This is a genomic window from Anabaena catenula FACHB-362 (assembly GCF_014698735.1).
In the GTDB taxonomy this organism is placed as follows: Bacteria; Cyanobacteriota; Cyanobacteriia; order Cyanobacteriales; family Nostocaceae; genus Anabaena; species Anabaena variabilis_A.
Genome location: NZ_JACJTQ010000015.1, coordinates 1 through 57,671, shown reverse-complemented (window position 1 = coordinate 57,671; position 57,671 = coordinate 1). Strand labels below are relative to the sequence as shown.

Below are 57,671 nucleotides of genomic sequence, written 5' to 3'. Positions count from 1 at the left end.
GTTTTGAAAGTGCGACTTTATCGCCCTTTTGATGTAGCTAGATTTATAGAAGCATTACCTAATAGTGTCAAATCTATTGCCGTTCTTGATAGAACAAAAGAAGCTGGAAGCGCAGGAGAACCATTATATTTAGATGTGGTGACAGCTATTTATGAAGGATGGAAAAAAACTACATTTCCAAAAATTGTTGGTGGTAGATATGGACTATCTTCTAAAGAATTTACTCCCGCAATGGTGAAGAGTATTTTTGATAATCTTACCCTCATTAAACCCAAAAATCATTTTACCATTGGGATTAATGATGATGTCAGTTTTACTTCTTTGAATTTTGACTCCAATTTCTCTACAGAACCAGATCATGTTGTGCGGGCGATGTTCTATGGTTTGGGTTCAGATGGTACAGTGGGTGCAAATAAGAACTCTATCAAAATTATCGGTGAAGGCACAGAAAATAATGCCCAAGGTTACTTTGTTTATGATTCCAAAAAATCCGGTTCAATGACAGTTTCTCACCTGCGTTTTGGAACTGGAAAAATTCGTTCAACTTACCTGATAGACAAAGCTAATTTCATCGGTTGTCATCATTGGGGATTTGTGGAAAGCATTGATATTTTAAAAGCTGCTGCACCGGGGGCGACTTTGTTGTTAAATAGTCCTTATGATGCTGATAATGTTTGGGAAAATCTACCACCAAAAGTCCAACAACAAATTATTGACAAAAATCTGAAAGTTTACACTATTAACGCCAGTCAAGTTGCGAAAAATAGTGGTATGGGCAGAAGAATTAACACTATCATGCAGGTGTGTTTCTTTGCTTTAGCGGGAGTATTGCCTGAAAAAGAAGCAATTGCAAAAATCAAACAAGCCATAGAAAAAACCTATGGTAAAAAAGGTACAGAAGTTGTCAACATGAATTTAAAAGCTGTAGACAACACCCTAGAAAATTTGCATGAAGTTGGTAATAGGTCATTGGTCATTGGTAATAGGGAAGAAAAGCAATTAGCAATTACCAAACCCAAATTTGTTGAGAATGTTTTGGGGAAAATCATGGTCTGGGAAGGTGATGATTTACCTGTCAGTGCTTTACCTGCTGACGGAACTTTCCCCAGTGGAACTGCAAAATGGGAAAAACGCAACGTTGCGGAAGAAATACCCGTTTGGGATGAAGATGTCTGCGTTCAATGCGGTAAATGTGTGATGGTTTGTCCTCACGCTGCTATTCGCGCTAAAGCTTATCAACCAACTGAGTTAGTCAACGCACCGATAACTTTCAAATCAACAAACGCCAAAGATAAGGATTTTGCTAACCAGAAATTCACCATTCAGGTAGCGCCAGAAGACTGCACAGGCTGCGAAATTTGTGTTAGTGTCTGTCCTGCTAAAAACAAAGCCATACCCACCCGCAAAGCGATTAATATGAGTCTGCAATTACCGTTGCGGGAACAAGAACGGGAAAATTGGAATTTCTTTTTGAGTTTACCCAATCCTGACGGTCGAAAGTTGAAATTAAACCAAATTCGGCAACAACAACTCCAGGAACCATTGTTTGAATTTTCCGGCGCTTGTGCTGGGTGCGGAGAAACGCCCTACCTTAAATTATTAACACAATTATTTGGCGATCGCGCTCTCATTGCCAACGCCACCGGTTGTTCTTCCATTTACGGTGGAAATTTACCCACAACTCCTTGGAGTCAAAACGCTGACGGTAGAGGTCCCGCATGGTCTAATAGTTTATTTGAAGATAACGCAGAATTCGGTTTTGGTTATCGTTTATCTATAGACAAACAAGCGGAATTTGCAGCAGAATTATTGTCACAATTCAGCAGTGAAATTGGCGATAATTTAGTTAATGAAATTCTCAAAGCTGAACAAAAAACCGAAGCTGATATTTGGGAACAACGGGAAAGAATTGTCATTCTCAAACAGAAACTCCAAGAAATTTTAAACGCAGATGCACACAGATACACGCAAATAGAATCAAAAAATATCCGCGTTAATCAGCGTTTATCTGCGTTTGAAAATCTCCAATCCCTCGCTGATTATTTAGTTAAGAAAAGTGTTTGGATAGTTGGGGGTGATGGTTGGGCGTATGATATAGACTTTGGTGGGATTGATCATGTGCTTTCCACAGGCCGCAATGTCAACATTTTGGTCATGGATACAGAAGTTTATTCTAACACAGGTGGACAATCTTCTAAAGCCACTCCCAAAGCCGCAGTTGCGAAATATGCGACTGGTGGAAAACCTGCACCCAAGAAAGATTTGGGTTTAATGGCCATGACTTATGGTAATGTTTATGTGGCGAGTGTGGCATTAGGTGCGCGTGATGAACATACACTCAAAGCATTTTTAGAAGCAGAAGCTTTTGATGGGCCATCAATCATAATTGCCTACAGTCATTGTATTGCTCACGGTATTGATATGACCACTGGTTTACAACAGCAAAAGGCTTTAGTAGACTCAGGAAGATGGTTATTATATCGCTACAATCCGGCATTACAAACCCAGGGGAAAAATCCCTTACAATTGGATATGAAAGCGCCTTCTGAATCGGTGGAAAAGTCAATGTATCAAGAGAACCGATTTAAGATGTTGACGAAGAGTAAACCGGAGGTTGCGAAGTTGTTGTTAGAACAAGCGCAAATGGAAGTTAATGCCCGTTGGGAAATGTATCAATATTTAGCGAATAGGTAATTCTCACGAGATTGTAGGTTGGGTTGACGCAAGGAAACCCAACATTACCAACATCAATTGTATAATTTCTGTAAAAGTTCTTGATAAGTGAAAATTTCAGTATTTTCAAATTTTGCAATTACTAATAAATCTTGATCACCTGTGACTAAAAAATTAGCATCACTATACTATTTTTCTGATAATCCACTGGCTTGGAAAATATCTTCAGAAATAAATAAGCTCATCTTAGAGCTATTTATCGTTATTAAATTGGTTAAAATATTGGAATGGCTATAAAGCAATTACCAAGACTAACCATTTTACTAATATCTATATTTTGATAAAACGTTGTTTCTTGTTTAATGCCTTGTTCTGTGGAAAAAGCATTGGCATATATTTTAAATTCAGATTCTGCGGCAATACACGTCTGTATTGCACCACCTATGGTATTAAATTTTTCTTCTTCTATAAGACTTTCTATTACTTCTTTAGGAGAATACCACCATGAAAACTCGTTTTTAACGTATTCTGCTCTTTTATTCTCGATAAGTTGACGTATTTCTTTCCTTTTATCGCCAAGTAAGAGTAAATGGTTATCGTCTAATGTATTTTCTTCTGTAACTACAATATCTAATGTATTATCTTTGGTATCGGGATCTAAATGAATTATTTTAAATTCAGAGCTAACGTGACAAAAACCAAATATTGCCAGTTCACAACTTGCACCTGTAGGATTAATTTCTCCAACTTCACGAATCATGCGTTTAAGCAAAGTTGCAGCAAAATTAGCAATATCCAATATTGAAGGAACTGCACCTTCATTACTAGAACAATTTTGAAGCAGATAAACTAAAGTTGCGTAAAGGTTAAGTCCTATTAAACTACTTCCAGCATACGCCATTCCTATAGTATGCTCAAAATATGCTTTGTCTTCAAAACTCATAATATTTCTACATTTTATGTACAAAGGAAATAGCTTTGCTCCAGAATCTAGGAGTATTGAATAATCATTACCACTCGAAGATGTATTGCTTCTTGATATACGAGTGTCTGAAACTGCCCATATTTTATTTACACCTCTGTCTTTGTTTAACCAACATACTACTGTAGTCATTTATGAACTCCTGACAATTTATCTTAAGTAAATATATTTTATTTTGTAACTAAAATATCCATCATAATTTGTTGAGCAAATAGGTAATAAGCTTTCACCTATTACCCATAACCCGTTATCAATCAATTTCCTTAATCTCCCGTAGCCATGAGTAACCGATTCAAAATCACCTTACCATTAGGACTTTTTACCTCTACCCGAATAAAACTCGGATCACTTGGTCGCCAACTTACTTGATATTTTGTGCCATTATTATTCCAAGTGTAAACTTGACGGTCGTTAGTTCCTGAAGCGACAGCACCAGACAGGCTTATATAAGCATTACTATTAAGTTTTTCACCATAGTAATAATAAACATTATTATTAAATGACAAACTGACTTTCCATTCTTTATCAACAAATGTGCCTTTTGGATAATTGTATTTTGCTGCTAGTACAGGTTGAGGAATAGCAATATCAATAATCGCAGGTGTAGCAATACCCAAAAAAGCTGCTAAAGCAATACCTTTGTAGTTCATAAAACTCTCTTTGTGAAGGTAAAATTATATTGTTGTATCTTTATTCTCGTTAAGCAGTGGTTTCTTCGTTTTGAATATTCCTGGATGTCCATAGTTTAGGAAACAGCAAACCAGAATTTTCTTTGTATTCTGCAAATTCAGGATATCGGGACAAAGATTGATCTTTTTTGATCATGTTAGGAACAAATATCATAGCTATAAATAACCCAAGAATTAAGAAAGGTAGCCAATGTTGAGTTAACATCGCAAATGCCAGATAAATCAATACTTCTCCCAAGTAATTAGTATTACGGCATCTAGCAAAAAACCCTTCTGTAATTAGTCCAGTTTTGTACTTGAGTGTATAGTATTTCTGGGCATCACTGACAAAATGTAAAAACACACCCACAATATTCAAAGAAATAGCAGCAGCTACTAATGGTAAAGGTGGAATAGTCCCACTATTAATGAGAATAAATGGTGCTACCCAATATAAGCCAAGTAAAAAAAAGGTAATAATTCCTTGGGGAGTTGGAATTTCTTGCTCCCATTGCTTATCTGGAAAAATACTATCTTTTAGTAACCACAGAAAACCATAAGTAGCATGAAGGGCAAGATAAACCCAAGCTCCAATAGTAAAATTATGGTATAACACCATTAGTCCCAACACAAAGGGGAAAGTTAGACCTTTGTGAAAATTAATGGGATGCTTTATTTTCATATTCTTTCTAGTTCTTTGTTAGGTTTTTTTAATGTGAAATAAACAGAGAGATAGAAAATTTACATCTACCTCTCCACAATAATTATTTCTTGGCAATGATCCAAACTGCGTGAATAATCCCAGGAATATAACCACATAAGGTCAAGAGGATATTAATCCAAAAGTCTAGACCGAAACCTACTTGTAGAAATACTCCTAAAGGTGGCAGAAAAACCGCGCATAAAATCCGTACTAAATCCATTTCAGCCTCCTGTTAATCTCAAAGATAAAATCACATCTTGCAACGACGATTCCTGAAAAGATACGGGAAACCGTACTTATCAACCACCGCTGATTTTGGCTTTGTAACCAAGTTTGACCAAAATCTCTAAAATCTTCTGTTTATGGTCTCCCTGAACCTCAATTTCGTCATCTTTCACAGTTCCACCTGTACCACATTGGGCTTTCAACTGTTTTAATAAAGTAGCCAAAGTTTCTGGTTTAGTTTGAAACCCAGTAATAACTGTGACAGTTTTACCTTTGCGTCCAGCGCGAGTGGCTTGGATTCTCACATTTTGCTGATTTGGGGGTAAATCTTGGATTCCGCGTTCTACAGCGCGTTCGAGTGCGGGTGAACTACCGTTACCAAATTCTTGGTAGACAAAGCGTTTGTCAGATTTGGGATTAGAAGCCATAAAATTTAATGCAGGTAAAATATCCGTTCTAGAATTAACTCTGTTCTGTCATTTTAGCCAATCTGTGACCACTACTCAGCAATGTCTGACAACAAAGACAATCCTATTAATACCCATTATCAGCTAGATTAGGCTGAGGAATTATTCAATTACCGTGAAAACAGATACAATTTTCTATAGCTTATTTCAAGCATTTCCTAGCATCTTCTTTGAATTAATTAACCATTCACCCGCAGAAGCAGGTACTTATGAATTCACATCTCGTGAAGTTAAACAACTGGCTTTTCGTTTAGATGGTTTATTTTTACCAACCACCAAAGATGCCAAAAAGCCATTTTACATTGTTGAGGTTCAGTTTCAACCCGATGATGATTTATATTTTCGTCTCTTTGCGGAAATTTTTCTCTACCTGCGACAATACAAAACTCCTCATCCTTGGCAAGCTGTAATCATCTATCCCAGTCGTAATATAGAAAGAGAAGAGAATTTACAATTTGGGGAAATCTTGCTGCTGGAGCGAGTTAAACGCATTTATTTAGATGAGTTGGCAGAGAGTTCTTTAGGGGTGGGAGTTGTTAAACTAGTAATTGAAACAGAAGAAGCTGCACCAGCACTAGCAAAACGCCTAATCACACAAGCAAACCAACAACTAACTGATGCAACCATCAAAAGGGATTTAATTAACCTCATTGAGACAATTATCGTCTACAAATTACCCAAAAAGAGCCGAGAGGAGATTGAAGCTATGTTAGGTTTAAGTGAGTTGAAACAAACTAAGGTTTATCAAGAAGCTTTAGAAGAAGGTGAAGCTAAAACAACCAGAAAGTTGGCTTTAAATCTGTTACGAATTGGGATGAGTTTAGAACAAATTGCTGAAGTTACCGAATTATCTCTTGAGCAAGTTCAGGCTTTACAAAAGGAGATACAAGAATCTTGATTTTCTCTAGTTGCCATACTCTCTCGTTCCCATTCTCTGCGTGGGAATGCAATTGAGAGGCTCTGCCTCTACTATACCTGGAGGTAGAACCTCCAAGATAGCATTCCCAGTCTGGAGACTGGGAACGAGAGATTGCTGAAGTTACCGAATTATCTCTTGAGCAAATTCAGGCTTTACAAAAGGAAATTCAAGGATCTTAATTTTCTGGCGTTCTCTCGTTCCCATGCTCTGCGTGGGAATGTAGTTGAGAGGCTCTGCCTCTACTATACCTGGAGGTAGAACCTCCAAGATGGCATTCCCAGTCTGGAGACTGGGAACGAGAGAATAATGCTTTGTATCGGCATCCTCAACAGTTCTAGAATTAAAATTAACTTTGTTCTCTTATTTTACCCAATCCGTGACTACTACTCCCCTCTCCCCTAATTTCCAACAAACTGCTTCCGTTCCCGATAAACTAGGACGCTTTGGCCGCTTCGGTGGTAAGTACGTCCCCGAAACTCTAATGCCTGCCTTAGCTGAACTAGAAACAGCTTATCAGCAATACCGTAATGAACCTGGTTTTCAAGCCGAACTACAAGGATTACTGCGCGATTATGTAGGACGTGCTACCCCATTATATTTTGCTGAACGCCTCACCGCTCATTATGCCCGTCCCGATGGTAGTGGGGCGCAAATTTATTTAAAACGGGAAGATTTAAATCATACTGGCGCACATAAAATTAATAATGCTCTCGGTCAGGTATTATTAGCCAAGCGCATGGGTAAACAGCGCGTCATTGCTGAAACTGGTGCAGGACAACATGGCGTAGCTACAGCGACGGTTTGCGCTCGGTTTGGTTTAGAATGCGTGATTTATATGGGTGTTCACGACATGGAACGCCAAGCTTTAAACGTGTTCAGAATGCGGTTAATGGGGGCAGAAGTTCGCCCAGTGTCTGCCGGTACGGGAACTCTTAAAGATGCCACTTCTGAAGCCATCCGGGACTGGGTAACGAATGTAGAAAGCACCCATTACATCCTCGGTTCTGTAGCTGGTCCCCATCCTTACCCGATGATGGTACGGGATTTCCATGCTGTCATTGGGGAAGAAACCCGCGCTCAAGCATTAGAAAAATGGGGCGGTTTACCAGATATTCTCATGGCTTGTGTGGGTGGTGGTTCCAATGCAATGGGACTATTTCACGAATTTGTCAAAGAGCCATCTGTGCGGTTAATTGGGGTGGAAGCTGCTGGAGAAGGTGTGAATACTGGCAAACACGCGGCAACCTTGACAAAAGGACAAGTTGGTGTATTGCATGGGGCGATGAGTTATCTTCTGCAAGATGATGATGGCCAAGTTATTGAACCTCACTCGATTAGTGCAGGGTTAGATTATCCGGGTGTGGGGCCAGAACACAGCTATATGAAAGATATTGGTCGGGCTGAATACTACAGTGTGACTGATGCTGAGGCTTTGGAAGCATTCCAACGGCTGTCGAAGTTAGAGGGAATTATACCAGCTTTAGAAACTTCTCATGCGATCGCTTACCTTGAAACCCTCTGTCCCCAACTAACTGGTAGTCCCAAGATTATCATCAACTGTTCTGGACGGGGTGACAAGGATGTGCAAACAGTAGCAAAATTTCTCACTCCTCAGTAAGTTTCACCGATAACATTCACACCAGATCAGTTTTTCCTGAAATGTTTTCCTGATAGTTTTAGTGTCCACGACATCTGTCAGTGGATACTATTTTTTGGATATTTTTTGATTAATAATGTTATGTCAAGAACATTTAAGGCGGCATCTACCAGAGACATCAACCAATGGATACTATGGTGATCAAAAAGTCATGAAATTGGCAGATTTTCAGAGAAGTAAAATGCAATAGTCATAAAAATGAACTCATAACTCTGAAAATTCCGATAATTACTCAGATCATGAAGACTTAATAGTATCCTGGTATGTATTCTCAGAATCAGAAGATAGAGTATATGTCTTATAAATCCATACACTACTTAATTCTCTATGTTTCGACAAACTGCTTTTGGCATCGCTTTAAGTACGCTTGTCTTCGCTAGTGGATTCATGACCGCTCCTGTAACCAGCAATAATTCTCACAAAAAAATCGCCCTAAATCAGCAGTCATTGAATACTTCTAGTCAAGCAGCAATACCCAATCTTAATTTTCAAACTACTACTCTAGAAAAATTAGTTTTTGAGCAAATTAATCAATATCGAGCTTCTCAAGGACTGCCAAAATTAACATTAAACGCAAATATCACTCAGCAAGCCAGAATTCACAGTCAAAACATGGCTAAAGGAGTAGTTAAGTTTAGTCATCATGGATTTGAACAGCGAGTTAAGGCTATCCCTCTTACCTTGGACAATGCAGCCGAAAATGTGGCTTTCAACGTTGGATATAACAATCCGGCCAACCAAGCTGTGATTGGTTGGCTTGATAGTCCTGGACATCTGAAAAATATACAAGGAAAATACAAGCTGACAGGAGTCGGTGTAGCTACTAATAGCAAAGGAGAAGTCTACCTCACGCAAATATTTTTGAACACGAGATAGATTTTATTACTGATTTCTTGCACAATAATGATGTAGTGTCTGATGAATATTTTGTCTGATAGACACAATCATTTATTTTGTGAACCATTCATGACATTACCAGATTTTCAGGTTAGCGATCGCGATCTTGATGACGCTAACCTCTCCCAGTATTTAGAATCTGATGCGATCGCAGTCGATACCGAAACAATGGGACTATTACCACAGCGCGATCGCTTGTGTCTCGTCCAGTTGTGTAACCCAGAGGGAAAAGTCACAGCTATCCGCATCGCTAAAGGACAAACAACAGCCCCAAATTTAAAAAAACTCTTGGAAGCAACCCACGTCCTGAAAGTCTTTCACTTTGCCCGTTTTGACGTTGCTACCTTACACCACAACCTAGAAATTAAGGTTCAGCCTGTTTTTTGTACCAAAATTGCCAGTAAGTTAGCCCGCACTTATACCAACCGTCACGGACTCAAAGACGTAGTGCAAGAATTAGAACAAGTAGAACTAGATAAAAGCTCTCAAAGTTCCGATTGGGGTAACGCCGCTAATTTATCTGAAGCCCAACTGAATTACGCTGCCAATGATGTCCGTTACTTACTAAACATACAGCAAAAGCTGACACAAATGCTGCAACGAGAAGGACGTTGGGAATTAGCCCAAGAATGCTTTCAAGTTTTGCCCACAATAGTGTCTTTGGATTTGTTGCAGTTTAAAGATTTATTTGAACACTGAGGCATAATTCTCCAACAATTCCCAATTCCCAATTAAGGAACACCAAAAAAGAAACTATCCAATTTTGGGGACTGGACTTCTAGTCCGTCCGGGGTAATTGGATATTTTTCTATTTGTAAGTCCCTTAATCAGTAATTAGGGCTTGCTGATAGCGTAGCGTGGCGTAAGCCATATAAATGTAAAACCTATATAAATTAAGGGATTCAGGGGTAAAAAAGGTTAATCAAAAACTGAACTGACAAGTCAGCGCTTACGCTATCACTTTTCCCCCAAAGCAACTATTCAAAAGCTGCTTCTAATTCTTCCTCCTGACTCCTGACTCCTGACTCCTGACTCCTGACTCCTAACCCCTAACGAAAAGACTTTGTCAGCAAACCCTAATTACGAATTTCATTTCTGTTGGTGTTCTAAGTGATTTTGTATCCTAGATACAACATTATAGTCGTCTGCCCCTGGGGGCGTTAGTGCTTCAATAATACCTTCTGTTGCACCACCGATAGCTTTCCATGCACCAAAACCACCTTTGATTTGAGATACATTAAAAAACCCAGCAGAACGCAGTGTTTGAGCAGCTTGAGCAGTTTGCTCCTCATTGATACCGTAAACGTAAATATCACGCTTGTGATCTAAAGATGATGCTGCACGGTCTGCTAGTCCATCTATGGGCATAGACATTGCTCCCATAATATGACCCTCGTTGTAAATCGAGCGATCGCGCACATCTAAAATTGTAAAAGCTGGTTCACCCCATTCTAGACGAGATTTAATGACATGAACATCAGACTCTGCTTCTATTGATTGCTGATGGTGACTAATACTACTGAAAACATTGTTAGTCATAGGTTTCACCGATTACCTCAACAGCAATTTAGCAAAATATCTCAACTTGATTTATCTTTCCTTAGTATGACAATCTCCAATCTCTTTCTTTTGGTATAGTAGAAGATTTTTATATAGTGATCATAGAATAATTCTAAGTCGTCTACCATTTTTATCGTTGTTTCATCTTTGTAAGTAGTTTTATCTTCCTAAGACTGGAGCAAACATCAGACCAATTTTCCAAAAAATCGACAAATAAGCAGCAGCAAAGACCCGGAGATGCGGTGATTGATGTGTAGCATTTATTGATAAAATTTGTATCAAAATTTTGATATAAATTTTGATCGGCAGCCATGCAGATAAGATTTTCTGATGAAAAAAGTCTAATTTATAACCCGATTTACTTAATCCGATGTGAATAATAAAATGTAACGGTTTGACTCAAATAATCATGATTGATACGGATAAATGATATCTATCGGTTTTTTGGGCTGTTTGTAGTTCTAGGGATGCTTAAAAATTACATGACTTTGAAGGGTAGATTGTCTAATTTATACCAAAACTTTTTCAAAAAATCCCTAAATTGTACATTACGCATACATTTTTTAAGCATTATCATGTTTGAAGTTTTGATGAACTTTATGGAAAATTTAGGATATACAGGTAGTATTACAGGATTTTTCACCTCAAGCCACATTAGGAGCGAATGAACTCTGAAAAACAACACTTAAACCCCCATCTATCGCTACAGCAAATTGCCAAATCAATCATAGACTGCATTGCCTTATGGATACGCTTTCCACTAATACTCCCAAAATCCTGATTGTAGATGATGACTTCAGCGTCCGCAATCTCGTATACCGTTTTTTAAGTCGGAAATATCAAATAGAATCAGCCGCAGATGGTAAAACTGCGCTGGCTTTATTTGAGCAATTCAACCCAGCTTTAGTCATTCTGGATTGGAATTTGCCAGACGCTAATGGCTACAAACTTTGTCAAGAAATGCAAAGTCGTACCAATGTTTTAGTTTTGATACTCACTAGCCGGAATGATGAAGCTGATAAAATTAAAGTTCTGGCAGCAGGTGCAGATGACTTCATGACTAAACCATTTAGTTTGGCAGAAGTGGAAGTCCGAGTAGAAGCTCTTTTAAGACGCATCCGTTATATCCATCCCAGTCAATCACAACGTCTTATCTTTAAACAGTTAGCGATTAACCCAGAAGGTCGAGAAGTAACACTGAACGATAAACCTTTAGCCTTAACCGCTTTAGAGTTTAACATTTTACATTTTTTAGCCAGTCATCCAGGTCAAGCTTGGAGTCGTCCCCAACTTATCCAAAAAATTTGGGGTTGTGATTACGTAGGAGATGGACGAGTTGTCGATGTCCATATTGGTCAGCTGCGGAAAAAAATGGAAATTGATTCTAGTCTGCCAGAGTTTATTAAAACAGTACGGGGATATGGTTACAAGTTTGAACCACCCGAAGGTAGCAAAATTTAAACTTTAGAAAAAGCAACTCATCACCACAATATTGCTGTTCTTGCTTAACAACTTGCTTTTAATAGTTGAATTGCCTAAGTACGTTTATTGAGGCTTGATTAGATAATTCATGTTATTTTTGTACATTGTAACCAGCAAAAACCAGGTAATTTTTGTTTACTCAAGCCTCAATACAAAGCTGAAATTTTTCTCTTTCAGATCAGAATCCATAAAAATCCAAAAAGTCACAATATCCCCCTGACGATTTTATAGATCAAGCCTGAGATACCATTAATACTATAATTCGGATAATTCAAGCTGACTTCACTGTTACTGCTAACTGCAATCCCAAAGCATCAAGTAAGGTACTTAAAGAATAAAATTCAATTTCTCCTTTTTCAGAGATAATTTGTGCAAATTTTTCGTAAGATTGCTGTACTCCTACTGAAAATCTATCAATTCCACCTTGAGCCTCAATCACATTTTTGAGCGCCTTATTTAACATTTTTGGATCGCCTTCTTCTATAACTACTTCAATATAAGCTGCTGCTTCTAGTGGATCTTGTAAGTCTTTAATTAGTTTTTCGTGATAGCTTGTACTTTTAGTCATCATCTCGACTCCGATAATCTTCCCAATATTCTTTGGCTTTACGAATATCTTGGACTTGAGTGCTTTTGTCACCACCACACAAGAGCAGAATAATTTTTAACCCTTCTTGTCCAAAGTATATACGGTAGCCTGGTCCATAGTCGATTCTCAGTTCAAATACACCTTCTCCAACAGACTTATAATCTCCTAAATTACCATCTTCAACTCGGTCAAGTCTGGCTCTAATTTTAGCTTTTGCTCTTTTATCTCGTAGAGAATCCAACCAATTATCAAAAGGATTTGTACCATCTACTGTTAAATAATTCTTGATTTCTCTAGGTTGGATGTTCATAGTGGTTGGGATTTAAACTACACTTTCCAACCTACATCTCTCTGGGTTAGATATTCAGGGTGGGTGAATTTAAAAGACACACCACAACTTACACAGCCAACCTGCGATTAACCAATTCTACCGCCAAATTAATCGCCTCTTTCATACTCGTCGCATCCGCAATTCCCTTACCCGCAATATCAAAAGCCGTTCCGTGATCTGGGGAAGTTCGCACAAAAGGTAAACCAATCGTAGTATTTACAGCCCGATCAAAAGCCATCAACTTCACCGGAATTAAGCCTTGGTCGTGATAAAGTGCTAAATACGCATCAGCCGGATTTTTGATTTCAGAATTTCCAAACCAAGCAATACCCGGTTTAACCCACATCGTATCTGGTGGAATCGGCCCCTCTAACTGCATATTTGGACGCTTGCACCTTTCTGACTCTATCCAGGGAATTAACCAATCTATTTCTTCGGTTCCCAGTTGTCCCATTTCACCGCTGTGGGGATTCAAACCTGCGATCGCAATTCTCCCATTTTCAATCCCAAAATCTCTCTCTAAACATTCCACCAGCAAATCTAGTTTCTGAGTTAATAATTGCGGTGTCAGAGTATCAGCTACTTGACGGAAAGGAATATGTGTGGTAGCTAGTATTGCGCGGAGTGTCCAACCAGTAACAGGCGATCGCCCTACAAACAACATTCCAAAACGCTCAACACCAGCCTTATCAGCCAAAAGTTCCGTTTGTCCAGGATAATTGTAACCTGCGGATTTCCAAGCAGATTTAGCAATCGGTGCTGTCACAATCCCATCAAATTCACCAGCTAAAGTTTGAGATATGGCATATTCCATATAAGCAAAACTCGCCGCCCCACTTGTCGCATTACCCACACCAGGAATAATTTCACCCGTACTCGGCACATCAATCACAGACAATTCTGCTGGATTTGCCAAACATACTGAACTTTCTGTTAAATTTTTATAGGTACGTAACAGTAAATCCCCGCTACCTACCACAACCAGATCACAGTTGTGGCCAACTTCTGGATCTGCTAAAGCCTTCAAAATTACCTCTGTCCCAATTCCCGCAGGATCTCCCAGCGTCAGCGCCAAACGTGGACGTTTATCTTTAAAAGGATTCATTTGCTACCTAAATCTCATTCATAGTAATTGTCATTAATTTGCCCCTCTTCCCACAAGCACAAGGATTTGCCGCCAAACCCGTGGAGATTAACTGCTAAAGTAGTTTAAAATTGTTCACACAGGTCTAATCTAAAAGTACCTCTTGTGGAGTTTCTATTAGACCTAGTTTACCTGAGTCCCTGGACTAGCAAAAATGAGATTTGAACATTCAAGTCAAATCGAGTAGTCACCACAACGGGAAACATAAGCAAGCCATTCACAAAGGAGAATCACAGCACATGGGCGGCGAAATCTTAAATGCAGCTTTATTATCCTTCGGTTTAATCTTCGTAGGTTGGGCCTTAGGTGCATTATTACTTAAAATTCAAGGCGCAGAAGAATAAGCAGGGGAGATGGGGCGCTGCGGTGCAGGGGAGGAATAACCAATGCCCAATGCCCCATGCCCAACTTCATTAAAATTATGTAAATTTTTATTTACATAGGATAATTCTGTTAAGATTCTTTTCATAAAACATTAAAATTTATAAAGACCCCATGACATTATTAATCGTCGGTGCCACTGGCACCTTAGGAAGACAAGTGGCTCGTCGTGCAATCGATGAGGGGTATAAAGTGCGCTGTTTAGTTCGCAGTCCCAAAAAAGCTGCTTTTCTGAAAGAATGGGGTGCAGAACTTGTAAAAGGTGACTTGTGTTATCCCCAAACCTTAGAGGGAGCATTAGCAGGAGTAACCGCAGTTATTGATGCCTCCACATCTCGCGCCACAGATTCACTCACCATTAAGCAGGTGGACTGGGATGGCAAAGTAGCATTAATTCAGGCTGCGAAGGCTGCTAACGTTGAGCAATTTATCTTCTTTTCGATTTTGGATGCCGAGAAGTATCCCAATGTACCGCTCATGGAAATTAAGCGATGTACAGAACTATTCTTAACTGAGTCCGGCTTAAACTATACCATTTTACGTTTAGCTGGCTTTATGCAAGGCTTAATTGGTCAATATGGCATCCCTATTTTAGAAAACCAGCCCGTGTGGGTGACAGGAGCATCTTCCCCAGTCGCCTATATGGATACTCAGGATATTGCTAAATTTGCTATCCGTGCCTTGACTGTGCCAGAAACCCACAAGCAATCCTTCCCTGTAGTTGGTACTCGTGCTTGGAGTGCAGAAGAAATTATTAGCATTTGCGAACGCTTATCTGGAAAAGATGCCAGAGTCACAAGGATGCCTATTGGCTTACTGCGTACTGTACAAGGTTTGCTGCGGTGCTTTCAGTGGGGATGGAATATTGCAGACAGACTAGCCTTTACCGAAGTATTAGCTAGTGGTTCCGCCCTCAATGCCTCAATGGATGAAGTATATACAGTATTTGGCTTAGACAAACAACAAACGGCTACCGTAGAAACTTATCTGCAAGAGTACTTCAGCCGAATTATGAAAAAGCTGAAAGAGTTAGATTACGAAAAAACTAAAATCAAAAAGCAGAAAAATAAAAAGACCCCTTTTAAACAATCTTCAAAAGTCAATAGTCAATAGACATCTGGTGGAAAAGAATGTAGAGACGAGAATCCCTACCCAGGTCACGTCTCTACAAGGGTTCTAGGAAACGCACATTTAATTTTCACGCTCTTGTCTAAATAGTCAATAAATTTAAGATTGATGACTACATCAGTCAAAAATGTGTAACTATTACAGAGATTGAATCGTTCATCCCGCTCCTCCTGGGATTGGGATGGGTGCAAAACACCTTTCTACTTAGGTGCTGTCAAAAATCTGGTAAAATTAAAACGCCAAGGTGAAACTCCTCTACCATCGTGAAAATTATGCTGAAACCATGCAGCACTTTCAGGTAGGAATTAGGGGCAAAAGTGAAAAAAATCAGGTTTTAACCTAATTTTTACACATGATTTTAGAATCTCCGCGTCTCTAGACCGGAGAGAGGTCAAAAAAAGTCAAGCATCGCCTAAACTTGGATATTTGAGTGTGCCGAAAGCAGGCATTATCTACAACGACATTAAACCGATAGCGGGTCGTGTCGCTATCGAACTGAAAGACCAGCTAACCGCAGCTGGTTGGGATGTGTGTGTGACAACGAGCATCGGTGGTATATTGGGCTACTGTAATCCGCATAGCCCCGTATGCCACACCCCAATAGAAGGTCTAACACCTCCTGGTTTTGACTCAGACATGGAGTTTGCAGTAGTACTAGGGGGAGATGGTACTGTTTTAGCTGCATCGCGTCAAGTCGCGCCCTGTGGTATCCCACTTCTGACGGTGAATACTGGTCATATGGGATTTTTGACGGAATCTTACCTTAACCAATTACCCCAAGCAATGGAACAGGTGATGTTAGGTAAGTATGAAATTGAAGAACGAGTCATGATCACCGTCCAAGTTCTGCGGGGAGACTCGATATTATGGGAAGCCCTCTGTTTAAATGAAATGGTGCTGCATCGAGAACCATTAACCTCAATGTGCCATTTTGAAATAGAAATCGGTCGTCATGCAGCAGTTGACATTGCTGCTGATGGAGTGATTGTCTCCACACCAACAGGTTCAACAGCTTATTCCTTAAGCGCTGGTGGTCCAGTGGTGACTCCTGGTGTACCTGTGTTGCAGTTAGTACCGATTTGTCCTCATTCCCTGGCTTCGAGGGCTTTGGTGTTTCCCGATAGCGAACCGGTTAACATCTATCCGGTCAATGTCCCCCGGATGGTGATGGTGGTAGATGGGAATGGAGGCTGCTATGTTTTACCAGAGGATCGAGTATATTTAGAGCGATCGCCATACACTGCTAGGTTTATTCGTCTACAATCACCAGAGTTTTTCCGTATTTTACGGGAAAAATTAGGTTGGGGTCTGCCACATATTGCCAAACCCACGTCAGTAGAATTGCCTTAATTTTTATAAGTCAGTGGTCAGTAGTAAGCCAGTGCGGATTTGGGGGTTTCCCCGATCAGCAACTGGCTTTCATCTTTAGACGTACCGAATGTCAACTAAAGAGGCACAGGGGAAACTCCATACATATAGCAGGAGTCAGGAGGAGGCAGTGCGGTGGACGGGTTCCCCGGCATAAAGCAACTGCCGTTCAGGAGTCAGGAGTAAAACCCTCTTTTAGTGAGAGTTTCATTATCAATTGATGTCCTAACCACCCTGTCCACGGCTATAAATATGGGAACTTGATACAAGGATGCTTTGATGAAGTTTAAATGATGATTAGCTCACTCATAACTTGGTTTCTTCCAGAATTGAGAGTTAAGGGATAGTATTTGGAATGAGTGATAAAATTTGCATCTTGCCAAAATCGATGTTTTATAACTTAACGTGCTAAAACATTATTGATACCAATTTAGAATCAGTAGTATTTTCTAAGATTTATAGCTGTAGCCAGGATAATTAGGACATTATTAATCCTTGAAACTTAGATATAATAAGGCTTTCCCTCCTGCCTCCTGCCCTCTGCCTCCTGCCTCCTGCTATATGTCATAGGTTAAAAAGTAATAACTCATTAGGAGCAACTGCACAAGCGGCGCTGCCGCTCGCTATAAATGAAATAAACAAAATTTTCTTGAGTACTTTACTCCCCACACTCGGTACTCGGTACTCGGTACTCGGTACTGTTTCTTGAAAGATGGTTTTTACTAATTACCAATTAATTACCAATCACCCATTACCAATTACTAATTAATATGATACTTGCTCACAGTCCCTGTGTTCTGGTGATTGAACCTGATGAAAGTCTAGCTAATCAGCTGGCTTTTGATTTACAAGAAGCTGGCTATGATGCCATTTTAGCTCATGATGCGAACAGCGGTTTACAACACTGCCGTGATGCCGGAGGCGGGCATAACCATCGCCAACCTGCTTTAATAGTTGTAGACAGAATGCTGGTAGGAGAATCAGGACTCTCCTTGTGTAGAAATCTCCGTAGCATGGGTATCTGTACCCCCGTGCTAGTTTTAATGGCCAGGGACACCGTGGATGACCGTGTAGCTTGTCTAGAAGCGGGTGCTGATGATTACATTCTCAAACCTTATCGTGCTGAAGATTTTCTGAAGTTAATTCGCCTCTATCTTAAACCTGATGTTGATACTACAGAGCAATTACGCTTTGGCGATCTGGTTTTAGATATAGGAACCCGTCGCGCTATCCACAATGGTAGAGCGATTGACTTGACAATGAAGGAATTTGAACTATTAAAGTTCTTAATGGAACATCCTCGTGAAGTATTAACCCGCGAACAAATTTTAGAAAATGTCTGGGGTTACGACTTTATGGGTGAATCGAATGTGATTGAAGTATACATTCGCTACTTGCGGTTAAAAATTGAAGAAGACGGTCTCAAGCGTCTTATTCAAACGGTGCGGGGTGTGGGATATGTGTTAAGAGAATCCTGATTGGCAATTTTCCATCTGTCTCTATCATTTTTCTTTCTTGGTATTAATTTGACATGAGAGTAGCTATGGTTAAAATGCCTCTGGCGGAGAAATATCAGATCCCACACAGACACCAGTACTACTAGATTTGATACCGGGCTTAATATTGGCTTCAGTTTTTTGAGTTGACTGACATAGTAATGAAGTAGTAGGAATAATTATTTCTGAATTTAAGACGGATTTATTTTGTGATTGTTGAGTCATGAATGATAATCCCCCCACAGCACCAGCAACAAGGGCTGTATATCCCATATACAAATGTAAGGGACGGATTTCTAGATCCAATTGTCCAACGGAATTTTTGACGTGATACCAAGAGGGCAAAACTGATTTAGCCTGATTGGGCATGGGTAAGGAAGCAGCTAAAATTATACCATTTATTCCCAAAGCATTGCCCATGACACGGATAAAACCACGAATGAGGACATCTTCTGGTAATAAATCGAAATTAGCATTTTCCACTGCTTCCATCTGATGAATTGATATATGGGTATAAATATGCAGTTTTTGCAGAGTCAGTCCTTGTGACTCCCTGGCTTGCTTGAGTTGTTGACCGATTTGACGTAGACTTTCCAACCGCTTTTCTGCCGCTATTTGATCAGCTAATCTAATTTTTCCTAGTTTTTGATGTGGCCAAGACCACTTTGGATTTTGCTGTTTGCGAGGAGTTGCGGCTTCTGTATTTTCTATTACATGAGATTGAGGTTTTGATGGTAAATGTTCTTGAGTAGTATTTACCAATTCGGATTTTGAGGGTAATTTAATACCTTTGCTACTTTGTGGCAAGTTGCTAGATGGTTCTACATCTACATTGGGTGATTCGGTATTATCTGTAGGTGAATTGATATTTGCATCTACATGATGCTGTCGCGCGAATTGCTTAAATGCTAAACTAATTGCTTCTCTGCCAACAGCTTTAAATAAAAGTCTGGCTTGTTCATCTGATGAGCCAAGCAACTTTTGCAAGTTAGCGACCGCACGGGTATAAACTTGACTACGATGTAGTTCAGCTTCTATGTTAGTCAGAAGCGATCGCAATTCATCTTGACTAATTTGAATAGTAGGATTCCCAGGAATCTTGAATAAGTACGCAGATGCCATAGTCATGATCTAAGTATCTCCCTGTCCTAGAGCCAAAAATGGTTTTATCTGTGTCAGTTCTTCTAGAACTGGCTGACTCATCCGGATTATTAGGTATCATTTTCTGCTTTGAAGAGAAAATACTCATAATTATCACTAGTACCGCTTTCTGGGAATTAAAAATTAAAAATTAAAAATTGAAAATTTAAAAACCACATTAAACAAGCGTTTCAGTACTTTTTAATGGTTTGTTGGCAGCTGCCGTTGTGTACTAGGAAAAAATTTCAACAATTCAAAATTTTTCGCGTCTGTGTCACGTAGTGAAAAGAGTTCTACTTAGGAGAGCGATTTTTTTACCCAATTCAATTATTCTTGATTCCTGGATTATTTCTTAAAGAAAGAGAGCCACTTAGGTAGCTCTCCAAATCATCAGGGTTCATCTACATACCAAAGTATATCACTTAAGGGATGAGGGGTAATACCCTTTTTTTTGTTTTTTGCCAAAATATGGGGTGATACCGTTTCACTTTAAGGTTGATACAAATGGGGAGACGCGGAGATTCATTTGTAGCTTTAATTAAGTGAATTGATATGAGATCCTGTTTGGTTAAAGACTTATAATGAGGGAAACGCTCAAGACGGGTCGAGTTTTTTTTGATAAGTAATGAAGCGAACATTTACTTTAGAGACGTTGCACGCAACGTCTCTACATTGGTTCGCGGTTTCTTATTATGGCAGCTTGAACGGATATTGTGTGAATTAACAGGGAAACAACTTAATTATCACTACTGAAGTGAACCTGCAATTAAGCATTAAGTTTCTTTTCCACCAATTCATTAGTCAGTTTTGGTTCAGCACGTTTACCAGTCTTTTTCAGCACTTGTCCCACAAAGAAACCTTTGAGGTTAGTGTTACCACCACGATACTTTTCTAGCTGTTGGGGATTTTCGGCGAGAACTTGATCAATGATGGGTTCTAGTATAGTAGGATCACTAATTAACTCCTGACCGGCAAAAGCTTTTTCTGGAGAAACACCACTCAGTAAATCTGCGAGTTTTTCCTTAGCTTGAGCGTTGCTAATTTTACCAGTTTCAATGCGAGTGATCACATCTGCAAGGTGAGCGGGAGTTAAAGCAATTTCTGCAATGGTGAGTTTTTGTTTGTTGAGGTAAGCAGCGATATCTTGGGTAATCCAGTTAGCCGCAGATTTAGGATTTGCACCAGATTTGATGGCACTTTCAAAATAATCAGCTACCGAACTATCTTCTGTCAAGACTCGTGCATCATAAGCCGAAAGTCCCAACTCATTCTCATAATGATGGCGTTTTTGCGCGGGTAGTTCCGGTAATTCACTCAACCAAGTTGCTAATTGTTGCTCACTCACTTGAATTGGTGCTAAATCTGGTTCTGGGAAATAACGATAATCGCTAGAACCTTCTTTCACTCGCATACTAATTGTGCGTTGTGAACCTTCTTCCCACAACCGCGTTTCTTGAACAATCTTTTCGCCTGATTCATTGGCAGCGATTTGGCGCTCAATTTCATAGTCTATCGCCTTTTGGATAGCGCTAAAGGAGTTCATGTTCTTGATTTCTACCTTCGTCCCAAATTCCTCTCTTCCCACAGGACGAACGGAGATATTCACATCACAACGCAGAGAACCTTCTTGCATATTTCCATCACTGACACCAAGATACCGCACAATCCGGCGTAGTTCTTGAGCATATTCAGCCGCTTCTTGTCCAGAACGCAAATCAGGTTCCGAGACGATTTCCACCAATGGTACACCTGCGCGATTATAGTCTACCAGAGAATATGTAGAACCGGAAATGCGATCGCTCCCTGCGTGTACGAGTTTTCCCGCATCTTCTTCCATGTGTAAGCGGGTAATACCAATGCGTTTGCGGGTAGGGTTTCCAGCATCATCTACTAATTCAATCTCTATCCAACCGTGTTCGGCTATGGGTAAGTCATATTGAGAAATTTGGTAATTTTTGGGTAAGTCAGGATAAAAATACTGTTTACGGTCAAATTTGCTATATCTAGCGATTTGACAATTTAGCGCTAAACCAGTTTTCACAGCGTATTCTAGAACTTTGGCGTTAAGTACGGGCAAAACTCCTGGTAAACCCATACACACCGGGTCAATGTTAGTATTGGGGTCAGCACCAAACGCAGTGGAACTGTTGGAGAAAATTTTGGTGTTGGTGCTGAGTTGACAATGGGTTTCTAAACCGATAATTGCTTCGTATTCTGTTTTTACGGGTGTGGCTGTGGTCATATTATCATTTTGACGATTTTTCTTTAGGGTACTATTTTAGCCGTTTTGTTCTTTTACCGCGTTGCCTCACCTTTGTGCGAAAATCATCCCATACTTTAATTCAGCAACACTATAGCCCATAGAAATCTTCATCCAGAATTTGCTCAATCGAAAAAGGACACATGAGAGGATACTCACTCTCTTCTGGTACACGAACCCCAAATTTAGCAAATTTACTTTCCTTAATTGCCAGTTTACGGGCATCGGGATAGGCTTTTTCCATAGATTCTATCAAGAAACTTTTGAGAGAGGGGGTATCTGTCAGATTGTCGAGAACTCGCTGACGATGTTCTACAACTGAACTGTACCAACTTGCTTGCATTGAATCGGGTACATCATACTGAATCTTTAACTTGAGTAAGTGAGCTAACAAGATTTTGAGATTGCTTCTGAGCGCATTCTTCTCTGATTTACCCAAATCAACTAGTTCCTCAATCAAATGCTCAATATCTAGCGATCCAAATTCATGATTTTGTAACTGCTGAATCGTTTGCTCAATCCATAATTGCAAATCGTGATCGTATAGCGTGTTAGACATCTTTATAGATCCGCTTATTGACTACTTATGTCTTTATATTTAATATTTTAGCTCATAAGTTTTAAATATTCTCTCAAGACAGATATGGGTAGGGGTTTAGCATTGTGGTTGATCCCTACATTACCAAATAACCATCTTCCATTTTTACAATTCTATCTGCAATATCTAAAATCCGGTTATCATGAGTAACTAACAAAATAGTACAACCTTGTTCTTTTGCTAATTGCTGCATTAAATTAACTACATCTCTACCAGATTTACTATCTAAAGCTGCTGTCGGTTCATCTGCTAACACTAACTTAGGATGATGTACCAAAGCACGCGCAATCGCTACTCGTTGTTTTTGTCCTCCAGAAAGATTATCAGGATAATAATTCAGTCTTTCACCTAAACCCACAGTTGTTAACATTGCTGCGGCTTTTGCTTGTGCTTCTCGGAAGGAAATAGTATGATCATTTTCAAAAGGCATTTGTACATTTTGTTGAGCATTTAGAAAACCTAAAAGGTTATGTGCTTGAAAGATATAACCGATATTTCGTCGCACCTGTATCATTGCATCTTTACTAGCACCATAAATTTCTTTACCTAATATTTTTAGACTTCCTGATTGTAAAGAACGCAAACTACCAATTAAAGTAAGTAAAGTAGTTTTTCCTGAACCAGAAGGCCCAGTCATAATCACAATTTCACCTGGTTGGATTTCCAGATTAATATCAAAGAGAATTTGTTTTTTTAATGCACCTTCACCATAATAGTGATTCAGATTAGAAATAGAAATTGCAGGTAGAGTATTCATCGGTTGATTTTTTTAAAAGCTCGTAGTCAGGACTTTAGTCCTTAAAAACATTGATGAAAGCGATAAATCGCTTACTACAAACCATTAGAAAACGTCCGCAGGATCAGCAGCTTGTAATTTTTGCATAGCGATTAATGCGGAAATTGAACACATCAATGTTGTGAGAATAAAGATAAATACGGCTCTATCTACAGTCATTATTATCGGTAACAATGTTGCTTGACGAGTCATCAAATATAAACCTTGAGAAATTGCAAATCCAGGAATAAAACCAATAGCTGCTAAAATTAAAGCTTCTTGAAATACAATCACAAGTAAATAGCTATTTTTAAAACCTATTGCTTTTAAAGTTGCATATTCTGGTAAATGATCAGAAACATCACTATAAAGAATTTGATAAACAATAACCGCACCAACAACAAAACCAATTATTGCACCTAAAGTAAAAGTAAATCCTACAGGTGTGCTAGTATTCCAAAAGCTTTTTTCCTTAGCCATGAATTCTTGTTTAGAAAGAACTTGGACATCATTGGGTAAATGAGCTTTTAAATTAGCGATTACCCAATTTACATCTGCACCAGGTTCTAGTTTGATTAGTCCAAAATCTATTAATCCTTGTTTTCGTCTTTTCCCTAACAATCGCAGAAAATTTACATCACTAGTAACAATATTACCATTTACCCCAAAAGAAGTTCCTAACCTGAATAAACCAACAACATTAATTTGACGATTATTTAATTCTGTCTTCACTCCATTATTCTTTTCAAATTGAGAAACAATCGTTCCAAATTCTTTACGTGAACCTCTATCAAATAAAACAGTATCTGCTTCTCTGAGGTAGTTTAAATTCTCTTGTACACCAGGTAAATTAACTACTTTCTCTTCAGGATTAAACCCAATAGCATAAATTCTCCACGTCTGCTGGTTATCAGGATTTTTCCAAGGAATAAAATCTAAATAAATTGGACTAACAGATTGCACACCTGTAAAACCTAATGCTTGATATAATCTTCTTTGAGAAAATTGATCAAGAGAAATTAAAGCCTTGTATTTAGAACTAACTAAGACAATCTCACCTTCTAAACTATTATGTAATTGTACTGCACCATCAAATAAAGCTTCACGAATTCCCAGTTGCAAAAACATCAAAACATCTGCAAAAGCAATTCCAGCAATAGCTACTCCCATTCTGGCTTTTTCTCGTGATAGTTGTAACCACGCAAGAGGTATTTTTCTTTTCCACATGATTTTAAGAGTAATTAACCGCGAAGACGCGAAGGACGCGAAGATAAGATAAGATAAGAGAAGAAAAGAAGGTTATTTTAGTTTATGTTGATTGCTATTTTTACTTTGGAGTTTGTTAAACCAGTAACACGCTGACTAGATTCAGGATTAAGGCGAATTTTTACTTCTACAACCCGCGCATCAATATCAGCCGCAGGATCGGTATTGAGGACATCTTTTTTAGAAATTAGTAAGCCAATATAATCAACTTTTCCTTTTAGTGTTCCAGGTAAATTGAGTTGAGTAATAGTTGCTTCTTGTCCTAATTTAATTTTATTAATATCATTTTCATAAACTTCTGCAACTACATACATTTGATTAGTTTCACCGATTTCGACAATACCTTGATCGGTAACTACTTCACCTGTCCAAGAATTAATTTTCAGAATTTGTCCATTTTTAGGAGAACGCACATAAGCTAAGTTTAAATCTGCCTCTGCTTCCTTTACAGATGCTTTTTTACTTTCAATTTCGGCAATTGCAGCTTGTAAATCAGTAGGACGAATTTCGACAATTCTATTTAAAGTTGCTTTGGCTTGTTTGAGTTTTTCTCTCAACGTTTCTGATGTCTGGGACTGATTTGCAATGGCTTCCCGCAAACTCGCTTGTGCTGTTTCTAAAGTCAACTTTTTAGTATCACGAATAGAAGTGGAAACTGCACCTTCAGATTGCAAAGATTGATAACGCTGATATTCAAGTTCGGCATTTTTAACTTCGGCTTCTAAGCGTTTCACCGTTGCGACTCTAGCAGCACTTTCTTGACGCAATAGTGCTTCTAATTCGGTAATTGTGGCTTTTTGTGCTGCAATTTCTCCCTGTTTTGCACCAGCTTTTACCTGTGCTAAACGCGATTCTGCTACTTTCACCTGTTGTTTGGCTTGGTTAAGTGCAGCCAGTCTGCGATCGCTACTATCCAGAATAGCAATCATTTGTCCCTGTTGAATGCGATCGCCTTCTTTCACGAAAAGTTGCGCTACACGGTTACTACCAGCCATCTGAGACACCGATAATTGAATCACTTCCCCTTGGGGTTCGATTCGTCCTAAAGCCGTAATTGCCTTGATTATCGGGCGATTATCAGCCGCTAACGTAGCTTTTTTAGGAGGATTATAACTAGATAAAAAGTATAACGACCCTGCAACACTTGTCAAAGCTAAAACAACCACCGTTGCAATTAGTGGAGTTGAAAACTTAGAAATTCTTGCTTGGTTTGGGTCAAGATTTTGCATAGATGTATGTAACTACCTGAGTTTCGGCAATCAAACTTGCTGTACACAACTTTTTAAATATAATAGTTTTATTAAACTTGTTGTATACAAGCTCTAGTGTAACCTTAAATAAATATCTGTCAAGTAGCCAAGTAATTTTTTATTTATGGGTTTGCCGCAAGCAATTTTGACTTGTTTAATCGAAGCACCTCACAGCGGGTATGACCTTTCCAAGGTTTTTAGCGAATCAGTGGGTTATTTTTGGCACGCTTCACAGCAGCAAATTTACAGGGAATTAGGCAAACTCGAAACACAAGGTTTCATTGTGTCCGAGATAATTCCCCGTGAAGGTCGTTTGGATAAAAAAATCTACACAATCACAGAACTAGGAAAGCAACATTTAGTGGAGTGGATGAAAAAACCTAGTGAACCTGATGTGATTAGAGAAGACATATTAGTAAAAATATTTTCTGGTAGTTTAGTACCCGTTAACATTCTCATCGAAGATGTAGAACATCGTCGCCGATTACACCTAGAAAAATTGTCTAAATATCGAGAAATCGAACAAAAAAATTGTCCAGAAAAAGAAGCATTAACTTACCCACAAAAGTTAAGATATTTAGTGTTAAGAGCAGGTATTCGCTACGAATTAGAGTGGATAGATTGGTGTAATGAAGCGTTAGAAATGCTCAAAGATTCACCACAAAAATAAGGTATGGTGGGCATTGCCCACCTTTTATATCATGCAAAGAGAGAAAGCACTAAGCAATCAAAACAAAATCACTGCTACTGAGAGTGATATCAGGATTACTTAAATAAGCAAACTCAAACACTGCCGCTGCATTCAAAACATTAGCATTTTGGTTATAGAAAATACTGCCAGTTTCTTTACTATAAACAATGCGGGCAGTACTAGCATCTACTAACCCATCATTTGCAACCACTGCAAAATTGGTTAACGCCTGTCCGACCGCATTAGTAATAGCATTAAATGTAGCTTTGCTCAAAGCAATCTTGTCTTGTCCAACTGCAAAATCGGTAATATAATCAACACCTAAGCTAGTATTAAAAACTCCATTGCTTTGGAAGCGAAATTGATCATTACCAACTCCTCCTGTAAGAATATCATCACCATTACCTCCCCAAAGAGTATCATTTCCTGCTAACCCTTGCAGTAGGTCATTTCCAGCACTACCAACAAGCAGGTTATTTAATGAATTACCTGTCAGACGGTCATTACCGTTACCACCTGTGGCGTTTTCGATGACATTATTAGCAGAAAGAACGAGTTTAAGATTACTATTGACAGTCTGTGTAGTAGTTGTACCAAGATTAACTTTGACGGCAGCAGTAGTATCAGTAAAGTCAATAGTATCAATACCACCTGTTGCCGTTTCCGTAATCTTGTCTATGCCTAAAGGAGTATTGGCAACAAAAGAGTATGTGTCATTACCATTAAGACCTGTAAGGGTATTATTGCCACTATTACCTTTGAGGACGTTATTACCTGCATTACCTGTACCGTTAATTGCTCCCGTTCCTGTTAAAGTGAGGTTTTCTACATTGGTTGGTAGGATAGTAGTAACAGCAGCACTTAAGGTATCAGTGATGGTTGTAATGGCGCTGGCTTTAGTCCCCAAACTGGCATTGGTGGGAGATTTCAGCGTCAGAATAAAGGTTTCATTAGCCTCATTAATGGCATCATTGACAATGGGAATAATGATGGATTGAGTTTTTACCCCTGGGTTAAAGGTCAAAGTTCCTGTTTTGCTGGTATAGTCTGACCCTGCTGTAGCTGTGCCATTACTAGTTGCATATTGAACAGTAATAGTTTGGTTACTGGTGTTGGAAAGAGTAACGGTATAAGTGACGTTTTGGGGGTTTATGTTACCTTCGACTATCGTCTGGTCAGCACTGAGGTTGATGGTGATAGCTGACGAAACATCATCGTTGGTAATAGTTCCGGTAACAGATGTGGTTGTACCAACGGTATAACCAGTACCTGTAGCTAGAGTTAAAGCCACGGTTTCGTTAGCTTCAATAGTGGTATCTGCGGTGGGGTTAATGGTTAATGTTGCTGTACTGGAACCAGCTGCAAAAGTGATGGTTTTTCCTGTTCCTGGTGTTCCACCGGTATAGTCACTACTGTTAGCTGTGCCAGTGATGCCATACTTAACCGTGAGGGCATTGGTAGTACCTCCGGTGCGGGTGAAGGTGTAAACTAGATTGCCTGTTCCATCTTCCGTGACGCTGGCAGGAGATACAGCTAGGGTAATGGAGGGTAAAGCGACATCATCATTAGTAATAGTTCCCGTTACCGCAGCAGTTGTACCAACGGTGTAACCTGTACCTGTAGCTAAAGTTAACGCCACTGTTTCGTTAGATTCAACTGTGGTATCTGCGGTGGGGTTAATGGTTAAGGTAGCTTTATTACTTCCAGCTGCAAAGGTGATGGTTTTTCCTGTTCCTGGTGTTGCACCTGTATAGTCTGTACTAACTGCTGTGCCAGTGATGCCATAGTTGACGGTGAGGGCATTGGTGGTACTTCCCGTGCGGGTGAAGGTGTAAACTAGATTGCCTGTTCCATCTTCCGTGACGCTGGCAGGAGATACAGCTAGGGTAATGGAGGGTAAAGCGACATCATCATTAGTAATAGTTCCCGTTACCGCAGCAGTTGTACCAACGGTGTAACCTGTACCTGTAGCTAAAGTTAACGCCACTGTTTCATTAGCTTCAACTATGGTATCTGCGGTGGGGTTAATGGTTAAGGTTGCGGTACTCGAACCAGCTGCAAAGGTGATGGTTTTTCCTGTTCCAGGTGTTGCACCTGTATAGTCGGTACTGTTAGCTGTGCCGCCAATGCTATAGTTGACCGTGAGGGCATTGGTGGTACTTCCCGTGCGTGTGAAAGTGTAAACTAGATTGCCTGTTCCATCTTCGGTGACGCTGGCAGGAGATACAGCTAGGGTGACTGTGCTGGTTGGATTTGGATTCGTAATGTTGACTAGGGTTAGGGAATAGTTGCTGTTAACGGTGCTGGAGGTTCGTCCAATCTCTACATAGTAATTCCCTGCTCCTAATGTTTCGGTAATTTGAGCGTTGAAATTATTATTTGCATTATCATAGTAAAGTTCATCTCCACTATCAATTAAACCATTATTATTGCTATCGTAAATGATTCTGGCATAAAGAGCGTTATCAGTCACTCCACTCAACTGTAAAGAAATACTATTTGTGGCTGTGAGGGAGAATTTGTAATAATCACGTGTGTCTACACTGCCCACAAATTCTGTGATACTTTGAGTCCCTGTTAAATTACCAAGATTGTAAGCTGTGGTGAGTGTATTTCCTGGATCAGAAGCTATGGAAGGCGGTGCAGATGTGGCTGATAATTGTAGGGAATAGTTACTGTTAACGGTGCTGGAGGTTCGTCCAATCTCTACATAGTAATTCCCTGCTCCTAATGTTTCGGTAATTTGAGCGTTGAAATTATTATTTGCATTATCATAGTAAAGTTCATCTCCACTATCAATTAAACCATTATTATTGCTATCGTAAATGATTCTGGCATAAAGAGCGTTATCAGTCACTCCACTCAACTGTAAAGAAATACTATTTGTGGCTGTGAGAGAGAATTTGTAATAATCTACTTGACTTGTATTGCTTATAGCATCATTGTAGTTGAAAGATGTGAGAACACCAATGTTTTGAGCAGTTAACAATGTACTTCCTGGCATATTATTGTTCCTTATTTGATTTGGTTATTTCTTACTTAACTAGAACTGCACAGCTGTTGATTGGACATTTACGACACAGGTATCTAATAAATAAATTTTATTAGTGCAAAGCTGTCGAAACCAGAAAAAGCGCTCAATTGGCTGTATGTCAGCGTCAGGGCAGAGTTGAGTAAAGGATTCATAAAATAGAGATTGTATGTGTTCTGCACATCTTAGCCCAGTTTTATTTTTACCAGCAACTGCCATATTTGTTGATAATCGTCATATTTCCGATATTTATCCTACCGATAGGCAGAAAATTCCAAAAAGCTCTTAAATATGACTTATCTTGACCATTCTTCACGCAAAATAGCAAACATAATAGGTTTATATCAGTTACGCATTGATGGAAAAAACCGGATATCTAGGATTTAGCAATGCTAAACCGCTACAGCACCGGCTATACCATCAAGGTAATGATTAATTTGTACAGTGCTAAGTCCTAGTTTATTAAAACCAGGACTTACGCAAAACCGAATGAAAGTAGCGGTAATTCATGAATTACCACTACGCAAGAATCAGGTTTTCAGTTACATCTTGCGTAAGTCCTAAAAACAATGAGATCCCCAACTTCTCAAAGAAATCAGGGATCTGAAGAGTAAATATCAACTTTTAGTGTTGAAAGATGCTTAACTATAAGTCAAGCACAGCTATTAAGCAATGAGTGATATGTCTGTCGCAGCTAAGACAGTACCGACTCCCAAATTAGCGAAGATTCCGCCTCCACCATTCCCAAAAGCCGACAAGTTGACATTGTAGAACAAGTCTCCAGTTCCTTGATTGTAAACTAAGTACGCATTCTGAGTGTCAATACCAGCATTGGTAGCTTGGTTGACTAAGGTAAAACCATTAGCAACCAATGATAAATCTAAACCTGCGGGGCCTACAGATGTAAAGGTGCTAATATCCAGCAAAATCTGATCTACTCCAGTGGCGAAGTCGGTAATTCTATCCTTGCGAATGTAAGTACTTGTTGGCCCTGTCAACCCTAAAGTTGCTCCTGTTTCCTCCAAAGACCCTGTGACTGGATTTACAGCTAAAGCTTGACCACCAAATTCAAAAATGTCAGCGCCCACTCCACCAGTGAGAGTATCAGCACCTGCCTTTCCTTTCAAGGTATCAGCGCCTGTACCACCAAATAAAATGTTATTGGATTGATTACCAATCAGAACATTATTTCCGGCATTACCTGTACCGTTTATAGACGTTGTTCCTGTCAGAGAAAGGTTTTCAACAAAAGCTGGTAGGGTGGTAGTGACAGAAGCAGTCAGGGTATCAGTTATGGTTGTAGTGGCACTGGTTTTTGTACCAAGACTGGCATTGGTGGGAGATGTCAGGGTCAGAGTAAAGGTTTCATTTGCTTCATTTAGGAAATTATTAACAATGGGGATATTGATGACGCGACTGGTAACACCAGGGTTAAAGGTTAATGTTCCTGTAGTGTTGCTATAGTCTGAACCTGCTATGGCTGTACCGTCACTAGTTGCATATTGGACAGTAATGGTTTGGGTGCTAGTGTCGGAAAGAGTAACCGTATAGGAAACATTTTGAGAACTAGTACTGCCTTCAACTATGGTTTGGTTGTCACTCAGGTTAATAGTGACTAATGGCAAGTCATTATCAGCAATATTTACAGTGGCACTTGTAGCCGTACCCAGGGTATATCCTGTACCAGTGGCTAAGTCTAGGATAGCCGTTTCTGTACCTTCAACAATGGTGTCATCAATGGGGTCAACTGTCACCGTGGCTGTTGCAGAACCTGCGGCAAAGGTCACAGTTTCCGTCAAGTTGCTGTAGTCAGTACCATTGGTAGCTGTGCCTGTGGTGGTGTAGTTAACAGTCAAGGCATTAGCTAGGCTACCTGTTCTGGCGAGAGTAAATACTCCAGGATTAGCAGTGACACCTGTTGCGGTTTCCGCTGCATTGGCATCTGTAGCAGTTACGGTAATTACAGGTATCAGGGACAATTCATTATCGCCAATGAGTGATATGTCTGTTGCCGCTAAGACAGTACCGACTCCCAAATTAGCGAAGATTCCGCCTCCACCATTCCCAAAAGCCGACAAGTTGACATTGTAGAACAAGTCTCCAGTTCCTTGATTGTAAACTAAGTACGCATTCTGAGTGTCAATACCAGCATTGGTAGCTTGGTTAACTAAGGTAAAACCATTAGCAATCAATGATAAATCTAAACCTGCGGGGCCTATAGATGTAAAGGTGCTAATATCCAGCCAAATCTGATCTACTCCAGTGGCGAAGTCGGTAATTGTATCCTTGCCAATGTAAGTATTTTTTAGACCTGTAAACCCTAAAGTTGCTCCTGTTTCCTCCAAAAACCCTGTTTCTGGATTTACAGCTAAAGCTTGACCACCAAATTCAAAAATGTCAGCGTCGGCTTCACCGGTGAGAGTATCATCACCTGCCTTTCCTTTCAAGGTATCAGCGCCTGATTCACCAAATAAAATGTTATTGGCTTGATTACCAATCAGGACATTATTTCCGGCATTACCTGTACCGTTTATAGCTGTTGTTCCTTCTAGAGAAAGGTTTTCTACGTTGGTAGGTAGGGTAGTAGTAACAGAATCAACGAGGGTATCGGTTATGGTTGTGGTGGTGCTTGTTTTCGTACCCAAGCTGGCATTGGTAGGAGATGTCAGGGTCAGAGTAAAGGTTTCATTCGCTTCATTGATGGAATCATTGAGAATGGGAATATTGATAACTTGAGTTGTTACTCCTGGGTTGAAGGTTAATGTTCCTGTAGTGTTGCTATAGTCTGAATCTGCTATAGCTGTACCGTCACTAGTAGCATATTGGACGGTAATGATTTGGTTGCTGGCATTGGAAAGAGTAACCGTATAGGCAACGTTTTGAGGACTAGTAAGGCCTTCAACTATGGTTTGGTTGTCACTCAGGTTAATAATAGTGACTAATGGGAAGTCGTTATCGGCAATATTCACAGTGGCACTTGTAGCAGCACCCAGGGTGTATCCTGTACCAGTGGCTAAGTTGAGAACAGCCGTTTCTGTACCTTCAACAAGGGTGTCATCAATGGGGTCAACTGTCACTGTGGCTGTTGCAGAACCTGCGGCAAAGGTAACAGTTGCAGGTAAGTTGGTATAGTCTGTACCATTGCTGGCTGTTCCAGCAGTGGTGTAGTTAACAGTTAGAGCATCAGTTGTGCTACCTGTTCTGGTGAGGGTAAATACTCCCGGATTTGCGGTTTCACCTGTTGCGGTTTCCGCTGCACTGGCATCTGTTGCGGCTATGGTAATTACTGGTAGAGGTGGCAAGTCATTATCGGCAATATTCACAGTGGCACTTGTAGCAGCACCCAGGGTGTATCCTGTACCAGTGGCTAAGTTGAGAACAGCCGTTTCTGTACCTTCAACAAGGGTGTCATCAATGGGGCTAACTGTCACTGTGGCTGTTGCAGAACCTGCGGCAAAGGTAACAGTTGCAGGTAAGTTGGTATAGTCTGTACCGTTGCTGGCTGTGCCTGCTGTGGTGTAGTTAACAGTTAGAGCATCAGTTGTGCTACCTGTTCTGGTGAGGGTAAATACTCCCGGATTTGCGGTTTCACCTGTTGCGGTTTCCGCTGCACTGGCATCTGTTGCGGCTATGGTAATTACTGATAGAACCTGGGAGTCATCATCAACGATTGTACCTGTGACTGCTCCTGCTGTGCCGATCGCATAATCTGCGTTAGGAGCTAAGGTTAAAGCTATGGTTTCATTGGACTCTACTGTGGTATCAGTTGTGGGGTTGATGGTTAGAGTTGCTGTACTTGCACCCGATGCAAAGGTAATGCTTCCTGCTGTGTTTGTGAAGGTTGCTGCTCCAGTTTGAACATAGTCCGTGTTCAGTGTAGCTGTGCCAGCAACTCCATAGTTCACAGTTAAGGCTGTAGCTGTATTTCCAGTTCTGGTGAATGTGTAAACTAAATTTGTTGCCCCGTCTTCAAGGACGCTAGTGGGATTGAGAGTTAAAGTGATAACAGGAGCGTCATCATCAAGAATAGTACCTGTAACGGCAGTGGCTGTGCCGATAGTGTAACCAGTTCCAGCAGCTAAGGTTAAAGCAACGGTTTCATTATTTTCAATGTCGGTATCTGCCGTAGAATCAATGGTTAGGGTTGCTGTACTTGCTCCTGTGGCAAAAGTAATCGTTCCTGTTGTGGCGTTAAAGCTGCCGGCTCCTATTTGAGTGTAGTCACTGTTGAAGGTAGCTGCACCGCCAACACTGTAGTTAACGGTTAAAGTACTCGTTGTAGCCCCCTCACGAGTGAAAGTGTAAACTAAGTTTGTTGTTCCGTTTTCAAAGACGCTGGCAGGAGCAACCGATAGATTGACAACATTATCCTGCTGCTCATTATCAGCGACGATCACTGTTGCACTATTTGGTGTTCCCAAATCGTAATTAGTAGTATCAGTTAAAGACAGGATGACCGTCTCATTCCCTTCGGTAAGAGCATCGTCAGTGGGAGTGATAGTAACAGTGGTTGAAGCCTGTCCAGCAGGAATAACTATGGTAGAAGGAATGGTATTGTAGTCGGTGGCAGATGCAGTTCCCGAAATTGTGTAATTCACGCTGAGAGCGTTGGCGGTGCTACCTGTCCGAGTGATAGTAAATACACCCAGATTAGGTGTTGTTCCTTCTCCCGCGTCACTATCTGTAGCTGTTACCCTGACAGAAGTTGCATTACCAAAACTGGCTGCTTGCAGAAAAACGGCAGAGTCTAAAGAGGAGTCAGAAGTATCTGCGATCGCTAACTTGATTCTATTAGTAACACCAGGGACGAGACCTGTTGCCGTTGCACTTAATACAGTTGTAAAACCATCAAACTGTAGATCAAAAGCAGTTCCATAATTGGGAGTGAAAAATGACGAGTTCGGTCCCGTTCCTGGAGTGGATGAACTACCAGCGTTGACGGTATTGATAGAAACAGGAGTTGAAGTACCAGGGATGAGAGCAATGTTTTGACCATTTAAGAAAAAGGCAAAGACATCATTGAAGCTTGAATTTACAAACTCGGGATACTCTTCAGAAGCAAATACATAGGAGAAGCTGATCGTACTCGTCGATGGAATAAAGTCAAACTCTAATACTGCTGCATCCCTTGTGGTGCGAGGATCGACTATGGTATCCAGATCACTGTCACCTGGTCTACTATTGCTACCGGTTTCGCCAGTTGAGTCGTTTGGGCCTTGGGCAAAAGCAATGTTTCCAGTGCTAAGAATAATACCGCTATCTATGCCTATACCTGCTCCTATCCCTCCAGTAAAGGTACCTCCAGCAACGTTTGCACCTGTAAAAGTTATATTGGTCGCTGTTACACCAGAGCCGAGTAAAGTGGTAACAAGTTGCGTGGCCGTAACGCTAGTTAAATCAGTTGTATTTACTGTGGTCATAAAATACTCTTTGTATACGTTGCACACATTTTAGCCTTATTTAATTTTTATACGCAAGCTGTATATTTTTATCTAACACTAATATTTCTAATACCTGTTCTATAGTATGGGACTAAAATTGTAAAAGGCTCAAATATGACTTACCTTTGCCATTTATCACGCAAAATAGCAAACTACAAATCTTATACTACTAATACTGCTTTACTTGAAATTTGATACACTTAGATAGTAAAGGGTAAAATTAATATAAAGCAATTCCTTGTATCGCAATTTACCCGCACACCAAAATGTTGAATGATGATGGTAAAACTTGACATTTGTGTTTTACCTTACCTACACTTTAATTTGCTGATATGTAATTTTAATATTTAGAAAATGGGCTAAAGTTTCCACCATTTCTAATTCATTTTTCCAATCTTTACCACAGTATAAATATAAAGATATACGTTTACCTCCAGACATCAACAAAATATATGTAGTTGTACTCTCATCACTTTTATCTATTTTTTCTTCCTTGATCACCTCTATAGCTTCACTCAGTTTGTGTTCAGCAACCTTATTTTTCAACAAACCTCTTTGCTGAATAATGATTTTATTAGTAGTTTTATCAAAAGTCATCTTTCTGTAATAGGGAATTAAAACTATCCCTATCAAAAATGCAAAGCTGATAGCGAGAAATAACAATCCTAGTAATATTTGTCCTATTTTTAGTTCTGAGGAAAATTCAATTTGAAAACTATTTTGTTTTTTATTAGCAATAAACCCATTAATTTGAGATGCTATCCTCTGAGCTTTATCTTCTGATTCATAGGTGACAAGAGTAAAGTTATCATAGTCAGTTTTTAATTTCACCAAATATTTATCATCATTACTTTCTCCAGATAGGGTAGCTACAATTGCTGCATTTATTTGTTCTAAAAAAGTCTCTTGTTTTATTCCTAGCCATAATTCGTTTTCTTTAAAATCACAACTAGGATTATTTGCCGCAATTCTGTTACAAGAAAATACAAAATTTCTCGGTAAAGTTGAATAAGTAATGGCTAGTCCCGCAACTGTAAATCCTATAGTGAGAAGCCCCGAAAGGAATATTTCACTAAAAGGGTTATTTTGCAATACTAACTTACTTTTCATGTTGTTGATGAATAAGGGTGAGTTTGTTATTGTTGTCAACTCAATTCGTAAGTATTCAATCGCATCCTGTAATCATAAATGCTGCCCAATAATAAGGATGATGGTAAGGCTGTTTGTCAGATGCTAGTTTGCTATTTTTGTCAATTTGTGTGGATATATAGTTCCTAAATCGGAGTTCATCGGGATGCAAATTAATCAGTAAGTTTTCATACCAGGTGATGAGTTCTGCAACCGTTATTTCTTTTAGCCAAGTTGTGGCTTCAGCTAAAGCGATAATCGGTGAAGTGTGAAAAACTAATCTGCGATAAAACTCTATGCTTACTAAAGCAGTAGCAGATGATTCTACATTCCAAATTGTACTTAATACATAGGGAACACCACTTTTTAACAACCCAGTTGCTAAACCCACATATTCACTGCTGATATTCTGACTGTTGTTGCTGACAATTTCCGAATTGATGAGGGTAAAAAGACGGTAATTTGTAAAACTGTGCTGACAAAGTTGTTCTAAAGTGATCTTATCTTCACCCGCTAATACCAAAGCAGATTTTTGGGTTTCGTTCAAATTGTTGATAGCATGACCAGTAAAATGAAAGATGTTGTAATCTGCCACTAAAGCATTTTCTAAATTATCTTTGGTGACTTGTGAACCTTTGATGTGTTGGGAATTATCAAACATCTGCCTGACAATTGCTGATGTAAAATCCGCTGATTTTATTGCGCTTTGCTCGGTGCTTTCTAGATTTTCAACACTGAGAAATTTCTGTTGTTGCCAATTTGATAATAACTCTGTTTTTAGAGAAAGTCCTATTTGGATACTGGGCAGATAATTAATCGTGTAATTCACCTGTAAATCTGGCTGCGAAAGCGGGAAAAGTGCGTGAATAGGTAATCTATTTAAATCACGATGGGGAATTACAATCAGGTTGGTGATGCCTTCTAACTCCTGAATAATTGTCGAAATATTCAGGATGTTGTGGAGATGTAACAACCTCTGTTCCATTTCCAATTTCCAGGAATGGTTATGTTGATTTTCTATATCATCAATTTGGCGATATTCCTGGTATTGTTGATGCCAATCTTCTAGCCAATTCTCAAAGTTAACTAAGCGTTGTACTGCTTCGGGTATAGCTTCTACATCTTGTATGGGTGTTAATAGCAAGATGGGTGATGGAGCTTCATCTTTAATAATGAAGGTGTGTAAGGCAATAGGGCTAAGATGCCAATAAATTATTGCTGTTGTGGAATTGAGTAGTTGTTGAATTGCGTCATAGCTGGAGGAATATATTTCATGACTTTTATCAATGTCATTACTCCAACCATAAATTAGTAATTTTAAACAGGTGTTTTTTCTCTCTTCTGCTATTTCCCAAGCTTCGACTAAATCACCGACATTGACAGCTAAATCAACTCCTAATTGTCTCAATCCTGCAAATTTCAGAGCTAGTTGTTTTTTACTTTGCTCAGAGCGGGTTGTTTGATTAAGTAGTTGTTGTAATAAGTCTAGTCCATGTTGTTGTAATTCTTGGGCTGGTGCTGTTTGTCCCAAACCGACAAGAACTTTGGTGAGAGATTGTAAAACATCTAGGTGCAATTCCGAAAAATCTTCGGCTGTGAGGGTTAATAGGGCTTGTTGATATTCAGATACTGCTTTTTGCCAAAAATAGCGGGGTGAGGGTTGTTTTTTCCCGTGTTCGTAGTGTGTATTACCGATCGCAATATGCAATCTACCCCAACCTTCTGGGTGAGTATCTGGGCGGAGATATTTTAAACCTTCTTCATAGGTAGCTAATTTGCCTTCATAACCGCGCTGATTGAGGGCAGGATTGGCTGTAGCGATACTACTGGGTAAAATCAGAGATAATTTGTCATTTACTAAGTTACCCACGGCTCCACCGCGACCGAGCCAAGCTTCCCAGTAGTCCAGTTTGATTTCTAAGGCGTGATCATAACAAGCGATCGCTTCTGAAAATCGATTTAAATAAAATAGGGCTACTGCTTGGTTATACCAGGCCGGGTGAAAATCCGGTTTGATGCTGATAGCTTGTTTGTAGGAAGTAATCGCTTCTTCACGTCTTCCTAAGTTTTCCAAGGCTATACCTCGGTTATACCAGGCTAAGTAGAAGTCAGATTGAACTGAGAGGGCTTGATCCCAAGACTCAATCGCTTCTAACCAGCGGTTTAAGTTGAACAATACTACACCCCGGTCAATCCAAACTTCGTGATAGTCGGGTTGGATATCTAAAGCTCGGTCATAACTTGCGATCGCATCTTCATATTGCTCACATACAGCCAGAGCTACCCCCCGATAATACCAAGTTTCCTGGTCTTGGTGTTGGAGATTCAGCGCTTGGTCATAACTAGAAATGGCTTCCCAAATCAGTCCTAATTTCAGCAGAGCCAACCCGCGACTAGACCAAGCTTCTTGATAATCAGGCTTAAATTCTATAGCTTTGTCAAAACAAGTAATAGCTTGTTCAAAGTCCCCAAACTCACCCAGAATACCACCCCGATTGTACCAAGCCTGGTAGAAATCAGGTTTTAAGGCAACAGCTTGATCATAAGCTGCGATCGCTTCCTCAAAACGTTGTAAATGAAACAGCGTCAAGCCCTGGTTAAACCAATATTCGTGAGATTCCGGTTCCAGTTTAGTAGCTTGATTATAAAAAGCCAGCGCCCCCAACAAATCCCCAGATTTAGCTTGCTGTAAACCTTGGTAAAACCATGCTTGAGCCTGATTAGTAACAGTCAGTTGAAATGATGGTCGCTCAATAATTGCTTGACTATCGCGGATTGCTAGTTCCGAAGCAAGTTGCTGGACTAAATTGGTACTTTGCTCCAACCTCACCACCAACTCATCTAGGGTTTGAGCTACCTTCGGTTCAATATTAACCAACGACTGATCCCAACTCTCTGTCAAGGAAGAAGTTGGAACTTGCTCTAAATCCTCAAGATTTACCGGGCTATCATCTTCTGAATACTCATAACTGAAAGCTACAGATAGATCTGGTTCTTGATTTTCCTGACTCAACAGTGTCCATACTTCTTCCAAGTTGGGGGATACTGGCGTGATATTTACAGCTTCTTGGTGATCATGCTCCCATAGCTCTTCACCAAAATCGCGCAGCAATTGTTGACCAGGAGTATTTCCCAGTAGTTCTGTTGGGTTCGTAATTTCGACCTCTACTGGGGCTGGATTGTCCTCATACTCTTGGACGAAGTTACGCCTCAATAACTGGATACCAATGTCATAAGCAAGTTCGCCAACATGGCCGATACCCAGTTCACCCAGTTGCACCATTCGCGTTGCGATTAGACTATTTGGCGCAGGTGAAGCTAATAATTTTTCACCAAATATCAGCAGCCAATCTAGCCAACGCTCCACTGTAATTCGAGGTTCCATCCGCTGTAAATATTTCAGCGCCCATTGTTGCCCTCGTGCTTGATGCACACCTTCTAGCAACTCGTTAAACAAAAGTTCCAGATCGGCATTGGTTAATTCCGGTGGGGGGTCTACCACCTTGTGTCCCTCAGCAGCGTGGGAATCATGAGTCCGACGACTGTCAAAGGGGTACTTCAAAAATCTGTTAAGCCACTGCAATAGCCACCTGAGCATTTGCCACATTCTTGGATTTTCTCTCTCCTAGATTGTAGCCATCGTTGTGTCAAAAAAAATCATGAATTACTTAACAGATTAGGCAATTGAGGTAAAACCATGTTAATAAGGTGAAAAAACTATACAAAAAGTTTTCAGTAATCCTGGATTTTTCCGGCTGTTCATCTCAATTTCCGGTCAGAAAGAATTCACATTATGTTCGCTTAACTACTTACAGCAGAATTCAGGAGTCAGGAGTCAGGAGTCAGGAGTAAAACTGGCTTGGTGTCTAGGTTTCAATTTATATTCTGTACCTCATTGATCTGCAATCTGCTATATCAAAAACCTCGACCCGTCCCCCTGTGTCCCCGCGCGGTTCCCTAACTATAAGTGTTTAACCTTCCCTAGATATCACTCCTCTACCTGAGATTGGTTGATCAACATCTGGATAATAACTTGTGGATCATCTGTTTCAATTTCTAGTTGTTGGGCAATTTGCTGGCGGAGAGTTTCATCTTGCTGCAACATGACAAACAATTCATCCAAGGTGACAGTTTGGTATTCTCCCTCTGGCAAATTTTCATCATCGGCTTCTTCGGGTGCAGGAGAGATGATTGGTGCTGAGATAATTTGGCTAATAGTATCTGGCCCGTCATATTCCCAAATTGGTTCGCCTTGATTGCGTGTCAACAGTTGCATTCCAATATCATAGGCAAGATCTCCAATTTGTCCGACACCCAATTCGCCTAAATACACTAACCTCGCGGCTAATTCATTATTAGGTGTACGCGATTCTAATAATCTTTTGCCAAAGCGCTCTAACCACTCTATCCAGCGTTGGGTACTGACGCGATGCTCAATTTTATGTAACCAGTTTTGCGCCCAAGCCTGACCTCTAGCTTGCTGAACGCCTGCTAAAAGTTCTGTGAACAGAAATTCTAGATCCGTATCAGTTAGGGGTGGTGCTACTTTTTTATCTACGTTCTCTTTCGCTGGAATGGGATTTTTTTTGCTTCCAAACAAGCGCTGACAAAATTTTCTGAGCCACTGAATTAGCCGCTTGAGCATCTTCTGCACCATTGAGTGTTGCTTCTTAAAATTTTAGCGATGTCGGTGACAAGCGGCTATTCATTGGGGATTGCCGTTTAGGGATGATAAATACTAAAAATAACATTAATTAGTTGTTAATCTGTAAATATACTGAAAATAATTTTTCCCAAGGGAAATTGCCATGAGTTGCTAAAATAGTGAAACCCCAAACTCTACTGGGTGCTATAAAATCAACTAAACCAAGGCATTGAAATTGCTCTCCATGTCTTACGAACCCCTGCACCACAAGTATCGCCCCAAGAATTTTGCTGAACTGGTGGGACAAGAGGCGATCGCTACCACCCTCACCAATGCGATTAGCTCCTCTAAAATCGCTCCTGCCTATTTGTTCACTGGCCCCAGAGGTACGGGTAAAACTTCTAGCGCCCGGATTTTAGCCAAATCTTTGAATTGTCTTAAAAGTAACAGCCCAACTGCTGAACCCTGTGGAGTTTGCGATAGTTGTCAAGGCATTACTAAAGGTTATTCTTTGGACGTAATTGAAATAGATGCAGCCAGTAACACTGGTGTCGATAATATCCGCGAATTGATTGAAAAGGCGCAGTTTGCCCCTGTGCAGTGTCGGTATAAGGTTTATGTAATTGACGAATGCTTGTCCGGAGATTCATTGGTTTTAACTGATGTAGGACTTGTCCGTATTGATAACCCCAGTATCAAAGGTAAGAAAGCCCTTAGCTACAATGATTCATCTGGCAAGTGGGAATTTAAGAAAATTGTCCGTTGGTTAGACCAAGGAGAAAAGCAAACCTTAATCATCAAAACCACTAACCGGGAAATTAGATGTACAGGTAATCATTTAATCAGAACAGAGCAGGGATGGATACCAGCAAGAGACGTAAAAGAAGGTGTGAAGATACTATCCCCTGTGAGTGTGGATGCGGCGCTCTCATTTACAAATTTGGCATTGATGGACGCATCCGAAGATTCGTTAGCGGACACCAGTTTAAAGGCAATACATACGGGCAAAAATCATACGATTTGGAATCAATTATCAAACAAGCCCAATTACTTCAACCGTTCTGTGCTTGTGGATGTGGAGAAAAACTTGATATCCCAAACTTTTTACAACAAAAGGGAAAGGGAATTACCAGCATCCAATCTCACTGGACAAGACATCCTTACAAAAAAGGACACGGAAATTGGGAACTCAGAACAGAGAATTTCCTTGCTAATACAGCCTTTATACAACCTGATGCACTCGGACTCATCTACGGAACGTTACTGGGAGATTGCTCTATCGGCTACCCCAACAAACACAGTAGATTCCCTAGATTGTCTTGGACACACGCAGAAAGTCAACAAGATTGGTTGGAATACAAAGCCTTTCGTCTTGCAGAACTGCGTCCAAAGTTACGAGTTACAGCAAATCAAGGATACGGTAAAATCTCAGTTACCTGCAACACAGGTTGTCATCCCCAACTCCAAGAAGTGTTTGACATCGTTAAACCGAGTAGGGATAAAAAAATTGTCTCAATGGAATGGCTCAATAAAATTACTCCAGAAGGACTTGCTTGGTGGTTTTGTGATGATGGATCACTCAGCCTCAGTCCAGAAGGAAGCCCACAAATTCAACTACATACAGAAGGATTCTCAGCCACAGAAAATCAACTTATTGCTACCTGGCTTACAGCAATGGGATACCCAGCAGCAACAAAGTTTTACACCAGAAGTAGCACAGGGAAGCAGTACAACTACATATGGATGGGAGCAAGTACCAGTCGAAAATGGTTGGCAGACCTTAAACGATATTCCATACCCGCAATGGACTACAAGTTTGGAGAAGGTCGAATCTGTTCACCTCGCTGGAGTTGAACGAGTCTATGATATTGAAGTTGAGGATAACCATAACTTTATAGCTAATGGGCTTCTGGTTCATAACTGTCATATGCTCAGTACCGCCGCATTTAATGCGTTACTAAAGACACTGGAAGAACCACCAAAGCACGTTGTTTTTGTCCTAGCGACAACAGACCCGCAGCGTGTATTACCAACAATTATTTCCCGCTGTCAAAGGTTTGACTTTAGACGTATTCAGTTAGAGGCGATGGTAAAGCATTTAACCCATATTGCCGCTAAAGAAAGCATTAATATTGCCCATGATTCTCTTACCTTAGTGGGACAAATTGCTCAAGGGGGGTTAAGAGATGCAGAAAGTCTACTTGATCAATTAGCACTGGTGGCTGGAGAAGTTACGCCAGAACAAGTTTGGGATTTGGTAGGTTCAGTTAGTGAACAGGATTTGTTAGGTTTATTAGATGCGATCGCACAAGATAATCCTGAAGTCGTGCTAGACTCTACCAGAAAAATCCTAGATCGAGGTAGAGAACCCCTCACCATTCTCCAAAATTTGGCTGCTTTCTACCGGGATTTACTAATTGCTAAAACTGCCCCTCATCGTCAAGATTTAGTTGCTTGTACTCAGCAAACCTGGACTGCATTAGTTAACTCTGCCCAAAGGTTAGACATAACCACAATATTGCGCGGACAGCAACACCTGCGGACAGCAGAAGTCCAACTTAAAAACACTACTCAGCCCCGTTTGTGGTTAGAAGTCACACTACTGGGATTGTTACCCAGTGCCAATATTCAGCCGTCAGCGCCAAGTGTACCTCAACGAGTGAATACACCTGCGGTATCTCCACCCCCAGTAGCCTATGCCCAAACAAATCACAATGTCGCAGTTAATTCTGTATCCCCACCGGCTTATACCCCAGCCAATCACAACTCAACACCTAATACAGTATCTTCACCACCACCAGAACCTGTACATACTCCACCACCTGTAACGATTTCCACAGCACCCTCACAAGAAGTTGTGGCAGGATCACAGTATGACTTAACTCAAGTGTGGCAACAGGTACTAGCTAACCTTCAACCAGCCTCAAGGAGGGAAATGCTACGTCAAATGAGCCAACTTATGGACTTTGATGGTGTTGTGGCACGTATTGCTATTAAACAAGCATGGTATGAGAAAGGTAAATCTGATCTGCCTATAATTACCTCTGCTTTTCAGCAAACTTTCCAGAGAGAAATCCAGGTATGTCTGGAAAAATTAACTTCTTCAACACTTACCTCAGCCAGAAAAAATCCTCCACCACAAGATTCTACTCGCGTCCAACAGCCACCAGTCCCTAATTACAACCAGCAAATTCAACCTCCAGAACCAGCACCAGCAGCCGTACCACAACCAACCCCAGCAGCACCAGCACCAACAAAAACTGAACCCGTAGCGACGAATACAGCCCCAATACAAACCCTGTCTCCGTCACCAATTCAAGCACCTGCGACAAATTGGGATCATGATGAAGTAGCAAATGCGGCTAAAAGTCTGGCACAATTTTTTTCTGGGGAAATCATCCGCCTCACAGATGATGCTTTAGATTTATCTGATACTAGGGTTTCAGTAGATCTTGAGATATATGAATCAGAATATGATTATGACTAATAAGTAGTCGTGCAAAATAAATTGCATATTTAGGGGAGGGAATAGGGAATAGGGAACACTTCTCTTCTCCTGTCGGAGACACTGCGTGAACGAGACGCTCCGCGTTGGCGCAGCCTGTCCGTAGTACGGCAAGCGAGAGTGCATCGCAGTCAACAGTAAAGGAATACAGCGATTTTTATTCTTTGGCTAAATATATAATTAGGGCTTGCTGAGGTACTTAATCAATCAATTTATTTGTTGAATTGGAATCGGGCATTTGGTCATCTTACTGCGTTGAGTACCCCATCTCTCCCCAATAAAATCATTCTCCAGTTAAGTAAGTCAGCGCAATAAGACCCTTTTGCCCCCTGCAAGAATAGCCTTATTCAATGATAATTATTTACCTACTGTCGATGCTTTTCCCAGTCAAATTTTTGATTGTCTGAACGACCATTGCTCCAAGTTATATTCCCTTTTAGTGTGTTGAGCAAGGTTTGTTCAACCACATTGTTGAGGTTGTCCCATGATATATCTTCACGTTGCAGTAATACTTTTAGTCCTTCCAAAGCAGTCTGTGCAGCCTGATCTTCTGGGAAATTTAGAGGTTCGTTAATACGGAGTGGATCTCGTTGTACAGCTGCCATTCCCTGACGCACAGCTGTGGAAATTTGCTGATACAACTCTGTTTTTCCATGATGCCACTGCCGCTGCCACCCTCTTTTACTAGTAGCATAGAGGCTGGGCAAACGATTCAATGCATAAGCAACTACTTCCGATGCTTTAATGTAGTTAGCAGTTTTCAAGGGTAAGGATTGAATTTGTTTTTCTACTTCCTCTACCACTAACATTTCCATCACATTTCGGGAATTTTTTATGAATGAATGCTCTTTATGAGCCTGAACGGTTACATTAAATGATGAATTAAAATTGGACATAAGGCTTTTTAGTAAATTGACTTTTGTGAGAATGTGAGTTAAAGTTTCTATGTGGACTTTATAAAAAACTAAATATTTATTGCTAAATTATTTAGTAAATCTCAATATAGCAATTTATTTCAATTCCTGTAAATGTGAATCTTACAAATTTATAATTGAAAGACAAATTTGATAGAGAAAATATATAGCAATCCTAGATAAAACTTTAGGATTGCTAGAAGTATGCATTTATTTTCTGAGTCAGACATTTCTGAAGATGAAGTTGCAAAGAATAAATTTTCAAGGACAACTACCGCAGATATAGACACCCTACCGGTGGCTTCCCGTATCGCCAAAAGCGAGGCTAACGCCAACGCGCAGCGTCTCCGATAGGAGAAGAGAAGAGTACGCAGATAAATCTCAGATGAATTTATATCGTGCTAGTGTCCGTCAAATTTATTTGGACGGGTAATGATAGGAAAAAAATTATATTCTTCCCCTGCTTCCTCTACCTCAAGAGCGCCTCCTGCCTGCCTTCACCCGTCATTTTTGGGTTGACAGACTACTAGGAGGAGTTTTACAACTTATGCCCTGCGTAAATTGATCGCACTTCACCGTTACGACGGATAATTGCCTCACCGTTACTCACCTCTACTAGCGTCCAGCCACTAGAACCAATACTCTCTCCTAGGTTAATCCGGCGAGTCACGCCATCGATTTTAAACAAAGCGGCAGATTTGTTACCCAATTCTAGCAATCCCTCTAACTCTGCGGAATAGGCAGGTAAAGATGCCTGTTGCTGGATAGTAGTTGGGGCTTTTTCTATAACTGCTGTTGGTGTAGTTGGTTTAGCCGTAGGTAGTTTTGGTGGTAATATTCGCAGTGGCTGAGGATTAACCGCTGGCTTCGCAGCTGTCACTGGGGTTTTCACAGATGGAGTTGACACTTTTTCCGGTATCGGCTTGGCTACTGGTTGTACAGTATTAGGTGCAGAACCCTGTGGGAGAATTGGCGGAACCGGTGGTAAGGGACGCATAGGTTGGGGCGCTTGATAAACGGGGATATAAATCCGTTCGATCACATTTGTTGTCCGACTCGGAACTGGGGGGACATTGTTAGCAGCCAAAGGTGGTGGTAGATTCCCCAACGGTTGGGTATTGGGCAAAGCCAAAGCGTTTGTCTGGTTCAGATTTACATCGGGAAATCCAGGTTTAGCAGGTGTCTGATTATTGGTTACTCCTTGCTGGTCTATCACTGCCAGGGCTTCCAGCATATAATTAACCAACTCGGCTTGCGGGTCTGGTTTGATTGCCACTGGTGATGCTAGTTGGTCTGTTGGCAGACTCTGCGAAGTCAATTGGTTAGTTAGTAATCCCGACTCTGTTAGATAGACTGTACCGACAATTGCCAAGCCCAAGGACGCTCCCAGAATTAGCAGCTTATCTAAACCACGATTTTTTTGCTCAGTCCTGGGACTAATAGCTGTCACAGAGGGAGCGTTGAGTACCAATGTACTTGTTTGCTGGTTTTTGCTTGGCGATAGCGCCTTGACTGCTTGGTGTACTCTTTGTGGTAAAACAACTTCTGGCATCTTCACCGTAACTGTTTGTACAGAGGGGTATTCTGTCCTCACAGTTTTGGCAGGCCGCTTCCTTCGACCGTCCAGAATGTCATCAATATCGGTGAAGATATCATCCATCAAGCCTTCAGCGTAAGTCTCTATCGACCAAGGCTCATTGGTGATTAAGTCCTCTGATGCTTCCGAAATAGTGAGATGGGTGCTGGCTTCTGGTATCATAGACTTCTTCGGTTGTAGCTGCTAGGACGGGGAAACGACACTTTGATTGCCGGAATATCGAGTTTTTTTTAATCAAACAGCCAATCACTTAATCCCAGAGGACATAAGTTGATTAAGCAGTGGTATTAAATTCTACAATGATTTGGAAATGATTGATAATATCACTTCACAAATTTATGTCATCGATCATACCGATCCCCTATCCTATACTATACTCACCCTTGGTGATATTTGGTGGAAACTAGTACCGAAAAATCTGGCTGAGTTTTGGTTTTACGTATTTCTAAATAAATTAGTAAGGCGTTGATATCAGCTGGATTAACTCCGCCAATTCGTGCTGCTTGACCAATTGTGAGGGGTTTTACCTTGTTGAGCTTTTCTCTGGCTTCTTTAGAAAGAGTATCAATTGTTGTGTAGTCTAAATCAGATGGTAACTGGCGGTTTGCTTGACGTGCAGTTTGCTCGATTTGGTTTTGCTGTCTGACTAGATATCCAGAATATTTAATGTCAATTTCTGCACCTTCTTTTTCGGCTTGGTTGAGGGTGGTGTCACCTAGTCCGTACCTTTCTAAATCAACATAATGTATTCCTGGACGACGCAATAAGTCAGCAAGGGTAATTGAGCCTTTAATTACTTGTTGGGTATCCTGTGCGATCGCTCTCCCCACTTCTTCCAGTTCTTTAATTCTGGTAGAATGCAGACGTTCTTTTTCTGCCGTAATCTGTTCTTGTTTGCTAGTAAACAAATCCCAACGACGGTCATCAATTAAACCAATTTCTCTTCCTAAAGGTGTCAACCGTTGGTCAGCATTATCAGAACGCAGTAACAAGCGGTATTCAGACCTACTTGTCAGCATTCGGTAAGGTTCCCGTAAATCCTTTGTACACAAATCATCAACCAAAGTGCCAATGTAACTTTGCTCACGGGGGAAAATAATCATTTCCTCACCCCGCACAAATCGGGCTGCATTAATTCCCGCTACCAAACCTTGAGCAGCAGCTTCTTCATAACCGGTTGTTCCATTAATTTGTCCGGCGCAAAATAGCCCTTCTACCTTCTTCGTCATCAACGTCGGATAACACTGAGTTGCTGGTATATAATCATATTCCACCGCATAGGCAGGACGCAGCATCACGCAGTTTTCCAAACCGGGAAGACTCCGCAACATCAACAATTGCAGATTTTCTGGTAAACCTGTAGAAAAGCCTTGGATGTATAATTCGGGAATATCTCTTCCTTCTGGTTCAATAAAAATTTGGTGGCTTTCTTTATCTGCAAAGCGCACAATCTTATCTTCAATACTCGGACAATAACGCGGCCCCTTCGCTTCCACCCAACCACCATAAACCGGTGATAGGTGCAAATTTTCCCGAATCAAGCGATGAGTTTCCGCAGTAGTTCGGGTCATGTAACAAGCCATTTGTTCCCGTTCTACCCACGCTTGGGGGTCAAAGCTAAACCAGCGGACTTCTTTATCCCCCGGCTGGATTTCCATTTTACTGTAGTCTGCCGAGCGTCTATCTACCCGCGCCGGTGTTCCTGTTTTTAATCTTCCTGTTTCAAATCCTAAGCGATTGAGAGTTTCTGTCAATCCTTCAGCCGCAAATTCTCCCGCACGTCCTGCTGGCATTGACTTGTTGCCCACCCAAATTTTACCACCCAAGAATGTGCCGGTGGTGATAATTAAGGCTTTACATTGGAACGCCATGCCAAAGTAAGTTTGCACACCGATAATTTCATCGTTAGCACCCAGCACCAAGTCGGTGGCCATTCCTTCCCGAATTGTCAAGTTTTCTTGATTCTCGACAATGGTCTTCATGACTGTTGCATATTCGCGCTTATCGGTTTGCGCTCGTAATGCCCACACCGCAGGCCCTCGTGAAGAGTTGAGGATGCGTTTTTGTAGATAGGTGCGGTCTGCGACTTTGCCAATTTCTCCACCCAAAGCATCTACTTCATGGGTTAATTGAGATTTGGCTGGGCCTCCCACTGCTGGGTTACAAGGTTGCCAAGCGATTCTATCTAGATTAAGGGTCAAAAGCAGAGTCCGACAACCGAGGCGGGCAGTAGCTAAAGCTGCTTCGCAACCGGAGTGACCTGCACCGACGACTATCACATCAAATGCGTCTTGGAATTCAACGGAATTGTGCATGGTCATAAGTAATTAAGAATTAATAATTAATAATTAAAAAGGCTAGTTACAATCTATGTTAATAGATTTTCTATCCCTGTTGTTGTTCCTATTGTGGAAACTTGGATAACCCTGCTGTATTGCAACCGCCATTGTAAAGCATTAGAAATAGTCAGATAGCCAATTTCTGGAGGTTTCTCTAAAATTCTTTCTGCTAGTGTTTCCCGACCAATTTCATCTAGGGGGAAATTCCGTTCCTCTAAAAAAGCTATCACATCATCCTTATTACCATTCCGGCGTATAATTTCTGTTATACCGTAGCTTGTTTGATAATCTCCAGTACGTTTCTTATCTACAAAAACAACATTTTGGAATTTTAAATTAGCAGTACGAGAACTATGATTATCAATTTTTTCGTATGCAAATATTAATAGGTTATAACCTAATCCATAAACCTTTTGACTAGCATTGCGAAAAGGACATGAAGACTGTGGCTGTCGAATTGATGTTACTTTTAAATCAACTTCTAAGCCAGGGAAATCAATTCCTAATGCTGCACTACCAAGGGTGTAATCATATCTTGTAGATAAATATTGATTAAAAGCAGATTCAACGTAAGTTCCTACGGCTTTACCATCTGTAACCCCATAGAGATTATGAATTGGTATTGCACCCAGTTCTAAACAAAAACTCTGTGCAGCCTTTTTCAGAGATTCTAGCGTTAGTAATTCCATATTTTTCAAAAGTCAACTAAATAGCCAAACTTAATTGCTGCCAAGTAGATTTAGGAAATTCAATATTTTTTTCCCCAATTCTTTTACATACCCATTCTACACAAGCAGGGACAATGGCATTACCAAATAAAGCATATTGATTGTAAATTTTTGCTTCTCTACACCAATCATCAGGGAAGCCCATTAATCGAGCATATTCAACATTAGTTAATCTGCGAAATTTTTCACCTATTTTATAGCGTTCATAGTGTCTTGATGTAGAAGCAGTTAATGTTGATGCAATACCATTAATTCCAAAGATTGTATAACCTAGTCTTGATCCTCCCTCTTGGTTATATAATATTTCTACTCCCTGACAATAACGATTCACTGACTTACTTTGCTTAATACGTTCTAAGGTATCATTTGTGAAATCAAATTGGGTATCTACTATTGCTTCATCTTGCAAAATATGTTTTAGCTGTTTTCTGGGCTTTATATCTGATAATGGAGACAGATTTTGAGTTAACATCTTATTTTTATAGGCAATTCCCCAATTACAATTTGTGCCTGTACTCGTAGATAGAGGCAACATATATTTTTCCATTAATATTGATATATTATCTAAATTAATTAAGTCTTCTTTGGTTAAAAAAACAGAGGTATTTTCCAAGAGATGAGAAGTTATATCTGGAGAATTTAACTTAGTACCAAAAATCAAAATTCTATCTCTATTTTGAGGAATACCAAAACTAATAGGACTAATAATTCTCCATTCAATCAAATAATCTAATTCAGATAGCGCATTTAAGATTACTCGGAAATGATAACCATTTTCCATTGTTAAGAGTCTTTTGACATTTTCTAAAAAGAAATATTTTGGTTTTTTTGCATCTATAATTTCTACAATGCGTTCAAATAACGTTCCCCTAACTCTATCTCTTACTCCGAGCTTTTTCCCAGCAGAACTAAATGGTTGACAAGGAAACCCAGCCGTTAAAATATTATGATTAGGTATATCTGATATAGAAATTTCGTTAATATCTCCTAAAACAATTGAATCTTTACCAAAATTACTTTTATAAACTTTACAACACAGTTCATTGATATCATTTGCCCATATAGTTTCGATATTGGCATTTTCTAAACCCAGACGGAAACCACCAATACCAGCAAATAACTCTATAGCGGTTAATCGATTTGTTGCCATTTATACAGTCTGCAATATTTGGTTATAAGTATGTTAACTAACATATTATATATGATATTGACACTTATTATGGGTATTATTCAGGTCATATCTGGGTAAATTCCACCTTAGTGATGAGAACTAATATGGATATTCAGTATTGTTATTAAACATTGAGACAGAAGAGTAAAATACTTATTTATACAGTTTTTAAGTATTCCTGAAAATCTGTAATATAATTAAAACCAAGTTGTCAATCATTTTTTTAATGAAACGTCATTCCAAACTAAAACGCCGTTTAAGAAAGATAACTTTTATTACCATCATTACCTTCATATTTTTTACTCTAGTTGGCAGTAGTGACATTAACTACTATAAATCATTAGAAAATACGGCAGTAATAAATAATGTCAATACAATACCATCAACACCATTTATTCCCAATCAGCAATTAGACGAACAACAGCGGTTTCTGGCTACAATTACCCACCAAATAGTAAATCTTCCCCAACCTAATACGTTTGAATATATCATCCTGCGTGCTTACGGTACAGTATTTATAAATCAAGAACCAGAAATTAAACTACCACCAAAAGTTATCTTAGACAACGAACAACAAACCCAAGAATATCAGGGTAATCTGCGAGTAGATTTAGTAGAAGGGACTACAGAATGTTATTTACAAAAAGTTGCTGCTGAAGCTTTTAATAAAGCTAGATATTTGCAAAAGATTCCTCTTAAATCTGGATATTCTGGTGATTGTACTCGCAGTTTTGCTACCAATTTAAGATTTTGGCAAAAATACACTAATAGTCAAACTTTATCACAAGTACAACAAGGTAAAGAAACAAAAATTCTGGGTACAGTTGCACCCCCAGGAACTTCACAACATCTCTGGGGATTAGCGATTGATTTACGAGTATCTAATCAAGCACAGAGACAAGCATTAAATCAAAATGGTTGGTTTCAGACTGTCGAAAATGATCTTCCTCATTGGACTTATCTTGGTTGGAATGAAGAGGATTTACCTAAGTTTGGGTTGAGGAATAAAACTGTTAACGGTATTACCTATTGGGTGACACCACTTTAGGTAATTATCGAATTGATTAATGCGTATTTTTGCGAATTAGTATTATCTAACTTCTACATAATAAAATTCTGAATTTTTACTAACTTCATCAGCAGTTTCTAAGTAAGCTTGAATAGCATATTTCATCTTATCTAAAGCCTCTTGTTCCGTTTCTCCAACTGTCCAACATCCAGGTAAAGCAGGACACCAGATAGCATAGACTTTATCTATTTTATTTAACTTGACTTGATATCGCATATCTCAATCACCGCTATTATCTCTAATTCTATATTAATAATTAAGATCAAAATGGATTGTATGATACTGCACAATCTCACACCCTTGCTAACCATAGGTAGAAAATATAAATTTTATGAAATTTATATAAAGATGATACAAATTTTCACAACTTAATATAAAGCTACAAATGAATCTCTGCGTCTATGCCTCTATCGATTTGTATCAAATCAACCTTAAATTTAGACGGTATTAAAACAGGAGTTGCTGATCATGCAAACAGCCAAGAGAATTTACTACAATAAAATAGTTACACACCCGACATTTGGAGTTTTTACAGTGGGCTTATTTGATGATTTAAGTCGGTTTTTAGAAGAACGTTTAGAAGAATTCTTGCGTAATAATCCACATTTGGAATTAGAAATGCTGTTAGAACAGCTGCGAGAGCAAGAAGAAGATACTTTAAAGTTGATAGCTGAGTTACAATTACAGGAGAAGCGATCGCAAGATGACATTCTCTCCACAGCCCAAGAAATCCAACGTTGGCACATTCGTATACAAAAGGCTAAAGCCGCAGGTAGACAGGATTTAGCCTCAGCAGCACAAGATAGAGAAGACACACTTCTGCGAGAAGGAAATCAGCGTTGGGGACAAATGCAGGGTTTAAAAGAACGCATTATCCAATCTCAGGAACTTCTACGCAAAATTCAGCAGCGTCGTCAAGAAGTGCAAGCTAAAGCCACCGAAGCACAGACAGTGCGTGCAAAAACTCAAACTCAGCAGCGTTTAGAAACCAATGCTTGGCAAACTCCACCTAATAGTTTCGACGATTTAGAAAATACATTTCAGCGTTGGGAAACTCAAGACGAGTTGGAACAAATGAAACGTAATTTAGGGAAGTAATTCCAAAAATATAAAGGATGAAATCTCAATGAGAGAATTTCATATTTGACAGGACTTACGCAAAATTTCTCTAAACCCTCTTTCCTTCTCTTCGAGACGCTATGCGAACGCGCTCTTTGCTTCGCAACGCTACCGCGAACGCGTCTTTGCGGTTCATTTTTTCCTTACTTTTGCGTAAGTCATATTTGCTAATGTACATATAGCTATTCTATTTTGTGTGTGGAAATTATTTTTGTTTAACTAATGTTTAACTAACCGCAGAGATGCAAAGGATACAGAGTAAATAAAGACTGGTTTTTATGCATGAATTAGGATTGCTATATTATTGATAATTGCTTTTACATAATTTTGTTAAATCAGGTACAGATTTACGTTTGTATTATTTTCATGACATTGAATTATTGAAATATTATTTATTTTTTTTATTAAATTTTTCTTTAATGATAAATTTTAGTTAGTATCTCTCATCTGCTTTTTAGTTTTCCTTTCCGCAGCTATTGAGTATTATTGCTCTAGTATTTCCAGACGTTTCAAATAGTAACTCAGGAATGGAAAATAGCATATTTTTAGACGTTTTAGCAAGCCTACAATTGTTATTTGTAGGTTATATTCCAGCCGCTGTTCTGGGTCTGTTTATCGGTTTTGTTATTGGTATTAATCGTATAGTTTATCAGCTATTTACGCGGATATTTCAAATACCCAACAGCATACCTGCTATAGCATTTTTACCCCTGGCTCTCATCGTATTTAAAGAGAAAGAAGCTTCCGCTGTGTTTGTTGTTTTTTTTGGTGTCTTCTGGTCAATTATCATTGAAACAGCAACAGGTATCCAACAATTTCGCCAACAAGATAATAACTTTCGTGTAGCTATCCATCATGTATTTAAAGCTTTGAGAATCGGCCTTTGGATAGCTTGGTTTACAGTCATTGCCACAGAAATGCTCATTGGCTCAAAAGGGCTGGGCTTTCTGGCTTGGAATGCTTATAAAACTAGCAACTCTAAATACATTCTTGAGTCCATACTCTATATCGCTATTATTGGCGTTTTGTTGGATCAGTTGCTGGATTTTACAGGTTATATTCTCTCCCAAATGGTTACAGATAAAGGGAAAAAACAATCATCCTAAACAAATCAAACATGAAATTGTTAGCAATTATTTAGCCCTACGAATTGCACCTTGCCAATTAAGAGTTTGTTGTGCAGAACGTCCCCCTAAAGAACGAATTGCCACTAATTGAATATCCACATTTGTACCCGATTGCAGCGCCTCCCTAGGAATTTTGAGCTTACCTAAAGCCAGGGTAAAACGGTTATAATCACGAGTGATAAGTGTTGCTGGAATTTCCCCTTCATAAAAAGTTTGGTAGTCAAAAGAACCAGAAAAATTATCTCTTGCCCGATATTTAACCCGAAATTGAGTATTAATTAAATCAGATTTTGCAGCTAAATCAACAATTTTCAAATTGAGGTTTTGTCCCGCATCTACAAACTCAGCTACTGCTAACCGCGTCACCTCTTTTTTAGGAATCGCATAATTAACAGTAAACTCTGTTAATTTCCCCTGACTCTTGGTACTACTATCAACCCATAAATCTTCAGGAAAAGAAACTTCTACTTGTTCACTGTCATTTAAATTTAATGTTGCAGTTAGATTAGCAAAGCTGGTAATGGGTTGTTTTTCTTGCCAAATTAATTTAAAAGTTCCTTCTAGCCGCTTTTCAAACTCTCGATATTCATCAGCAATTACAGAACCAACGGCTAACAGAGAATTTGCTCCTTGTCGCTGCTGCCATTTATTTTTGGAGAGGTTAAACTGTTTATTTGCTAATTCACCAATTGCTAATTTTAAAGTTGGTGTATCATCCGTCAAAGGTTCTTTGCTGTTAATTAGACTTAAACTTCCTAAGCGTCCTGGCCTACCGTCCTGACCATAACTACCATTAAGTCCATCGCTGCCGTTGTAACATCTGTAAACTTTATTAGTACACTTATGATTAGGACTACCGGGAGTTCCTGTGCAGGTTTTTATTTCCCAACTCCTGCGACGACAGTTACAACCTGCTGTCCCTCTACCACCTTGTCCACCGCGTCCACCTTGTCCCCCAACAGCGCGAACAAAAATTTTCTTTAAATCTGCCAAATTGCTGTAATAGACGGTGACAGAGCCACCATTACCCCCATCTCCACCTTTACCACCAGCACCACCAACACCACCATCTGGTGCATTGATGTTGTAGTTAACGTTTTCAAGTTCTTCTCTACAGCGAGGTCGAGAACCACGTTCTCCGTCTTCCCCGTCTTCACCATCTTGACCCGACAAATCAAGATTTACAGGTGTACCATCAGCAGATATAGTTTGATTTTGACCACTGCGACCATCTCTACCAGAGCGTCCATTGCTTCCTCTATCTCCATCTCTGTCATAGCGGTTAGCTATTTTATAGTCTTTTTCAGAGGGGTTTGCTGGACATAAAACGGTAGCAGAGGCAGGTACAAAGTTAGTAAATAGGGAAAAAGTCAACAGGAGTGGCAATTTACTCCTAAAAACTTTGTATATAGAATTATACATAAATTTTTACTTGCTATATGGAACTGCTATTTGTTTAATTTCAGGACTTACGCAAGAACTCTCTAAAACCCTTCTTCCTATGCCTTCGGCACGCTCCGCGAACGTGTCCTTTCCTTCGGAACGCTTCGCGAACGCGCCTTCGCGGTTCGTTTCTTCATGATTTTGCGTAAGTCCTGAATTTGTGATCTCGTTCCTAGTCTCTGACTGGGAATGCTATCACAGAGGCTCTGACTCTACTATCACGTTAAGGTAGAGCCTTCTAAACTTCATTCCCATACAGAGAGAACGAGAAAAGAATTTAGGATTGGTATACTACTGCTGACGCTGACTTTCTGTAATTTGCTCCCTAAATATACTGATTAAAACAAAAAAAGTGGCTCTGTACATCACAGAACCACCAAAATTTTTCTAAAACTACGCTAAATTAGCGAGCTTGACCATGAGCAGAAACCGCATCAATGGGTTTCATCAGGTATAAATTCAATAACTGCCAACCATGAGAAAGGTAAATTGGCGCTTTTTGGAAGAATTGCAAGAATTTAGGAGTATTGGAGTTGGAAATTGCTGTCAATTTTTCGTTATTTTTGACACAAACATCCAAACGCTGATAAAACTCTGGATTTTCTACATCGAGCATGAGTGGGAAGACTCTACCTGCGGTTTCATTAGTCTTCTTAATCACATGGATGTCATATTCTCTAGCATCTAAGCCCAGAGAAGCATAAAAATCTTTGCGCTGGATGTCATTGAGATACATTGTCGCAAACACCGACAACAGGAAGAACCGACTCCATAGTTTAGCTCTCCAGTCATTCAGCATCTGTGGCTGCGCTCTCATGATGGCATCAAAGAAATCACCGTGGCGGTTTTCATCCTGACACCAATTTTCAAAGAAGCGGAAAATTGGGTAAATCCGGTCTTCAGGATGTTGTTCTAAATGGCGATAAATGGTGATATAGCGCCAATAACCTATCTTCTCAGAAAGATAAGTAGCATAGAAGATGAATTTGGGCTTAAAGAAGGTGTAACTGCGACTCTTAGTCAGAAAACCTAAATCTAGGGATAGATTAAAGTCTGACATGGCTTTGTTTAAAAAACCAGCATGACGCGCTTCATCCCGTGACATCAGGTTAAAGCACTCAGCTAATAGAGGGCTTTTATCCTTCAAGCGACGGCCGAGTTCTTTGTAGAGCAAAAAGCCGGAGAACTCTGCTGTACAGGAGCGTTCGAGAAATTCAACGAACAATTGGCGAGTTTCCCCATCAATATGATCCCAGGATTGCTCAAACTCACCATCTCGGACAAAGTGATGGCGGTTGTAGTCAACACGAAATTCTTCCAGGATGGCTCTTAACTCGTCTTCGTTGACGGAAATGTCCATCCGCGCCATTTCATCAAAATCTGTTGTGTAAAAGCGGGGTGTTAAGAGGCTTTCTTTTGAGGGGACTTTAACCCCAGGACGCATTTCCTCAAAGCCTGGTTTTTTTAGAGAATCTACCATTTTTTGACTGCCATGAATGTTTTTCTTATTTTTGAGTACACCAGAGAGCCAAAGCTTATGTTCTCACAAGGTGCAGCTAAGGACAATAATTACATTATGTATAAAATTCAGTCTACCAAGGTGTTGCCGGGAAAATGGCAAATAAAACATTAAGAGTTGCAACAAAACTTTAGTAGTTAGGACTTACGCATTGACAAAAAAGATCATCTATGTATTCTAAATAATGGCATCCTTGCCAATGTTGGCAAAAATATGCTCACGGATAACAGAAGTAAACAGATTCC

At 39.9% G+C, this 57,671-nt stretch carries 43 protein-coding genes (1 of these 43 running past the window's edge); 15 read left to right on the top strand and 28 right to left on the bottom strand.

Annotated features, from left to right (window positions below):
* Positions 1-2,694 carry the 3' portion of a pyruvate:ferredoxin (flavodoxin) oxidoreductase gene (gene nifJ, locus H6G68_RS11740; protein ID WP_190906814.1) on the top strand. The gene continues 894 nt to the left of window position 1, outside the view, so 2,694 of the gene's 3,588 nt are visible here — the last part of the coding sequence; the start codon falls outside the window, past its left edge; the stop codon is at positions 2,692-2,694.
* 253 nt (positions 2,695-2,947) lie between these two features.
* Here nifJ and H6G68_RS11735 read toward each other — a convergent pair whose 3' ends face one another.
* The 5 genes from H6G68_RS11735 to H6G68_RS11715 all read right to left on the bottom strand — a co-directional run bounded on the left by H6G68_RS11735 (position 2,948) and on the right by H6G68_RS11715 (position 5,679).
* Positions 2,948-3,787, bottom strand: a complete 840-nt coding sequence (locus tag H6G68_RS11735) for a hypothetical protein (RefSeq protein ID WP_190906813.1) — start codon at positions 3,785-3,787, stop codon at positions 2,948-2,950.
* Between the two features lie 131 nt (positions 3,788-3,918).
* Positions 3,919-4,305 (bottom strand): hypothetical protein, encoded by a 387-nt coding sequence (locus tag H6G68_RS11730; protein WP_190906812.1) that lies wholly within the window; start codon positions 4,303-4,305, stop codon positions 3,919-3,921.
* A 49-nt stretch (positions 4,306-4,354) separates the two neighbouring features.
* The gene (locus H6G68_RS11725; protein WP_190906811.1) at positions 4,355-5,005 is read right to left on the bottom strand and encodes a methyltransferase family protein; all 651 of its coding nucleotides are present in this window, start codon (positions 5,003-5,005) and stop codon (positions 4,355-4,357) included.
* 82 nt (positions 5,006-5,087) lie between these two features.
* Positions 5,088-5,246, bottom strand: coding sequence for a YqaE/Pmp3 family membrane protein (locus H6G68_RS11720; protein ID WP_127056655.1), 159 nt, complete (start codon positions 5,244-5,246; stop codon positions 5,088-5,090).
* Between the two features lie 79 nt (positions 5,247-5,325).
* Positions 5,326-5,679: a translation initiation factor gene (locus tag H6G68_RS11715; RefSeq protein ID WP_071187073.1), complete on the bottom strand. Its 354-nt coding sequence runs from the start codon at positions 5,677-5,679 to the stop codon at positions 5,326-5,328.
* 154 nt (positions 5,680-5,833) lie between these two features.
* Here H6G68_RS11715 and H6G68_RS11710 point away from each other — a divergent pair, with 154 nt between their 5' ends.
* From H6G68_RS11710 to H6G68_RS11695, 4 genes are all read left to right on the top strand, one after another.
* Positions 5,834-6,616, top strand: a complete 783-nt coding sequence (locus tag H6G68_RS11710) for an Rpn family recombination-promoting nuclease/putative transposase (RefSeq protein ID WP_190906810.1) — start codon at positions 5,834-5,836, stop codon at positions 6,614-6,616.
* Positions 6,617-7,013: 397 nt separating this feature from the next.
* Entirely contained in the window at positions 7,014-8,255 is a 1,242-nt protein-coding gene (trpB, locus tag H6G68_RS11705; protein ID WP_190906809.1) for a tryptophan synthase subunit beta, read from the top strand.
* A gap of 366 nt (positions 8,256-8,621) precedes the next feature.
* The gene (locus H6G68_RS11700; protein ID WP_190906808.1) at positions 8,622-9,170 is read left to right on the top strand and encodes a CAP domain-containing protein; all 549 of its coding nucleotides are present in this window, start codon (positions 8,622-8,624) and stop codon (positions 9,168-9,170) included.
* A 90-nt stretch (positions 9,171-9,260) separates the two neighbouring features.
* Positions 9,261-9,890: a ribonuclease D gene (locus H6G68_RS11695; RefSeq protein ID WP_071187091.1), complete on the top strand. Its 630-nt coding sequence runs from the start codon at positions 9,261-9,263 to the stop codon at positions 9,888-9,890.
* A gap of 390 nt (positions 9,891-10,280) precedes the next feature.
* Here H6G68_RS11695 and H6G68_RS11690 read toward each other — a convergent pair whose 3' ends face one another.
* On the bottom strand, positions 10,281-10,730 hold the full coding sequence (locus tag H6G68_RS11690; RefSeq protein ID WP_190906807.1) for a rhodanese-like domain-containing protein: 450 nt from the start codon (positions 10,728-10,730) through the stop codon (positions 10,281-10,283).
* A 765-nt stretch (positions 10,731-11,495) separates the two neighbouring features.
* Between H6G68_RS11690 and H6G68_RS11685 the strand changes: the two genes are divergently transcribed.
* Positions 11,496-12,212: a response regulator transcription factor gene (locus H6G68_RS11685; RefSeq protein WP_127056662.1), complete on the top strand. Its 717-nt coding sequence runs from the start codon at positions 11,496-11,498 to the stop codon at positions 12,210-12,212.
* Positions 12,213-12,504: 292 nt separating this feature from the next.
* On the opposite strand, the gene H6G68_RS11680 is transcribed toward H6G68_RS11685, so the two are convergent.
* The 3 genes from H6G68_RS11680 to pdxA form a co-directional block, all read right to left on the bottom strand.
* The gene (locus tag H6G68_RS11680; protein ID WP_190906859.1) at positions 12,505-12,801 is read right to left on the bottom strand and encodes a helix-turn-helix domain-containing transcriptional regulator; all 297 of its coding nucleotides are present in this window, start codon (positions 12,799-12,801) and stop codon (positions 12,505-12,507) included.
* Entirely contained in the window at positions 12,794-13,132 is a 339-nt protein-coding gene (locus H6G68_RS11675; protein ID WP_190906806.1) for a type II toxin-antitoxin system RelE/ParE family toxin, read from the bottom strand. Before H6G68_RS11675 ends, H6G68_RS11680 begins: the two co-directional genes overlap by 8 nt.
* 88 nt (positions 13,133-13,220) lie before the next feature.
* On the bottom strand, positions 13,221-14,258 hold the full coding sequence (gene pdxA / locus H6G68_RS11670; protein ID WP_190906805.1) for a 4-hydroxythreonine-4-phosphate dehydrogenase PdxA: 1,038 nt from the start codon (positions 14,256-14,258) through the stop codon (positions 13,221-13,223).
* Between the two features lie 278 nt (positions 14,259-14,536).
* Here pdxA and petM point away from each other — a divergent pair, with 278 nt between their 5' ends.
* The 4 genes from petM to nblR all read left to right on the top strand — a co-directional run bounded on the left by petM (position 14,537) and on the right by nblR (position 18,652).
* Positions 14,537-14,641 carry a cytochrome b6-f complex subunit PetM gene (petM, locus tag H6G68_RS11665; protein WP_006199111.1) on the top strand — a complete coding sequence of 35 codons (105 nt, stop codon included), beginning with the start codon at positions 14,537-14,539 and terminating at the stop codon, positions 14,639-14,641.
* Positions 14,642-14,792: 151 nt separating this feature from the next.
* On the top strand, positions 14,793-15,791 hold the full coding sequence (locus H6G68_RS11660; protein WP_190906804.1) for an SDR family oxidoreductase: 999 nt from the start codon (positions 14,793-14,795) through the stop codon (positions 15,789-15,791).
* 447 nt (positions 15,792-16,238) lie between these two features.
* Positions 16,239-17,156 (top strand): NAD(+) kinase, encoded by a 918-nt coding sequence (locus tag H6G68_RS11655; protein ID WP_127056666.1) that lies wholly within the window; start codon positions 16,239-16,241, stop codon positions 17,154-17,156.
* A gap of 788 nt (positions 17,157-17,944) precedes the next feature.
* Positions 17,945-18,652 (top strand): response regulator transcription factor NblR, encoded by a 708-nt coding sequence (gene nblR / locus H6G68_RS11650; RefSeq protein WP_127056667.1) that lies wholly within the window; start codon positions 17,945-17,947, stop codon positions 18,650-18,652.
* 69 nt (positions 18,653-18,721) lie between these two features.
* Here the strand turns inward: nblR and H6G68_RS11645 are convergent, their stop codons facing one another.
* The 6 genes from H6G68_RS11645 to H6G68_RS11620 all read right to left on the bottom strand — a co-directional run bounded on the left by H6G68_RS11645 (position 18,722) and on the right by H6G68_RS11620 (position 25,938).
* Positions 18,722-19,798, bottom strand: coding sequence for a helix-turn-helix domain-containing protein (locus tag H6G68_RS11645; RefSeq protein ID WP_190906803.1), 1,077 nt, complete (start codon positions 19,796-19,798; stop codon positions 18,722-18,724).
* Positions 19,799-20,576: 778 nt separating this feature from the next.
* Positions 20,577-22,052 (bottom strand): Asp-tRNA(Asn)/Glu-tRNA(Gln) amidotransferase subunit GatB, encoded by a 1,476-nt coding sequence (gatB, locus tag H6G68_RS11640; protein WP_190906802.1) that lies wholly within the window; start codon positions 22,050-22,052, stop codon positions 20,577-20,579.
* Positions 22,053-22,161: 109 nt separating this feature from the next.
* Positions 22,162-22,629, bottom strand: coding sequence for a DUF29 domain-containing protein (locus H6G68_RS11635; RefSeq protein ID WP_190906801.1), 468 nt, complete (start codon positions 22,627-22,629; stop codon positions 22,162-22,164).
* Positions 22,630-22,744: 115 nt separating this feature from the next.
* Positions 22,745-23,425: a DevA family ABC transporter ATP-binding protein gene (locus H6G68_RS11630; RefSeq protein ID WP_190906800.1), complete on the bottom strand. Its 681-nt coding sequence runs from the start codon at positions 23,423-23,425 to the stop codon at positions 22,745-22,747.
* A gap of 84 nt (positions 23,426-23,509) precedes the next feature.
* Positions 23,510-24,670, bottom strand: a complete 1,161-nt coding sequence (devC, locus tag H6G68_RS11625; RefSeq protein ID WP_190906799.1) for an ABC transporter permease DevC — start codon at positions 24,668-24,670, stop codon at positions 23,510-23,512.
* Between the two features lie 77 nt (positions 24,671-24,747).
* Positions 24,748-25,938 carry an ABC exporter membrane fusion protein gene (locus tag H6G68_RS11620; RefSeq protein ID WP_190906798.1) on the bottom strand — a complete coding sequence of 397 codons (1,191 nt, stop codon included), beginning with the start codon at positions 25,936-25,938 and terminating at the stop codon, positions 24,748-24,750.
* A 145-nt stretch (positions 25,939-26,083) separates the two neighbouring features.
* On the opposite strand from H6G68_RS11620, the gene H6G68_RS11615 reads away from it, so the two are divergent.
* A complete protein-coding gene (locus H6G68_RS11615) occupies positions 26,084-26,629 on the top strand; it encodes a PadR family transcriptional regulator (RefSeq protein WP_190906797.1) in 546 nt (181 codons plus the stop codon).
* A 49-nt stretch (positions 26,630-26,678) separates the two neighbouring features.
* Here H6G68_RS11615 and H6G68_RS11610 read toward each other — a convergent pair whose 3' ends face one another.
* The 5 genes from H6G68_RS11610 to H6G68_RS11590 form a co-directional block, all read right to left on the bottom strand.
* On the bottom strand, positions 26,679-29,654 hold the full coding sequence (locus H6G68_RS11610; protein WP_199332572.1) for a Calx-beta domain-containing protein: 2,976 nt from the start codon (positions 29,652-29,654) through the stop codon (positions 26,679-26,681).
* 692 nt (positions 29,655-30,346) lie between these two features.
* Complete coding sequence (locus H6G68_RS11605; protein ID WP_190906796.1) at positions 30,347-35,101, bottom strand: Calx-beta domain-containing protein; 4,755 nt, start codon at positions 35,099-35,101, stop codon at positions 30,347-30,349.
* 333 nt (positions 35,102-35,434) lie between these two features.
* The gene (locus H6G68_RS11600; protein ID WP_190906795.1) at positions 35,435-36,232 is read right to left on the bottom strand and encodes a hypothetical protein; all 798 of its coding nucleotides are present in this window, start codon (positions 36,230-36,232) and stop codon (positions 35,435-35,437) included.
* 55 nt (positions 36,233-36,287) lie between these two features.
* Positions 36,288-39,857, bottom strand: coding sequence for a CHAT domain-containing protein (locus H6G68_RS11595; RefSeq protein ID WP_190906794.1), 3,570 nt, complete (start codon positions 39,855-39,857; stop codon positions 36,288-36,290).
* Between the two features lie 381 nt (positions 39,858-40,238).
* Positions 40,239-40,907, bottom strand: a complete 669-nt coding sequence (locus H6G68_RS11590; protein WP_190906793.1) for a hypothetical protein — start codon at positions 40,905-40,907, stop codon at positions 40,239-40,241.
* Between the two features lie 232 nt (positions 40,908-41,139).
* Between H6G68_RS11590 and dnaX the strand changes: the two genes are divergently transcribed.
* Positions 41,140-44,382: a DNA polymerase III subunit gamma/tau gene (dnaX, locus tag H6G68_RS11585; protein WP_190906792.1), complete on the top strand. Its 3,243-nt coding sequence runs from the start codon at positions 41,140-41,142 to the stop codon at positions 44,380-44,382.
* Positions 44,383-44,765: 383 nt separating this feature from the next.
* Here the strand turns inward: dnaX and H6G68_RS11580 are convergent, their stop codons facing one another.
* The 5 genes from H6G68_RS11580 to H6G68_RS11560 form a co-directional block, all read right to left on the bottom strand.
* The gene (locus tag H6G68_RS11580; RefSeq protein WP_190906791.1) at positions 44,766-45,296 is read right to left on the bottom strand and encodes a late competence development ComFB family protein; all 531 of its coding nucleotides are present in this window, start codon (positions 45,294-45,296) and stop codon (positions 44,766-44,768) included.
* 556 nt (positions 45,297-45,852) lie between these two features.
* Entirely contained in the window at positions 45,853-47,073 is a 1,221-nt protein-coding gene (locus H6G68_RS11575) for a hypothetical protein (RefSeq protein ID WP_190906790.1), read from the bottom strand.
* A 215-nt stretch (positions 47,074-47,288) separates the two neighbouring features.
* The gene (gene mnmG / locus H6G68_RS11570; RefSeq protein ID WP_190906789.1) at positions 47,289-49,232 is read right to left on the bottom strand and encodes a tRNA uridine-5-carboxymethylaminomethyl(34) synthesis enzyme MnmG; all 1,944 of its coding nucleotides are present in this window, start codon (positions 49,230-49,232) and stop codon (positions 47,289-47,291) included.
* Positions 49,233-49,279: 47 nt separating this feature from the next.
* A complete protein-coding gene (locus tag H6G68_RS11565) occupies positions 49,280-49,939 on the bottom strand; it encodes a type II restriction-modification system restriction endonuclease (RefSeq protein WP_190906788.1) in 660 nt (219 codons plus the stop codon).
* Between the two features lie 16 nt (positions 49,940-49,955).
* On the bottom strand, positions 49,956-51,128 hold the full coding sequence (locus H6G68_RS11560; protein WP_190906787.1) for a DNA cytosine methyltransferase: 1,173 nt from the start codon (positions 51,126-51,128) through the stop codon (positions 49,956-49,958).
* A 247-nt stretch (positions 51,129-51,375) separates the two neighbouring features.
* Here H6G68_RS11560 and H6G68_RS11555 point away from each other — a divergent pair, with 247 nt between their 5' ends.
* Positions 51,376-52,197, top strand: coding sequence for a D-alanyl-D-alanine carboxypeptidase family protein (locus tag H6G68_RS11555; protein ID WP_190906786.1), 822 nt, complete (start codon positions 51,376-51,378; stop codon positions 52,195-52,197).
* A gap of 42 nt (positions 52,198-52,239) precedes the next feature.
* Here H6G68_RS11555 and H6G68_RS11550 read toward each other — a convergent pair whose 3' ends face one another.
* Entirely contained in the window at positions 52,240-52,434 is a 195-nt protein-coding gene (locus tag H6G68_RS11550) for a type II toxin-antitoxin system HicB family antitoxin (protein ID WP_016951989.1), read from the bottom strand.
* A gap of 318 nt (positions 52,435-52,752) precedes the next feature.
* Here H6G68_RS11550 and H6G68_RS11545 point away from each other — a divergent pair, with 318 nt between their 5' ends.
* A complete protein-coding gene (locus H6G68_RS11545) occupies positions 52,753-53,316 on the top strand; it encodes a TIGR04376 family protein (RefSeq protein ID WP_190906857.1) in 564 nt (187 codons plus the stop codon).
* Between the two features lie 548 nt (positions 53,317-53,864).
* Complete coding sequence (locus H6G68_RS11540) at positions 53,865-54,443, top strand: ABC transporter permease (RefSeq protein WP_190906785.1); 579 nt, start codon at positions 53,865-53,867, stop codon at positions 54,441-54,443.
* A 27-nt stretch (positions 54,444-54,470) separates the two neighbouring features.
* On the opposite strand, the gene H6G68_RS11535 is transcribed toward H6G68_RS11540, so the two are convergent.
* Together H6G68_RS11535 and acsF are read right to left on the bottom strand one after the other, a co-directional pair.
* Positions 54,471-55,886, bottom strand: coding sequence for a collagen-like protein (locus H6G68_RS11535; RefSeq protein WP_190906784.1), 1,416 nt, complete (start codon positions 55,884-55,886; stop codon positions 54,471-54,473).
* A gap of 424 nt (positions 55,887-56,310) precedes the next feature.
* Complete coding sequence (gene acsF / locus H6G68_RS11530; protein WP_190906783.1) at positions 56,311-57,387, bottom strand: magnesium-protoporphyrin IX monomethyl ester (oxidative) cyclase; 1,077 nt, start codon at positions 57,385-57,387, stop codon at positions 56,311-56,313.
* Between the last annotated feature and the right edge of the window lie 284 nt (positions 57,388-57,671).

Bases quoted from the DNA above. Each gene is read 5' to 3' on its own strand.
- H6G68_RS11735 (WP_190906813.1), bottom strand. From the start codon at position 3,787: ATGACTACAGTAGTATGTTGGTTAAACAAAGACAGAGGTGTAAATAAA.
- H6G68_RS11730 (WP_190906812.1), bottom strand. From the start codon at position 4,305: ATGAACTACAAAGGTATTGCTTTAGCAGCTTTTTTGGGTATTGCTACA.
- H6G68_RS11725 (WP_190906811.1), bottom strand. From the start codon at position 5,005: ATGAAAATAAAGCATCCCATTAATTTTCACAAAGGTCTAACTTTCCCC.
- H6G68_RS11720 (WP_127056655.1), bottom strand. From the start codon at position 5,246: ATGGATTTAGTACGGATTTTATGCGCGGTTTTTCTGCCACCTTTAGGA.
- H6G68_RS11715 (WP_071187073.1), bottom strand. From the start codon at position 5,679: ATGGCTTCTAATCCCAAATCTGACAAACGCTTTGTCTACCAAGAATTT.
- H6G68_RS11700 (WP_190906808.1), top strand. From the start codon at position 8,622: ATGTTTCGACAAACTGCTTTTGGCATCGCTTTAAGTACGCTTGTCTTC.
- H6G68_RS11695 (WP_071187091.1), top strand. From the start codon at position 9,261: ATGACATTACCAGATTTTCAGGTTAGCGATCGCGATCTTGATGACGCT.
- H6G68_RS11690 (WP_190906807.1), bottom strand. From the start codon at position 10,730: ATGACTAACAATGTTTTCAGTAGTATTAGTCACCATCAGCAATCAATA.
- H6G68_RS11685 (WP_127056662.1), top strand. From the start codon at position 11,496: ATGGATACGCTTTCCACTAATACTCCCAAAATCCTGATTGTAGATGAT.
- H6G68_RS11680 (WP_190906859.1), bottom strand. From the start codon at position 12,801: ATGACTAAAAGTACAAGCTATCACGAAAAACTAATTAAAGACTTACAA.
- H6G68_RS11675 (WP_190906806.1), bottom strand. From the start codon at position 13,132: ATGAACATCCAACCTAGAGAAATCAAGAATTATTTAACAGTAGATGGT.
- pdxA (WP_190906805.1), bottom strand. From the start codon at position 14,258: ATGAATCCTTTTAAAGATAAACGTCCACGTTTGGCGCTGACGCTGGGA.
- petM (WP_006199111.1), top strand. From the start codon at position 14,537: ATGGGCGGCGAAATCTTAAATGCAGCTTTATTATCCTTCGGTTTAATC.
- H6G68_RS11660 (WP_190906804.1), top strand. From the start codon at position 14,793: ATGACATTATTAATCGTCGGTGCCACTGGCACCTTAGGAAGACAAGTG.
- nblR (WP_127056667.1), top strand. From the start codon at position 17,945: ATGATACTTGCTCACAGTCCCTGTGTTCTGGTGATTGAACCTGATGAA.
- H6G68_RS11645 (WP_190906803.1), bottom strand. From the start codon at position 19,798: ATGACTATGGCATCTGCGTACTTATTCAAGATTCCTGGGAATCCTACT.
- gatB (WP_190906802.1), bottom strand. From the start codon at position 22,052: ATGACCACAGCCACACCCGTAAAAACAGAATACGAAGCAATTATCGGT.
- H6G68_RS11635 (WP_190906801.1), bottom strand. From the start codon at position 22,629: ATGTCTAACACGCTATACGATCACGATTTGCAATTATGGATTGAGCAA.
- H6G68_RS11630 (WP_190906800.1), bottom strand. From the start codon at position 23,425: ATGAATACTCTACCTGCAATTTCTATTTCTAATCTGAATCACTATTAT.
- devC (WP_190906799.1), bottom strand. From the start codon at position 24,670: ATGTGGAAAAGAAAAATACCTCTTGCGTGGTTACAACTATCACGAGAA.
- H6G68_RS11620 (WP_190906798.1), bottom strand. From the start codon at position 25,938: ATGCAAAATCTTGACCCAAACCAAGCAAGAATTTCTAAGTTTTCAACT.
- H6G68_RS11615 (WP_190906797.1), top strand. From the start codon at position 26,084: ATGGGTTTGCCGCAAGCAATTTTGACTTGTTTAATCGAAGCACCTCAC.
- H6G68_RS11610 (WP_199332572.1), bottom strand. From the start codon at position 29,654: ATGCCAGGAAGTACATTGTTAACTGCTCAAAACATTGGTGTTCTCACA.
- H6G68_RS11605 (WP_190906796.1), bottom strand. From the start codon at position 35,101: ATGACCACAGTAAATACAACTGATTTAACTAGCGTTACGGCCACGCAA.
- H6G68_RS11600 (WP_190906795.1), bottom strand. From the start codon at position 36,232: ATGAAAAGTAAGTTAGTATTGCAAAATAACCCTTTTAGTGAAATATTC.
- H6G68_RS11595 (WP_190906794.1), bottom strand. From the start codon at position 39,857: ATGTGGCAAATGCTCAGGTGGCTATTGCAGTGGCTTAACAGATTTTTG.
- H6G68_RS11590 (WP_190906793.1), bottom strand. From the start codon at position 40,907: ATGGTGCAGAAGATGCTCAAGCGGCTAATTCAGTGGCTCAGAAAATTT.
- dnaX (WP_190906792.1), top strand. From the start codon at position 41,140: ATGTCTTACGAACCCCTGCACCACAAGTATCGCCCCAAGAATTTTGCT.
- H6G68_RS11580 (WP_190906791.1), bottom strand. From the start codon at position 45,296: ATGTCCAATTTTAATTCATCATTTAATGTAACCGTTCAGGCTCATAAA.
- H6G68_RS11575 (WP_190906790.1), bottom strand. From the start codon at position 47,073: ATGATACCAGAAGCCAGCACCCATCTCACTATTTCGGAAGCATCAGAG.
- mnmG (WP_190906789.1), bottom strand. From the start codon at position 49,232: ATGACCATGCACAATTCCGTTGAATTCCAAGACGCATTTGATGTGATA.
- H6G68_RS11565 (WP_190906788.1), bottom strand. From the start codon at position 49,939: ATGGAATTACTAACGCTAGAATCTCTGAAAAAGGCTGCACAGAGTTTT.
- H6G68_RS11560 (WP_190906787.1), bottom strand. From the start codon at position 51,128: ATGGCAACAAATCGATTAACCGCTATAGAGTTATTTGCTGGTATTGGT.
- H6G68_RS11555 (WP_190906786.1), top strand. From the start codon at position 51,376: ATGAAACGTCATTCCAAACTAAAACGCCGTTTAAGAAAGATAACTTTT.
- H6G68_RS11550 (WP_016951989.1), bottom strand. From the start codon at position 52,434: ATGCGATATCAAGTCAAGTTAAATAAAATAGATAAAGTCTATGCTATC.
- H6G68_RS11540 (WP_190906785.1), top strand. From the start codon at position 53,865: ATGGAAAATAGCATATTTTTAGACGTTTTAGCAAGCCTACAATTGTTA.
- H6G68_RS11535 (WP_190906784.1), bottom strand. From the start codon at position 55,886: ATGTATAATTCTATATACAAAGTTTTTAGGAGTAAATTGCCACTCCTG.
- acsF (WP_190906783.1), bottom strand. From the start codon at position 57,387: ATGGTAGATTCTCTAAAAAAACCAGGCTTTGAGGAAATGCGTCCTGGG.